The following is a 57,671-nucleotide window of genomic DNA, read 5'->3' on the forward strand; positions in this document are numbered from 1 at the left end:
CGGGCCGCGCACGGCAATGTCGATGGACCGCGGGAAGTCCTGCAGGAAGGGGACATCGGCCATGAGCGCCACAATGCCGCTGAGCCTTCCAGCTGCCAAACCGGCCGCCGCAATGGCCAGCCCGCCGCCCTGGCTGATGCCGGTGAGGATGACCCTGGTTCCATCCACCTCCATGTGGGATTGGGCGGCCTCGATGGCGCGGAAGGCGTCCACATACAGGCGACGGTAGTAGTAGTCCTCGCGGGAGCTGATGCCGCGGGTCATCAGGCCGGGGTGGGCCACATCGCCTGCGGAGGGGTGCGGATCCGGGGTGTCACCGAGCAGGCCGCCATAGCCCTGGCCGCGGGTGTCCATGATGAAGTGCGCGTACCCGGCCTGCGCCCAGGACGTGTCCTGGTGGACCAATCCGCGGCCACCGGAGTAGCCAATATAGTGGACCACCACGGGCAGCTTCTGGCCCGTGCTACGGTTCGCGGGCAGATGTAGCCAGCCCTTGATGGGGGCTCCGCCAAACCCGGCAAAGGTGGCGTCGAAGCTGTCAATGACGCTCAACATGTTCTCCACCGGAGTGAAGGTTGCCGCCACCGGAAATTCGCGGGCTTCGGCCATGGTGCTGTCCCAAAAGCTGTCGAAGTCTCCGGGTGCAGCGGGTCCTGCGGCGTAGTGGCTGAGTTGCTCAAGGGGCAGATCGAACTGCGGCATGGCTCGGGTTCCGTTCCAGTATGGGCCCGGCACTAACCCCGGGCACTAGAGACATCCTACGTCCTACACGTAGCTTTTACCTGCGCTTTACTGCCACATCTGCGCTTGGGCGGCTTGTTGGCGGTTGCTGAACCGCCGCCAAGCCGTCCAAGCGCAGTTATGCGGACAAAGCGCGTTCATCCGCGGGCTCATAGCGCCTGCCGGGGTGGCTTGCTGCGACCATTGCCCGCAGCCCGGCCAGGGATGCTGGCGCTGCACCGGCAGCGCGGGCCTGGACCAGCAGGTTGCCCAGGGCCGTTGCTTCCACGGGCCCGGCGATGACGGGCCGGCCTGTGGCGTTGGCCGTGAGCTGGCAGAGCAGCTCATTTTGGGATCCCCCGCCCACAATGTGGATCACGTCGACCGCTTGCCCGGAGAGCCGCGCAGCGTCCCGAACGGTTGTTGCGTAGGCTGCTGCGAGGCTGTCCAGAATGCAGCGCACGACGGCGGCGGGCCGGGTTTCCAGCGACCCTCCCTTGGCGCGCACCGCGGCGCGGATGCGCCCGGGCATGCCGCCGGGGGCGATGAAGTCTTGCGAATCCACGTCGATGAGCGGCCCGCCCCCGGGTTCCTAATTAACCAAATCTGACCCGCAGAAAACGGCGAAAATCACGGTAAAACCGTGTATTTTCGCCGTTTTCTGCGGGTCAGATGAAGAGGCGGAGCTTAGATCAAGCCCTGGGCCAACATGGCGTCGGCAACCTTGACGAAGCCAGCGATGTTGGCGCCAACCACGTAGTTGCCCGGGGAGCCATAGGTGTCGGCTGTTTCGGCACAGCGATCGTGAATGCCCACCATGATCTGCGTGAGGCGGGCCTCGGTGTGCTCGAACGTCCAAGCGTCGCGGCTGGCGTTCTGCTGCATTTCCAACGCTGAGGTGGCCACACCACCGGCGTTGGCTGCCTTGCCCGGGCCGAACAAGGTGCCGGACTCCTGGAAGACGGCAACGGCACCGCTGGTGGAAGGCATGTTGGCGCCTTCAGCAACGGCGATGAGGCCGTTCTTGACCAACTTGGTGGCTGCTTCGGTGTTGAGTTCGTTCTGCGTGGCGCAGGGCAGGGCAACGGTTGCGTTGACGTCCCAAACGGAACCGCCCTCAACGTAGCTGACGGATGCTCCGCGGCGAACCGCGTACTCCTTCAGGCGGCCGCGCTCTTTTTCCTTGATCTGGCGCAGGAGGGCAACGTCTATGCCGTTCTCGTCCACAATGTAGCCGGAGGAATCGGAGCAGGCCACAACGTTTGCACCGAGCTGCTGAGCCTTGGCGATGGCGAACGTGGCAACGTTTCCGGAACCGGAAACCACCACGCGCTGGCCGTCGAAGGAGGTGCCGCGGGTCTTGAGCATCTCGTTGGCGAACAGAACTGTACCGAAACCGGTAGCTTCCGGACGCACCAGCGAGCCGCCCCAACCAACGCCCTTGCCGGTCAAAACGCCCGACTCATAGCGGTTGGTGATGCGCTTGTACTGGCCGAACAGGTAACCGATTTCGCGGCCACCCACACCAATGTCACCTGCGGGGACGTCGGTGTACTCACCAATGTGGCGGTAGAGCTCCAGCATGAAGCTCTGGCAGAAGCGCATGACCTCGGCGTCGGACTTGCCGCGCGGGTCAAAGTCGGACCCGCCCTTGCCGCCACCGATGGGCATGCCGGTCAGTGCGTTTTTGAAGATCTGCTCGAAGCCGAGGAACTTCACAATGCCCAAATACACGGACGGGTGGAAACGCAGTCCGCCCTTGTACGGGCCAAGTGCCGAGTTGAACTCAACACGGAAACCGCGGTTAATCTGCACGCGTCCCGAATCGTCCATCCACGGAACACGGAAAATGATCTGGCGCTCGGGCTCACACAAACGCTGCAGAACAGCAGCGTCCACGAATTCTGGATGCTTATCCAGAACCGGGCCAAGGCTTTCAAAAACTTCAAGAACAGCCTGGTGGAATTCTTTTTCGCCGGGGTTGCGAGCTAAAACTTGCTCCCGGATGGCTTCTAGCCTGGTATCCATGAGTCTCCTGAGAAGGGTGAGGCGCTAAAAACGCGCATAAATATGCTCACTGGCAATTTTCCAGTCACCATGGCTGTAAGACTAATTTTTCCCATTCTTCGAAATGCCATGCAAGTTCATGCATAAATCACAGGAGCAGGGGCGGACCGGGCCGCCTTACTCAGTCCTTGCGGCGCCTGAATGTTGGCAGGGCAGGAAGGTTGGCGAGCAAATCTGCAGCCTTGTTGGCCGCACGGCCAACGCTTCGGCTGATTTGCCCGGGGACGCCGCCGTCATTCTCGTTCGAGTGCACAACCACAGCCGCCTGGCTGGAGGGGACAACACCCGTTGCGCGGGCCCCTGTAACACCGCTTGCCGCGGCGCTGGCACCAGGGGCAGAACTGGTGGCAGTGTGAGCGGGTGCCGCCAGCGTGGGCACCCGGGCGCCGTTCGACGCTGCGGGAAGCAGCTTTTCCGCTGGCGGCACTTCCGTCACGGGAGAAGGCACAGCAGCGGGCACGGCAGCAGCAACCTGCGGCGGCGTGGCCGCGCGCCCATCAAGCGGGGCCGCCGACGGAAGCTGGGCCGGCGCAACGCCGGAGAGCCCGGGGGCAGTGGCTCCTAGAGATTCCAGCCAACTGGCCACCAGCGCAAGGGGTTCGGTATTGATCCCGTAGAACCGCTTCTGGCCCTGCGCGCGCATCGTGACCACGCCAGCCTCACGCAGGACGCGCAAATGCTTGGAAACCGTTGGCTGCGAGACCCCCAGCTCATCCACCAGCTGACCCACAGCCTTGCTCTCCTGGGCCAGGGCTTCCAAAATGTCCCGGCGGGTACTTTCGGCAATCACCGCGAAGACTTTTTCAACAACCATCCCACTACTCTAGCGACATATGCCCGCCACAGCATTTTTGACCCTCCGGACGCGGAACTTCAATCGCGCCAGCGGCTAGCGACCGGCACGGCGTGGCACGGCGTGGCTGGGCCCACCTGCCCGAGGGACCCGGAAATCGCGCCAGCGATTTTTGGGAGGGCGTGGGGACTGATATGTGGGAACTAGTCAAACCACGGATCCAGGCCGTACATGGGGAAAACGGCCTTCCGGGTGGCCATGACAGTTCTGTCCAGCGCGTCGGAGGGGTTGTAGCCAACTTCCCAGGACCGCCACCACGTATCAGCGTCCTCACCCATGAGCAGAGGCGCCACCTTGCCGTACTTTTCCGCAACGTAGCTGCGCCACGCCTCAGGAACGGGGGTTCGCAGCGGAACCGGCTTGCCCGCCACAATGGCCATCAGGTGGCTCCACACCCGCGGCACAACACCCACAATGTTGTAGCCGCCGCCACCTGTGGCAATCCAGCGACCGCCACACACCTTGTCCGCCAGCGCCGCAATGCTCAGCGCAGCCTCCCGCTGCCCGTCGACGCTCGTATTCAAGTGGGTCAGCGAATCGTCCCGGTGCGAGTCGCAGCCGTGCTGGCTGACAATAACTTCCGGCGCAAAAGCTTCAACCAGTTGGGGCACGACGGCGTGGAAGGCCCTGAGCCAGCCGGCATCTGAGGTGCCGGCCGGGAGGGCAACGTTCACCGCGGTGCCCTCCGCAAGCGGCCCACCCACGTCGTTGGCGAACCCGGTGCCGGGAAAGAGCGTCACACCGGACTCGTGCAGAGAGATGGTCAGCACCCGGGGGTCGTTCCAGAAGATGCTCTGGGTGCCGTCACCATGGTGAGCGTCTATGTCTATGTAGGCAACCTTGGACACTCCCGATTCCAGCAGCTTCACAATGGACAGCGCGGTGTCGTTGTAGATGCAGAATCCACTGGCCTTGCCGGCAAAAGCGTGGTGCATGCCGCCGCCAAAGTTCACGGCGCGCGGCACCGCACCACTGATCAGGGCACTTGCGGCCAGCAGTGATCCCCCAGCCAACCGGGCACTGGCTTCGTGGATCCCTGCGAAGACGGGGTCGTCCTCCGTGCCCAGGCCGCGGCTGGGATCGCTCAGGGTGGGGTTCTCTCCCACGCGGCGGACCGCGGCAATGTAGTCGCGGTCGTGAACTGTGGCGAGCTGGTCGTCACTTGCCACATAGGACTCCACCACATCCACCTGCGGCAGCTCAAAGATCCCCAGCTCGCGTGCCAGCGCCGCTGTGAGGTCCAGACGGGCCGGGGACATGGGATGGTGGGGGCCAAAATTGTACGCGGACATGGCCGCATCGCAGACTATGCTTGTCGGGACGGCCGCTGGCCCTGCGCTGGCGAAGGATGACATCCATCACAGGCTATCGAAGTATGGCCGCAATTGCCGTATCGACGACTCGGCACCATCTACGGCAGGAAGGGCAGCAACGCGTTGGCAGCAAATTCAACTCTTCAACAAGGGCTTCCCAAATGGCCGCTGAGAGTCGTGGTGAGTGTCCGCGATTTCGTGGACCACGTCGCGAATAGTTCCCCTGCCCGTTTGGCTTTGATTGTTTTTGCCTTGGTCATCATGGCCTTCACCCTGACGTTGTGCCTGCCCGTAGCATCCCGTACGGGTCAAGCCACGGCATTCCACGACGCACTGTTCACAGCGGTTTCGGCTGTCTGCGTGACAGGGCTGACCACTGTCTCCACTGCATTGCACTGGTCATTCTTTGGCCAGCTCGTGATCTTGATTGGCATCTTTGTGGGCGGCTTGGGCATTCTGACATTGGCATCACTGATGTCCTTGATGGTCAGCAAGCGCCTGGGCGTCCGCGGCAAGCTCATCGCCCAGGAAGCCATGAACGCCGGGCGGCTGGGCGAGGTGGGCACCCTGCTCCGGATTGTTATCAGCACCTCTGTTGCTGTGGAAGTGGTGCTGGCATTAGCGTTGGCCCCCCGCTTCCTCATCCTGGGCGAGCCGCTCCCGCAGGCCATCTGGCACGCCACCTTCTATTCCATCTCAGCATTCAACAACGCAGGCTTCACACCCCATTCCGACGGCGTTGTCCCCTACGAGGCTGATCTGTGGATCCTGACCCCGCTCATGGTCGGCGGCTTTATTGGCAGCCTGGGCTTCCCCGTCATGATGGTTCTTCTAGTGACAGGATTCCGCTTCAAGAAGTGGACGCTGCACGCCAAGCTCACCGTTCAGGTGTCCCTCATGCTCCTGGTGGCGGGCAGCCTGATGTGGGGAGCCATGGAGTGGAGCAACCCGGCCACCATTGGGGGGATGAGTGTGGGGGACAAGATCACGCACTCCGTGTTTGCCTCCGTCATGACCCGTTCCCTGGGCTTCAACCTGGTGGACATGAACGCCATGAACACCTCCACCATGCTGCTCACAGACGCCCTGATGTTTGTGGGCGGCGGCTCCGCCTCCACGGCGGGCGGCATCAAGGTCACCACCTTGGCCGTAATGTTCCTGGCCATCGTGGCCGAGGCCCGCGGTGACAACGACGTCAAGATTTACGGCCGCACCATCCCCCAGGGAACCATGCGCGTGGCCATCTCCGTCATCGTGATGGGCGCAACGTTCGTCATGATCGCCTGCGGGCTGCTGCTGGCCATCTCGGGCGAAAGCCTTGACCGGGTGCTTTTTGAAACCATCTCCGCCTTCGCCACCGTGGGACTGAGCACAGGGCTCAGTGCCGAGCTCCCGCCGTCGGGGGTCTATGTTTTGTGCGCCATGATGTTCTTTGGCCGCGTCGGCTCCATCACCCTCGCCGCAGCCCTGGCCTTGCGCCAGCGCCGCCAGCTGTACCACTACCCGGAAGAGAGGCCCATCATTGGCTGAGAAAACAGACTCCAACAACCGCCCGCCGCACAATGCACCCGTTTTGGTGGTTGGTTTGGGCCGTTTTGGTGCCGCCACGGCCCACCAACTGGTCAAGCAGGGCCGCGAAGTGCTGGCCATCGAGCGCGACCCAGCGCTGGTCCAAAAGTGGGCCGGCGTCCTCACCCACGTGGTCGAGGCCGACGCCACCAACATTGACGCGCTGCGCCAGCTCGGGGCACAGGACTTCAGCTCCGCCGTCGTAGGTGTGGGAACATCCATCGAATCCAGTGTGCTCATCACCGTGAACCTGGTGGATTTGGGGATCGATCATTTGTGGGTCAAGGCGATCACGCAGTCGCACGGCAAGATCCTGACCCGCATTGGCGCCAACCACGTCATCTACCCGGAGGCCGACGCCGGCGTCCGTGCCGCGCACCTGGTGGGCGGGCGCATGCTTGACTTCATCGAGTTCGACGACGACTTCGCCATTGTGAAAATGTACCCGCCCAAGGAGACTCAGGGTTTCACGCTGGAGGAATCCAAGGTGCGTTCCAAGTACGGCGTCACGGTGGTGGGCGTGAAGTCCCCGGGCGAGGACTTCACGTACGCCCAGCCGCACACGCGCGTCTCCAGCCGCGACATGCTCATTGTGTCCGGCTACGTTGACCTGCTGGAACGCTTCGCCGCCCGGCCCTGACCTCACGTTTTCGCCCTGCCGAGCGTCTACAGGATAGGGAGGTACCACTGATGCTGGAACATTCGATTTTCGACTCACCCTTGGGCCTGTTGACGGCTGTTGCGAACGACGACGGACTGCAGGCTGTGTACATGGCCGAGCACAAACGCCGGCCTACTCAGGAGACGATGGGCGAGCGGGTTGTCGCTGCCGATTCGCTGGTTTTGGGGGCCGCGGCGGAACAGCTGGGCGAGTACTTTGCCGGGCAGCGGCGTGAGTTTTCCGTGCCGCTGGCACCGCTTGGCAGCCCGTTCCAGCACCGCGTCTGGGCGGCATTGCGCCAAATTCCTTTTGGCGAGGTGCGCAGCTACGGGGAACTGGCGGGCATGCTGGGCGACAAATCCATGGCCCAGGCCGTGGGCTCGGCCAACGGCCGCAACCCCATCAGCATCATTGTCCCCTGCCACCGGGTGGTCGGGGCGGATGGTTCGCTGGTGGGCTATGCCGGCGGTGTGGAGCGCAAGCAGTTCCTTTTGGAGTTTGAAAACCCGGCCTGGACGGGCACCGAGGCGTTGTTTTGACCGAACCGGAACCGGACCCTGCTGCACGGCCGTCGCCTCGATCCGCGGCGCTACCGCCCTTTGACGTCCTGGTCTCCACCCACGGCGCCACCGTATTGCGGGTCTGCCGGGCACTGGTGGGTGTCAGCGATGCTGACGACGTCTGGCAGGAAACGTTCCTGGCAGCCCTGCGGGTTTATCCCACGGCAACAAAGGTCAGTAACTGGCAGGCCTGGCTGGTAACGATAGCCCGCAACAAGGCCGTGGACCATCACAGGAAATCCCTCCGGCTCCCCATCCCGGCGAGTGGTTCAGGGGTGTCCGATTCCTCCGAGGGGATCTTTGCGGCGGCCGGCCGTGTAGGCGGCGCAGGGCAGGGTGGAGGGGACGCCGTGGTGCAGGCCGTTGAAGCCAATCTGGAGGCAGCCACCGTGTGGGCGGCGCTGGGGCTATTGCCGCCGATGCAGCGTGAGGCAGTGGTTTTTCATCATTTGGCCGGGCTGCCGTATGTGGAGGTGGCCGAGCTGCTGGGGAATTCGCCGGAGGCTGCGCGCCGGGCCGCATCCGACGGCATGAAGGCGTTGCGCGCATTTTTGGCGCAAAGGCGCACTGTGATCGAAAGGATTTCTGGTGAACACTGACGTCGAATTTCCCGCAGAACTTGCCGCGGTGACGGCTGCTGAGGATGTCACCTTGGAGCGCCTGCGCGGCGCGTTCAGCATTGCCGCCGCGGAGGGCGGGCTGGTGGATGTTGCCTACAGGGTGGTTGATTCGCCCGTGGGCCCGCTGTTGCTGGCCGGCACTGTGCAGGGGCTGGTACGGGTGGCGTTTGCCCGCGAAGACCATGATTCCGTGCTGGAATCCCTGGCCACCACCATCAGCCCGAGGGTCATTGCGGCACCTGCCCGCCTGGATCTGGCCGCGCGGGAAATGGATGAGTACTTTGCCGGCCGCCGCCACAGCTTTGAGCTGCCCCTGGATTTCAGGCTGGCCAGCGGCTTCCGCCGTGAGGTGCTGGCGCACCTGCCGGAGATTGGGTACGGTCACACGGCCAGCTATGCACAGGTGGCGGCGCTGACCTCCAGCCCGCGGGCCGTGCGGGCTGTGGGAACCGCATGTGCGCGCAATCCCCTGCCGCTGGTGGTGCCCTGCCACCGGGTGATCCGCTCCGACGGCAGCCAGGGGGCGTACTTGGGCGGTGTGGAGGCCAAGGCGCTGTTGCTGGCCTTGGAGGCAGGGCACTAGGCCCTCCACACCCTCCCCCACACGCTATCGCAGCAATGGTGCCTTTTTCCTGAACCCTCTCGCAGCAATGGCTAGCTTTCGCAAAACCCTTTCGCACTGGTGGCGCCCACTGCGGGCATGAGTACGACAACGTCCCGAAAAATCCAGCCATTGCTGCGAGAGCGTCGGGGGGAAAACCGACCATTGCTGCGATAGCGTCTACTGGGCGCCGAGCTCTTCGGTGATGGCTGCTGCACGGGCGGCTGCTGCACGGGCGCCCGCCCGAATAGTTCCAGGCAAGTCGTCCCGGTCAAAGCTGGCAATGGCCTGCTCAGTGGTCCCGTTGGGGCTGGTGACGGCCCGGCGCAGCTCGGTGGGATTAGCGCCGGGTTCGGCCAACATGATGCCGGCACCGGCCACAGTTTCCCTGGCCAGGATCTGAGCAATCTCCGGTGAGATACCAAAGTCCTCGGCTGCTGCCGCCATGGCTTCTGCAAGGTAGAAAGCGTAGGCGGGGCCGGAGCCGCTGATGGCCGAAACGGCGTTCTGCTGCTCCTCCGGAATGTCGAGCACCACGCCTGAGCCGTCAAATACTTCGTGGGCTGCGGCCAGATGATGTTCATCGGCCGACGTTCCCGCGGAGAGGGCAACCACGCCGCGGCCCACCTTCAAGGGCGTGTTGGGCATGGATCGAACCACCGGCTGACCTGGGCGTAAAGCGCCTTCAAGCTGTGCCACGGACACGGCCGCGGCAACACTGATGACCACGGCATTGGATTCCAGTGCGCCGGCAATTTCACGGCACAGGTCAATGATTCCCACGGGCTTGACCCCCAAGATGACCACGCTTGCCCCAGCCACGGCCTCCACATTGGCTTCGACTTCCTCGTTGGAGGCCAAAGCGGTGACGCCGTGGCGGGTGGCTAGCTCGTGCGCCCGCTCCGGGCGCCGCACTGTCACCACAACGGAGAGCGGGGACACCCCGGCGGCCAGCATGCCAGCCAGAATAGCTTCACCCATGGAACCGCAGCCAAGAAACACAATCTTTTTCATCATGTTCCCATCTTGGTTGGCCACGGCACAGCATGCAACCGGGCAGCCTCACGCAACCCACGGGGAGCGCTTAATGGCAAACGCACAGCTGGCGCCCCGGCTATTCTCAACCAGGCCCCGTAATCTTTTAATTACCTCATAAGGGTGCGAGTGATGATCGGATTGGTCTTGTCCTGAAGACCAATCAAATCGCCGGAGATCTCGCCAGTGAATCCCCCATCCACTGGCTGAGCTTCCTCCGGCGATTTCACTTTAAGGCCTCGGCAGGCCCGGCCACCGCGGTCACCCGCTACGGCGCCGTCTGCCCCAGGTGCACGCGGGCAAACTCCAATGTTTCGGCCAGCCATTCCTCACGCTGCCCGGCACCCTTGGCCTTGCGCGTGGAGATTTCGGCGACCACTGCGCCGTCGAACCCGTTATGGGCAATATGTTGGAGCACCTCAACACACTCCTGCGTGCCATGGCCGGGGATCAGATGCTGGTCCTTGGTGGACGGCGAAATTCCATCCGTCAGGTGGATGTGCCGCAGCCGCTCCCCCAACGACTTGACGGCATCCAGGCTGGACGCCCCGGCCGTGGCAGCGTGGGAAAAGTCCCAGGTGACGTCGCGGTAGTCCAAGGGAACGGGGTCCCAGTGCGGCAGGTAGGCCAACGCCTCACGTCCCCGCACACGCCACGGGTACATGTTCTCCACAGCAATGCGAATCCCAAAGGCATCCGCAATGTCCCGCACACCGTGGGCAAAGGTTTCTGCGTAGTCGTTCTGCCAGCGGAACGGCGGGTGCACCACCACCACATCCGCTCCAACATCAACAGCCATTTGGGCTGATTTCTGGATCTTGTTCCAGGCACTGCCCCACACCTGCTGGGTGAGCAAAAGCGTGGGCGCGTGGATGGCCAGGATGGGCTGATCGTAGCGTTCGGCCAGCCGGGTCAGGGCCGCGGCGTCTTGACTGTCACCGTTGTGCGTGACAAGGACTTCCACGCCGTCGTAGCCCAGGTCTGCAGCCACGGCAAAGCCGTCATGCACGGAAAGCGGGTAAACCGAGGCGGTGGAAAGTGCCACGGGAATGGGGGCCCGAGGGGTGCTGCCGGATTCCTGCTGGTGCTGCTCCAAAGGCGGGTCCGCCGGTGTTTGAGTCATGTCCGCCTACTTAGTTTTTCGAATTCATCAGCTTGGCAACGTGGGCCGGAGGGTCCAGCGGGCCGTCAAAAACCAGCTGGTCCAGGCGCCGCAGGATGAGCCCCTCTCGCAGGGCCCATGGGCTGATTTGCATGGTTGTCACACCAAACATCTCCATGGCTGTCTGCGCCACGAGCGCCCCGGCCAGCACTTGCTGGGCCCGCGGAGCGGAAACTCCCGGCAGGTGCAGCCTGTCCGCCGAGGACATGGCCGACAACCGCTGGGACCACAGCCCCAGATCGCTCAGGTGCAGTTCGCGGCGCACATAGGGCCCCATGGACGACGGCGCGGCCCCGGTAATGCGCGCCAGCGCTCGGAATGTTTTGGAAGAGCCCGTGACGATGTTGGGCGGGCCGAGCAGTTTGGTGGCTGCGACCGGCTCCTTGAGGGTGGCCTTGATGTGTTTGCGCAGCTGTTTGACGCTCTTGGCCGTGGGCGGGTCCTCGGCGAGCCAATCCCGGGTCAGCCGACCGGCGCCGAGGGGCACGGAGTGGGCCTGCTCGGGAAGCTCGTTGGCGCCCTGTGAGATTTCAAAGGAGCCTCCACCAATGTCCAGGTTCAGAATGGTGCCGGCATCCCAGCCGTGCCACCGGCGCACGGCGAAGAATGTCATGGCCGATTCTTCCTCACCCGTGAGCTCCGTCAGGCGGACAGTTGTTTCATGCTGCACCCGGTCCAGCACCGCAGCACCATTGGTGGACTCGCGGATGGCTGAGGTGCAGAACGCCAAAAGATCCTTGGCTTTGTGCTGGGCGGCGAACTCCCACGCCTCCAGAATGAACTCGATGAGCTCACTTTGGCCCTCATCGGTGATGTTGCCTTGATCATCGAGGTGCTGCACAAGGCTCAGCGGCCGTTTATGCGAGGCATACGGGACGGGCTTGGCCCCGGGCCGCGCGTCAACAAGAAGCAAGTGAACGGTGTTGGAGCCGATGTCGAGCACGCCTAATCTCATATGCCCATTATGGCCCTTTTGGCATCATTACAGGCCAAAGGCCACCCGATTGCGAAGCAACAAAATGAATCGCTTCGCAATCGGGCGGCCTGGGGACTCAGCGTCGGCGCGGTTTACTGGTGCATTCCCGCACGACGACGGCTGCTCATCACTACCACTGCACCAAGGAGAGCCATCAGCACGGCCCCGCCCCACAAGGCTGTGGTGTTGGCGCCCGTGTTGGCCAGACCACCCTTGGCCGGCGCCGATGACGTGGGGGCGGAGGAACTGCTTGCCCCGCCTGCCGTGGTTGCCGTGGTGTTGGCCAGAACGGTGAACATCGCCTCCACCACGCGCTGGGAGGTTTCACCGCTAAGCGTCACCTTGTGCTCGCCCACGGCGAAGTTGGCTGGCACATTCCAGGTGAAGGATACGTTGCCGTTGGCATCAGCAACGCTCACACCGAGGTCCACGGGATCGCTGTGCACGGTTCCGCTCACCTTTTCACCGGGCAGGAAGCCTGAACCGGTGAAGGTCACCGCCTGGCCCTGCTGAACATCGTCCGCCTCAACAGAGGCAGGCGGTGTGGTGGTGGCAGGAGCCGTCGTAGCCGGTGCCGTGGTGGTTGCCGGCGCCGTAGTCGCCGGAGCGGTTGTTACGGGCGCCGTCGTCGCAGGGCTGGTGGTTGCCGGCGCCGTCGTGGCCGGGGCCGTGGTGGTGGCAGGAGCCGTTGTCGCCGGAGCCGTCGTAGCCGGTGCCGTGGTGGTTGCCGGCGCCGTCGTGGCCGGGGCCGTGGTGGTGGCAGGAGCCGTCGTTGCCGGGTTGGTGGTGGCGGGTGCCGTGGTTGCCGGAACTGTGGGTTCCACAGCCACGTCCGCCGCGTCAATGCTGAACTCGGCCAGAGTGGTCCAGGGCTGGCCCGACTGCTCGCTGAGAGCCTTAAGGGTCACGAACTGTCCCACGGCAGGAGTGGCAAAAAGCACCGTCTGGAGGGTAGAAACGTTCGCGAAGGTACCTTCGGCAACCTTGGTCCCCACATCACCGGCAGTCTTGCTGACGTACACCTCGTAGTTCTTGATGCGTCCGTTGATGGCGCCGGAGGACGTGCCCTGGCGTGGCAGTGCGTTGATGGCGCAAATGCTCATCTCCTTGCCAAGGTCAGCCTTGATGGTGTGCGGCAGGGGCGCGTTGGAAGGCGTCCAGGCCGTTCCCCAGAAGGTGTTGGGGTTGCCGTCAATGGCGTTGGAGCCGGGGGTGATTTCGCCTCCGCCATTGTTGAAGTTGTCAACCGTTGCACCTACGGGGCGCAGCGGGGCGGTCGAGCATGTCAGCAAGCCTGAGGCGCTTGAGTTGCTGACGCGGGATTCAGCACCAACCTTGTAGGCTGTGGCGGCGGAGACAGTAAAGTTTCCAAGGGCCACTCCGGTCGACGGCGTTGCCGTGAACGTTGCCGTTTTGGCAGTTCCGGCGGCAACATCACCAAGGGCGATCGACGCCGGGGAAATGGTCCAGCCGGCAGGAGGCGTCGGGGTGACAACGGCAGCTGTGATGTTGGTGGCTGTTCGGTTGTCCACAGCAACAGTGATGGTGCTCGGAGCCCCGGCCACTGCGCGGGCGGGAGCCGTGACGGTGGTGGAGACTTCGCCCGTCAGGGTGAAGACGCTTGCGGCTATCACGTCGGCGGCCTGCTGCGTCAAGGCGCCGGCTGCATTGAGGCTCAGCGGCATCTGGGTGATGGCGTTGCGGATCTTGTAGCCGTTGCCGACCTTGAGGACTTCCCACTTTTGCAAGTTATTCACATTGCGGTCAGCCGTGGTGCAGTCGGACAACGACGGCGCCAGGTCCTGCTGCATGGGGGCTCCGAGCCAGAGCACTCCGCCGGCCATGGCTAGGCACTTGCCGTTGGCAGCTGTCAGCTTGTAGTAGTGGTCAGTGGTTGCTTCAAGCATCCAGGTCTCACCGGCTGCGGCGGCTACATTCACGCCTGCTCCGCTGACGTTGACTGCCTTGCCGGCTGTGGAAATCGTGTATCCGCCGTTGCCTACCGGAGTCCTGTCATAGCTGTCGTAGCCGGGTACGCGGCCCAGGTTATTTGTCAGCGTGCTGAACTTGGCGAAGTCGGCTGTGGGCTTGGGGCCGCCCCACGTGGCCTGGGCCAGGAAGCGGGTGGTGGCAAAGAGCTGCTCCTCAACCATGGATTCGGTGGCAGCGGCTGTGTCATCGGGCCAGGCCGACAGCTTGGCGCCGATGACCTTGCCCTTGCCGGGCACGTCGGTGACTGTTGTGCCGCCGTCGAAGGTCTTGGGGGTCCAGCCTGAGTTCCACAGGTTGGTCAGATTCACGTTGTAGGCACCGGGGCGGTTGAAGTAGAGCGCCTGGGCGGAGTTTTGCACATCATGGCCGGCGTCAAGCAGGGCTTGGGGCTTGGGGGTGCCACCGGCGTTGTACCAGTGCTCCACCACAATGTCCTTGTCCAGCGGGATGGTGCTGGACGCCGGGACGCCGTCATTCCAAATGCGCAGCTTCTTGCCCTGGGCCTTGACGTGGGCGTTGACCTTGTTCATGAACCAGATGAACACGTCGCCGGGGCCCGAACCTGCGGGGAAGATTGCGGGGTTGGCTGCCACGAAAGCTGCAAACTGCGGATAGTTGGCGTAGCTGTCGCCCATCATGTATTCGTCCCCGCCCATGTGCCAGTAGGGCTGGTCCGGGAAGGCTGCGGCATACTCGTCCGCCAGCTTGGTGACCATGGTGAAGGCCTCGGGCTTGCTGATGTCCAGCTGCTCAACCTTCTTGTTCCCGGCATTGTTGATCAGCTGAAGCTCGGGGTAGTTGTAGAGCCAGGGGCGCATGTGCCCGGGAGAGTTCACCTCAAGGACCAACTCAATGTGGTACTTTTTGGCCCACGCGGTGATCTGCGCGGCCTCTTCCTTGGTGTAGTAGGCCCAGAAGTTCGCCTTGGGGTAGGCCACCGACTTGAGCTTGGTTTCCAGCCACAGCTGGTTCAGCTTGTTGTACGCCATGTCCTTCATGGTGCGTTCCAGCGACTCCATGGAGATGGTGACCTGGCAGGCACACAGCCCCACACCACGTTCGGCATAGGCAGGCACATCGATGGAGCTGCCCTTGTTGATGGTGTTGCCCTGCGTCAGCAGCTGCAGGATGGTTTGGGTGCCATAGAAGGCGCCGGCAGGGGTGGCGCCAACAACCTTAATGGTGTTGCCTACAGTGAGTTCGTAGCCTTCATCGCCCAGCGCGGTGCTGCGGCTGGCGTCCACGGCCACTTCAACGTCGCCAGCAATGGCGCCAGTGGCGCCCGTGGCCACGGTCCGTCCCAGCACCGCTGAGAGTGCTGTGGCGAGATCACCCGTCAGGGTGGCGTTGGCGCCAATCACCTTGGCGCCCGCACCCAGAGTGAACTGGCCGGTGGCGGATGTCCAGGTGGACAAGCCGGGGATGGTTTGCGGCGCTCCGGACGGTGTCAGCGGGACGGCACCGGACGGTGCGGCAACTGCCAGCACGGCCGGGGCAAGTGCGGGCGCAACAACTGCGTTGGCGCCTGGCAGAGCGACGGCGGCCGAAGCCAGGGTCAGTGCGGCCGCGGTCAGTGCGGCGACAACGGCTCTACGGCCGGTACGATGGCGAATTTTCATATCTCCCCGTGAAAGCTGGAATGGTCTTGTGGGCTGGAAGTCCCACTCTTGCCTCTCACCACCGCGTCGTGTGACAGGGAGCACAAGTATGGGCTACCTGCATTATGTTACGGGTACCATCGCTAAAAATCTATATGTTACCGATCTCATTTGCGCCTATTCGCACATTTCCAAACATTTACGAAACAGGCCGGAGCCGCGTTTGCCCGACGCCCGGCGGCACAGACACCAACAGCCCCGAACACCTGGTGGTGTTCGGGGCTGTTGAATGCTGCCGCAAGGCTACTTTTTGGCGGGCGCCTTTTTCTTGGCCGGGGCTTTCGCCGCAGCCTTCTTGGCAGGCGCCTTGGCGGTCCGCTTGACAGGCCCGCGCTCACGCTTGTCAGCCAGCAGCTCGATGGCGGTTTCCCGAGTCAGTTGCTCCACCTCGGTGCCACGCGGAACAGTGATGTTGGTGACGCCGTCGGTGATGTACGGTCCAAAGCGGCCTTCCTTGACCACAATGTTCTTCCCCGAGACGGGGTCTTCACCAAACTCAGCGAGCGGCGGCACGGCCGTACGGGCGCCACGCTGCTTGGGCTGGGAGTAAATTTCCAGCGCCTGCTCCAGCGTGATGGTGAAGATTTCTTCCTCAGTACCGATGGAACGGGAGTCCGTGCCCTTCTTCAGGTACGGGCCAAAGCGGCCGTTCTGAACCGTGATCTCAACACCCTCGGCGTCGGTGCCCAGCACGCGAGGCAGGCTCATGATAGCCAGTGCCTCATCCAGCGTGACTGTGTCCACTGTCATGGTCTTGAACAAGGAGCCGGTGCGCGGCTTGGCCTTGACGGGCTTCTTCGGCGGCTTCGGCTTGCCGTTCTTGTAGTACTCAACAGGCTGGTTGGCGATTTCCTCTTCGGTCATCTCCGGGATGACCTCGGTGACGTACGCGCCGTAGCGGCCGTTCTTGGAAACCACCGTGTGGCCGCTGACCGGGTCAACGCCCAGGACGCGTTCCTCGGGTGCCGCCGTGTCCATGAGTTCCTGCGCCTTGGCGGGCGTGAGCTCATCGGGGGCCAGGTCCTCGGGGACGTTGGCGCGGGCGGCCTCAATGATTTCCCCGGTCTTGGGGTCCACGGTGGGAACTGTGCTCTCCAAGTACGGGCCAAATTTGCCAACGCGCAGCACCAGGGTGTCGGTGATGGGCATCGAGTTGATCTCGCGGGCATCAATTTCGCCCAAGTTGTTCACAATGCTCTGCAGCCCGGCGTCGTCCCCGTCGCCGAAGTAGAAGCGCTTGAGCCAGTCGGAGCCCTTGTCCTGGCCGTTGGCGATCTTATCCAGCCCAGTTTCCATGCCGGCAGTGAACTCGTAGTCAACGTAGTCGGTGAAGTGCAGTTCCAGCAGGCGCACCACTGAGAAAGCAATCCAGCTGGGCACCAGGGCGGAGCCCTGCTTGCGGACGTAACCGCGGTCCATGATGGTGGACAAGGTGGAGGCGTAGGTGGACGGGCGGCCAATGTCGCGCTCTTCCATTTCCTTCGTCAGGGACGCTTCGGTGAAGCGCGGCGGCGGGGAGGTGTCGTGGCCGTTGGCCGTGACGTCCGCGGCGCTCAGCGCATCGTGCTCCTTGACGTTGGGCAGGCGGCGGTCCGAGTCGTCGGAGTCGTTGCGGGACTCATCCCGGCCCTCCTCGTAGGCGGCCAGGAAGCCCCTGAAGGTGATGACGGTACCGGAGGCGGAGAATTCGGCGTCCTGGCCGTCAGCGGGGCCGCCAACAGCCGTGGCACCCAACTTGATGGTGGCCGTGGAACCCTTCGCGTCAGCCATCTGTGAGGCTACGGTGCGCTTCCAGATCAGCTCGTACAGCTTGAACTCGTCGCCGCGCAGGGCACTGGCCACCTGGGCCGGGGTGCGGAAGGAGTCACCGGCGGGGCGGATGGCCTCGTGGGCTTCCTGCGCGTTGGAGCTCTTGTTGGCGTAGACACGCTTGGCCGCGGGCACAAACTCGGGGCCGTACAGCTCCGAAGCCTGGCGGCGAGCAGCATTGACGGCCTCATCGCTCAGTGACGACGAGTCGGTACGCATATAGGTGATGTAACCGTTTTCGTACAGGCGCTGGGCTGTCGACATGGTCGATTTGGAGGAGAAGCGCAGCTTCCGCCCGGCCTCCTGCTGGAGGGTCGACGTCGTAAACGGCGGGGCAGGGCGGCGCGTGTACGGCTTGTGCTCCACCGAGCGGACGGCAAAGGCCACGTCCTGCAAGGCTGTGGCGAGGGCCTTCGCGGCAACCTCATCCAGGTGGGTGACGTTCTTGCCGGTCAGCTCACCCTTGTCGTTGAAGTCGCGGCCCGAGGCCACGCGCTTGCCGTCGACGGCGGCCAGCTTGGCTCCGAAGGATTCGCCGGTCTCGGGTGTGAAGGTGCCGGCCAGGTCCCAGTAGTTGGCCGAACGGAACGCCATGCGCTCACGCTCACGCTCCACCACCATGCGCGTCACCACTGACTGCACACGGCCGGCGGAAAGCTTCGGGGCAACCTTGCGCCACAGCACCGGGGAGAGCTCGTAACCGAACAGGCGGTCCACCACGCGGCGGGTTTCCTGCGCGTCCACCAAGTCTGTGTCCAGTTCACGCAGGTTCCCCATGGCGCGCTGCAGGGATTCCTTGGTGATTTCAGCAAACGTCATGCGGTGCACGGGCACCTTGGGCTTGAGCACCTCAAGCAGGTGCCACGCGATGGCCTCACCCTCGCGATCCCCATCAGTTGCGAGGTAAAGTTCGTCGGCGTCCTTGAGCTGCGCCTTGAGCTCGGCCACCTTCTTCTTCTTATCCGGTGAAACCACGTAATAAGGCTTGAAGTTGTTCTCAAGGTCGACGGCGAACTTGCCGATCGAGGACTTCTTCAGCTCCGCGGGGAGTTCCGAAGGCTGCGGCAAGTCACGGATGTGCCCAATGGAGGCTTCGACGACGAAACCCTCGCCCAAGTACTTGGCGATGGTCTTGCTCTTGGCAGGGGACTCTACAATAACGAGCTTTTTGCCGGTCTTGGGCTTGCTGGCTGCTGCCTTGCTGGGCACGGTACTCCTACAGGGAAGGAAAGGGGGACGAACGGCGTCCTCAAGAGCCTAGTTCACCATATTTTTACCGTGAACGCGTATTGCTTGGGAAACTGGGTCCAAAATTTGTTGCCCGGTTAGCGCAGCCTTTCTCCTCGGGCAGGGGCAACCGGCCCGGGCTTGTAGGACCTCCTTCCCGCTTGATTCTGCCGCAGCGCGGGGCGGTGCGGCCGCGGGAAGGCAGCCGGTCAGCGCGGCCCGCCACGGTTCACGGGTGCCCAGAATCACGGAACCGGGCGCACTAGGCGGGCAGGAGGAATCCGTCCCTGACCAGGTTGCGGACATCATGGCTGAGGGAGTCGGCAAAGTCCGCATCGTCACGTTCCAGCAGCACTGCGAGGGCACCGACAATCTGCCCAACGCTCAGATCGCCGTCGCACGCAGAAACGAACCCTGCCAACTCGGTGCTCATGAGATTGGTGCGCCGCAGCCCGGCACCCTGGCGCAACAGGATGACGCCGGGGTGTTCGGCGCCCGGCTTTTGGTGGCGTTCCTCCGTGACGTCCTCGGCCACCAAAAGGTACTCATTCGCAAGGTCTGGGTGCTGCACCAACCACTGCTGGCGGTCCACCGCGGCGGCAAGATGCGGGCCCACGGGCTGTTCAATGGGGTACAGAATCTCTTCAAAGCGGGTTTCCTCGGCAGCCAGTTCCCCGGCGCCCGGCTGGCGCAGCAAGATGTAGCCGAAGCCGATCCCCGTGACGTTGCGGGAGGCGAAATCGAGCAGGTAGTCCTCATATGCGTCGGTGTAGGCCTGTGAATCGCGGCCCTGCGAGGCGTCCTGCAACCAGGTTTCGGCATAGCCGCCGGGGCTGATTTGTTCGCGCTGGATGAACCAGGCCTGCACCCCGCCACCAACCCACTGCTTCGGGCGGGCTGCCCACTCCGCTTCCGTGCCGCCGTGGTCCTGCGTCACGATCTCCCAATTACCCAGCATCTGCGCCATGCCGCCGGGGCTCAGGACTGTGGGCAGCTCGCGGACAAGCGTCTCAACGATGGCGTCGCCAGCCATGCCGCCGTCGCGGTAGGTGAACTGCTCGCTGCTACTCTCACCGCGATGCCGCGGGGTGATGACGAACGGCGGGTTGGAAACCACCAGGTCAAAATGCTCACCGGCCACAGGTTCCAACAAGCTGCCCAGGCGCAGGGAGACGCGCGCCTGCTTGTTGTCCGGGTTAAAATCGGCGTTTGTCAGTCCAAGAGCCGGCGCGTTCAGGACCAGGTTGAAGAGGGTGAAGGCCAGCGCCCGTTCCGAAATGTCTGTGGCCACCACTGTCTTGGCGTGGTGCAGCAGGTGGAAAAGCTGGATGCCGCAGCCCGTCCCCAGGTCCAGTGCCCGCTCCACGTCGCCGCGGATGGTGCCCTGCGCCAGCGTGAGGGACGCCTGGCCGATGCCCAACACATGGTCCTTGCGCAAAACGCCGGGACGCTGGTGGGCACCAAGATCGCTGGCCACCCACAGGTTCGTGTCCGAGTCGTCGGCAGTTGCGCCGGGCCAGCCGTAGGGGCGCAGGTCAATCGCTGCCCGAACCATGGCCGGCTCGTGTGCCGATTCCACCAGCCCCAAGGCGGCCAAGGAGCCGGCATCCATGCTGGGAAGAGCCTGCTTCAACGCCTCGGGCGAAACGCTCTGGGCCAGCAGCCACAGCCGGACCACAACAGCCAGCGGCTCGGTGCTGGTACGCAACACCAGGGCGGCGGGCACCGTCTGGTCGCGACCGAGTGCCTGGTGGGCGTCCGCGCCCAGGAGCGCCGCCACACCATCCACCGTGTAGTCAACGGCCAGGAGGTCGCGGGCCAACGCCTCAAGGAGGGCATGGTTGTCGCTGCGGGGTGCGTCGGGGACGGTGGCGAAATCAGTCATGTACCCAGCCTAACGATTTCCGCGGGTCTGGGCCCACGCGCCCGAGGGCCCCGCTGCGAGCTTGCGAGCAGTGGGAGGGCGTGGGGATCAGTCGGTGCAGCCCTGCGGGCATTGCAGGGTTTCCGGGGCGCTGGCGCAGTCGGCACAGTAGAGGTTCAGGTTGCGGCAGCTGAGGTTTGAGCAGTTTTCAAACTTGTTGCTGGGGTTGTTGCAGCGGATGCAGTGACCAATTTCCTTGGCCTCGTCGCTGAATTCCATGTGCATGCGCTTGTCAAAAACGTAGAGCGAGCCCTCCCACAGGCCCTTGTCCTTGAACGTTTCGCCGTACCGGACAATGCCGCCGTCCATCTGGTAAACCTCTTTGAAGCCGCGGTTGACCATGAGGGAGCTGAGGACTTCGCAGCGGATGCCGCCGGTGCAGTAGGTGACCACGGGCTTGTCCTTGAGGTCGTCATACTTGCCGGAGTCGAGTTCCTTGATGAAGTCGTGGGTGGTGTCGACGTCGGGAACAATCGCGTTCTTGAATTTGCCGATCTGGGCCTCGAAGGCGTTACGGCCGTCAAAGAACACCACTTCTTCGCCCTTGGACTCCTTGTCCGCAACCAGTTCATGGAGTTCCTCCGGCTTGAGATGGGTGCCACCGCCCACCACGCCGTTCTCGTCGACCTTGAGTTCACCGGGGGCACCAAAACTGACAATTTCGTCGCGCGCTTTTACGCTCAGCCGGGGGAAGTCGTCTCCCGCGCCGTCGGACCATTTGATGTCCATGTTCCTGAATCCGGGGTACTCACGGGTGGTCTTCAGGTACTGTTTGAGGTCCTTGATGTCTCCTCCAACAGTGGCGTTGATGCCATCCTTGGAGATGATGATGCGGCCCTTGAGGCTGAGCTTTTCGCACAGGGCACGCTGCCAGAGCTTGATGGCTTCCGGATCGCTAAGAGGGGTAAAGCCGTAAAAGAGCACAATTTTGTTCAATGACACATGTTAAATCCTACTTTGTGCCACCAAATGGCTCCGATTTGGCGTCACACCCGGGGCGCGGGCATAGGCTGTTCATATGACGGATGGTGCCACGGAACTGCAGCGACATTTGCTTGCATGGTTTACCGCTTGGACGTCCCTGCGCAGCTACCCGGCGAGTGACGGACCTGGCTACTTGGCAGCGTTGCGGCTGGACCGCAAGGGCGACTGGGAGTACTTTGTGGCCGCCCCGGATCCTGCCGCGTTCGCCACCGTGGCCGCAGAAGTTGTCAGCTCGCCACAGCGGGCAATGTGCGTCATTGGCAGCGATGTGCACGGCTATGTGAAACAAGCCCATCAGGCCGGTTTGGGGATGATTTCCAACTCGGAACGGTTGATGATCCTGGCCATGGAAACCCAGGACAATCAAGATCCCTTCCTGGGTGACCCCGAGCTGTCCCTTGTGGTCAAGAAGATTGGCGGCAAACACAGCGACACGGCGTGCCAGGCCCGTTTTTCGGCAACGATTCGTCGCGGGCAGACAATCCTTGCCACCGGCAAGGTTGGCATCTATGGCGACTATGCCGTTTTTGACCAGCTGGAGACCCACGCGCAGCACCGTCGCCGCGGCTACGGCATGCTGCTCATACGGACGCTGGCCGCGAGGGCACAGGAGTATCCAGTCACCACGGGGCTCATCCTGGCCAGTACCGACGGGCAGCGGTTGTACTACAAATTGGGTTGGCGCAGCCTGGGCTCCGTAACGGTCTTGGTGCCCCGGGCGCGCTTGATGGAGATGGCAGCCAGTTCCTAATACGGGCCCCGGGCTGACCGGAAACCTGGTGGTGCCGGCCCCGTTTTTGGGTTCGTGCCCTAAATGAGCGCGGCCCCTACGGCCGGACTATGGGAGTTGTGGACCGTGCGGCACGCCCGGCCAGACGCTTTTTCAAGAAGATCATGGGCAGGAAGATCGCACCCAACGTGGTGGTTACCCAGATAAGAAGCGCCGCCGTGATCCACGTGGTAAACCCGCTGATGTGCAGTCCACCGGGGAAAATCTGCGCCAAAAACAGGGCCACCAACGTTGAAATCAGGCCAATCCCGCCCAGTGCGGCAGGAACATAGCGGTTGGTCATGCGGGCAATGAAGGGTGTCAGGATGGACTGAGCCAGGGCAAAAACCACCACCGCCACAAGGAACCCCCGCCATTCAAGGCCAAAGTCGGGCAACAGCCATGCGGCCACCAGAAGGCCGAGTGCTGAGGTGCCCAGATAAATCGCTGCTCGAATCAGGAAGATGATCATGAGCGTAAGTATAGGAACGAAAATTCGCGGCGGACATGACAATGTCCATTCAATGCATCGATTGTTACCAGATTACGGACACATGACCCGGGCGTGACGCTGCGGGCGCCCCATCTCACCCTGTGTGAATCGATTTCCGCGCCCGCCCTGCAGCATTGCCGGTGCGCCAATGAGGCCGGCGTGCCAGCGGTGGCACAATGATGAAGTGTCAACCAACAATTCGCTGATCCCGCTTCTGGGCCGGGGCACCAACCCTCCCCAGCTGCAGCATGTGCGCAGGATCCCGGCCCGGCAGGCCGTCACCGAGCCCTGGCCGCAATGGGTCCATCCCGATCTGGTCAGCGCCTATTCGTTCTTGGGTGTTGTGGAGCCGTGGCGTCACCAAGTCCAGGGCGCCAACGCGGCCCACAACGGGCAGCACACAATTATCGCCACAGGAACCGCTTCAGGAAAGTCCTTGGCGTACCAGCTGCCCGCCCTTGACGCAGTCCACAGGGCGCAGTTGAAGGTGAATGAGAACCCCGGCCTACTGGAGACAGCCGGCGCCGTGACCTTGTATCTGTCACCGACCAAGGCTCTCGCTGCCGACCAACTGGCGGCCCTGAACTCCCTGCACCTGCCCACCCTCCGGGCCGCAACGTACGACGGCGACACAGCCCCGGCAGACCGGCGCTGGATACGAGATCACAGCAATTTCATCCTGTGCAACCCCGACATGCTCCATTTTGGCGTGTTGCCCAACCACACCTGGTGGGCCCGCTTCTTCAAGCGCCTGCAGTTCGTCATCATCGATGAAGCTCATAGCTATCGAGGCGTCTTTGGCTCCCATGTTGCAGTACTGCTGCGGCGGTTGCGGCGCATCTGCGCCCACTATGGTTCCTCCCCCACCTTCATTGGCGCCTCCGCCACCTCTGCTGATCCCGGCACCTCCTTTGCCCGCCTCATTGGCGCCCCCGTCACCACTGTTACCGAGGACTGCTCCCCGCACGGTGCCACCACCGTGGCCTTGTGGGAGCCGGAGCTGACGGATTTTGCCGGCGAAAACGGGGCCAAATCCCGGCGCACCGCCATTGCCGAGACATCGGATTTGCTGGCCAATCTTGTCTCCTCACATGTGCGCACCATCGCCTTCATCAAATCGCGGCGGGGTGCCGAAACGATCTCCACTGTGACCAAACGGCTCCTGGAAGACGTGGATGTGAGCCTCCCCTCAAGAGTTGCCGCCTACCGGTCCGGCTACCTGCCAGAGGAGCGCAGGGAGTTAGAAAAGGCCTTGCGGGCGGGAGACCTGCTGGGCATTTCGAGCACCTCGGCGCTGGAACTGGGCATTGACATCTCCGGCCTGGACGCTGTTTTGGTGGCTGGCTGGCCGGGCACCAGGGCGTCGTTCTTTCAACAGATCGGCCGAGCCGGGAGGGCAGGTCAGGACGCCCTGGCGGCCTTTGTGGCCAGCGACGACCCCCTGGATACCTTCCTGGTACACCACCCCGAGGCCATTTTTGACAGGGCCGTGGAGGCCACGGTCTTTGATCCAGCCAACCCCTACGTGCTGGGCCCGCATCTGTGTGCGGCCGCGGCCGAACTGCCCATCACACACCAGGACTTGGCCATTTTCGACGCCAGCACCCCAGCGTTGCTTGACCAGCTGGTGGCCCAAGGCTATCTGCGCAGGCGCCCTGCAGGGTGGTTCTGGACCCACCCCCAAAGCGCCGCCTCCATGGTGAATCTCCGCGACGACGGCGGCGGCCCCATCAACATCATTGAGGCCGATACCGGCACCCTGTTGGGCACCATGGGCTCTCCGCAGTCCCACTACCAGGCGCACACCGGCGCAGTTTACGTGCACCAGGGCACAAATTATGTGGTTCTGGAACTCAACGAGGCCGAGCACTGTGCGCTTGTCCGCCGGGGCACACCCGACTTTTACACCACGGCCCGGGATGTCACCCAGATTGAGGTGATCGAATCCGTCAAGCATGAATTGTGGGGACCGGTCGAGATGCACTTTGGTGCCGTGCAGGTGCGCACCCAGGTGGTTTCCTTTCAACGAAAAGCACTCATCTCTAACGAGGTCTTGGGCGAGGAACCGCTCGAGCTGGAGGCCCGGGACCTTTTCACCAAGGCGGTTTGGTTCACCCTGGACAATGCAACCATGCTTGCCGGTGGACTGGTGGAACCGCAATTTCCCGGTGCCCTGCATGCTGCCGAGCACGCGGCCATTGGCCTGCTGCCGCTGGTTGCCTCCAGTGACAGATGGGATGTGGGCGGGGTGTCCACGGCCATTCACGCCGACACCGGCCAGCCAACAATCTTTGTCTATGACGGCCATCCCGGCGGAGCCGGATTCGCCGAGCGAGGCTTCGACATGGCCCGGATCTGGCTGCGGGCCACGAAGGATGCAATCGAGGCGTGCGAATGCCCATCGGGTTGCCCATCCTGCGTGCAGTCCCCGAAATGCGGCAACAAGAACAACCCCTTGGACAAAGCCGGCGCGGTTGCGCTCCTCAAAGTCCTCCTCGACAACGCTCCCTAGCTGTCGTTGTCCCAACCGTCACGGGCTTGGGGCATCAGGGGGTGGCCCGGCCCTGGCCTGCCCCTGCGCCGGCCACAGCAAGGATGTTTGGATCACCACCTGTACTTGGACCGATCCGCTGCCCAGGAGCTTACAGTCCAACAATGTGGCGTTGTGGCGTGTCGCCACCTCGACGGCGACCTGGCAGGGAACGCCCGTGCTGAGTCCCCGGTAGGCGTCGGCTGCAGCGAGAGCCGTCAAATCCGCTGCCGTTGCCGCCTTCCCTGCCGAGACGGCGGCCTGGCCCAGCCACAGCACCACTACTGTCAGCAAAAGCAGGGCCAGAGCCAGCGCCGCTGCCAAAACAGTCCCGGCGCCTTCCTCGCCCGCCTCACCCGCTGTCATGGTGGGAACCCGCCTGCCCAGCTGTGATTCGCGTGCACAACTGTGCCTGGAATCGGTGACGGGCCGCCCCGGACCCATCTCCACAACGACGTTCTCGAAGCTGCTGTTCCACTCCACCGCGGTGGAGCATGATCCACGGCGAGTGGCGCCACCGCCATAGGATCTGCCTGTTCAACCCTGGCGGTGGCGTGCGCCGACTGAGTCCACGGAACCAGGCCGGACAGCACTCCTTCCACCTTTCCTCGAACGGTGACTGTGGCATAGCCGCCGGCACTGGCCATGGAAACGTCGACGCTCTCCCCTGCCACCCTCGAAACGAGGTCAAGAACCAGGGCTGGGGGATCACCGCGGGCAAGAGCCCGGGCCCCGGCCCTGGCGCCTTCTTCCAGCCTCAGCTGCAGCATGCCAGCGGACACGCCCAGCAGCAGCAAAGCCAAAAGCGCTGTTATGGCTGGCAGCACCACGGCGACCTCGGCAGTCACGGATCCGCGCTCAGCCACCATGGTGCCGCGGCGTCCGCGGCGGGGCTTGTGGGGCTTGTGGGGCCGCCCAGCGTGCGCCGCAGGGTGGTTCTGTGACGTTGGCTTCATGTCAGTCATCCCAGCTGCCTATTCTTCGTTCGCTAGTCTCGATGGCAGCTAAAAGCTCAGGGCTGTTCGGATGATGTTGAGCAGGAACCCGCGCACTTCATCACTTTTGAGGATCACCACCAGCAGGCCGGCAAACCCCACCGCCGCCAACGTGGCTATGGCGTATTCAGCTGTTGCCATTCCCGCTTCCAGGCTCCTGCGTGCTACATGCCGACCTGCCGCCATGGGACGAATCCTGGTATTCACCACCGGGCGGTTCCTAATGGCCCCGGGAAAGATCTCACGAACGTTCTCCGCGAGGAAGGTGCCATCTGCGCCAAGGATCTGACCCTGCGCGGATTCATTGCTGTTCATCTCAACTCCTTGATGTTCCACAACTGCTGTCTGCAGTTCTGCTGCGAAAACGTACTGGGGCTCCGCCGCCGCCGTTGGAACCGTTCGGCAATGGTTGAGCTGGTGGATGCAATCTTGCCCCGGTTCCAACCCCCATAGAAGGGCACTTGTGCAATCCGTGGAACAACTCCGCACGGGCTGCGGCTGTGGATGAATGAAGGGGGCCCTCCCGCCGATTCCGGTCGCCCGGGCGGGTCAGAGGGCGGGAATCATGGCCATGACTACGGGCACAACCCCCAAGGCGATGAATGCTGGCAAAGAGCAAAGCCCAAGCGGAACAACCAGCTTGACGCCCAAGGCCGCTGCCCTTTTCTCAGCCTGGCGGCTGGCGGTTCGCCGGTACTGCTGGGCCTGGGCGGACAGCAGGGGTGCTGCCGCCGCTCCGGTCAACGCACCGAAGCTGAGAGCGGCATGTATTTGGGCTACCTCGGGGCGCCCCAGGTTTCCCTCCCAAGCGTTGTGCCAGGATGCTCCGATGTCCAAACCGGCCACCACACGCAGCAAACTCCCGCGAATGTGCTCCGCCGAAACACCGGCTACTAGGCGCAGTGATCCTGGCACCGTTAGCCCGGCATCCAGGGCTGTGCCCAATAGCTCCAGCAAGAGCGGCACGTCCGCTATACCAACGAACGGTTCGTGTGACCCGCCATGGTGTTGTGGTCGATTCTGCTGGTCCGCTGATCCCGGCATCAACCCATTCAGCCGTGGACTGTGCCCGCCTGCCCGCCACGCTTCCCGTTGACAATGCGCACGCATCGCGGCCCCGCGACTTGAACCCCACAGGCACCACGACGCCATCACCGACAAGATCAAAACCACAATTGGTCTCATCATGACTGCCTGCATTCGGGGAACTGCGTTCCAGCAGTTTTACCGCCGCTAGGAATCCTAGGAAACGATGGCGGAGCCGCCGCGTCGGAAATCATCTTCCTAGACCACGCCCACCCTGCGAGCGCACATGCCACACCAGCGGCCATCACCGCCCAACCAAGCGGGCCTCCCAGGAGTGCACCAATTGGATCAACACCCATCGTCGTTCCGAGACCGAGCCCAATAAATGGCAGCCAGCTCAAGAGGCGTACGGTGGCCCGCGGGCCGGCCAATGCCGTTTCCCGCAAGGCTGCGGCGTCTTGTTCTGCCTCGATGGCTGCGGCAAGCCGGTTCAAGACTGCTGCCATTGCCGCTCCGCTGACCTCACAGACCTCAAAGCAGGCAGCCAGCTCCAACCATGTTCCGTGTTGCCTGACGGTCAGTGCGGCGCCCCGGACCGTGGTGTTCCCTGGCCCATGGACCAGGGCCGCCGCGCAAGCCTCGCGTATTGAGGCAGATGCCGGTAGGCCCAAGGCGCTGGCCCGTTGTACGGCCAGGACCAGCAGGATGGTGGCGTCAGCAGCACGCGGCGGGCCGTTGATCCGCAGTTGTGGAAGTTCCGATGGTGCCTGCGAGCGCCCCGCGGGCCAGAGGTTCTCTCTCCTGTCCCCCTGCACCCCCGTTGCACTGTCGGCTTCCACGGCCAGTACGTGGCCCAACGCTCCCCAGAGCGCTGGGCCCGTTCTTCCGGCAGCCAGCAGCGACGCTAATTGACGGACCATTCGCGGTAGATCATCCTGCGGAACTTGCTTCTTCAGGATGAGGGGTACCCCACGTGTTCGCCGGCCGGGTGGCGGTGTCCGCCAAACAGGGGTGTGAAGAGTCAGCAGGCAGCAAGCCGCACACAGCAGGACCAAAATCGCCATTGCTCTCACGGCGCCACCACCCGTTGTGGTCCTGCAGGGGTGTAGGCCTCCGGGGCATCAAAGTTCTCCGCCATCCCCAGGCGCCCGGCAAGTGCTGCCCATGCACTGCCTTGAACAAGTTGATCCTTCTCCGGCACGCTGGCATCAGCTGCATGCGGGGGTGTTGCCGGCATGCGCAGGGTTAGTGCGGGCACCACGTCCAGGTGGCCGTCACGGAGTTGCACCACAGCGATTTCTGCGGCAACCCTGCGTCCTTGGATTCGGTCAAGGTGAATGATGACGTCAAGTGCGCTGGCTCCCTGCAAATACACGGCCTCGGGGCTCATCCCTGCCAGGGCTCCCAGTGCGGTGAGCCGTGCAGGCACGTCATGAGCACTGTTTGCATGAATGGTTCCGCCGCCACCGCTGTGCCCGGTGTTCAGAGCCATGAGCAGTTCCCGAACTTCCCTGCCCCTGCATTCGCCCACAATCAAACGGCCGGGGTTCATCCGCAGGGCTTGGCGCACCAACTCCGCCAGATCCACGGCTCCGGCACCCTCGGCGTTCTCGTGGCGGGCTTCCAACGTCACCACGTGGGGGTGCTCCGGTTCCAACTCGGCAGCATCTTCGATCAGGACAAGCCGTTCCTGGGCGCGGCACAGGCCAAGGAGCGTTGAGAGCAACGTGGTTTTACCTGCTCCCGTGGCCCCGCTGATGAGGAAATTCAGCCGGCCCTCAATGACCTTCTGAAGGACCCTCGCCAGCCTCGGCTCCACGCTTCCCGTTGCAACCAACTCAGCCAGGGTTAGAACAGTTTTGTGTTTGATGCGGATGGACAGCAGCGTTCCGGTGGTGGAGACGGGCGGAAGCACCGCATGAACACGGTACCCGGAGGCAATCTTCACATCCACGCAGGGGCTGCTTTCATCCAGACTTCGGCCCGCGCTTGCCACGAGTCTCACGGCCAACGAGCGCAGCTCCCCCTCATCGGCAAACCTCACCGCGACACGTTCGGGACCCATGCCCCGATCAATCCATACGGAATCCGGTGCATTGACAAAGATGTCGCTCACGGCAGGGTCCTTCACCAGGGCCTGCAGGGGTCCCAAGCCGTTGAGTTCGGCAGTGATCCTTTCCATGGCCACCAGGGATCCTGCGGCGCCCAGCAAGCGCCCGCTGTCCCGGACGGCAGCCGCCACTTGAAGGTCTGTCACTGGACCTGCGTGGGCCAGAACTGTCCTGCGAACCACGTCCAGCAGCTGCGCATCCACCGGCTCCGGCCCGGCGGAACCGTCCCAGGGGCTGCGCGGGAAGATCTCGCGGTGTGCCGAGGCATTCATGGCCGCACCTTGCCACGGGGCCGGCCGGCAAATGGTATGTCCCCTGCCATCCACTCAAGTGCGCTTGCCGCCAGCATGCGCACACGCCGTCGCCGTAACAGCTCAGGAAGCCGCTGCGGGTCCACCGCCGCAGCCGCTCCCCGCAGGTGCGGAAACTCCCCCACCAGTGGCAGGCCCATGGCATCGGCCACCATGGCAGCGTCGAGGCCTTCCGCCACCGGGCCACGGACCACCACGGCAACGGGCATGGGCGGAAGCGATTCCATCATCGCCAATGCGGCGGCAGCTGCCCGTGGTCTTGCTGGAACCACCACCAGCAGTCCACTGCAGTGAACCCCAAAAGTCCTGAAGGCTTCAGGCGTCCGGCCAACGTCAACTAAAACCAAGCCGAATGCTCCCCTGGCCGCGCGCATGACTTCGGCCACGGCGGATTGTCCTTGGGGTGCTTCTTGGTGCCCGGCCGTTGGGGGCATCCGGGACTGGTGTGCTGCCGTGACGCTGCTTCCCGCTGTGGCAGCCTTCGCGGCGGTAGCGGCCCCCATGTCCGGCCGCCCCCTCGAGTCCCACGAGAGGAATGACAACGTGCCAACTTGGGGAAGCGCGGCTGCCAGCTGTGCGGGATTGATGGACCCGGAAACACCCAGCAGTTCCGGCCAGCGCAACCCGGGATGATCCTGCACAGACATGCCGGCGCTCAAACCCCCGCCCCACCTGTCACCGTCGACCAACAGGGTTCGGGTACCACGTGCAGCAGCTTCGGCAGCCACCAGCACTGACAGCGTTGAAGCACCTGCCCCACCACAACCGCCCACGATCCCCACCACACCAGCCCCCGGAGTGGGACTGCCTAAGCACGCCAAGTAATCTGCCAACCACTGCGCGGAATCAGGCAAAATGGCCACCCTGTCCGCCCCGAGCCGCACTGCCTGGCGCCACATCTGCGCTGCATCCTGGGCAAAACCAACAACCGCAGTGGGGCCACGCCAACCGGCAAGCCCCACGTCAACAGCCGCATCAACCAGCACCGCCGCGACATCATCCCATTGCACAGGCAGTTGCTCCAGGCTCTGCCCAATCAACAGCTCGACGGCGGCAGCCGCACTGACCCGCCCCACTTCGCCCTGCAGCTCCGGTGCGGCCGTCAAAAGCAGCACAGTTGTGTCGCGGCGTGGGAGCCAGGGGTCCCCCGCCTTCCCGCGGGGCAGAATTTGGCTACTTCTCATGGGACAACTGTGGCCTTGAACAGTCCTGGCATCCAGCGCCCGGTGGGAGAATGTGGACAACCTGACACCGGGAGGTGGCTGTGGAGGCATTAAGCAACCCACCGGTGGAGAATAGAAGCTATGTACGCATTGCTGGCCATGGCCCCCGACAGCCCCACTGTGGTGGTCCAGCTAAGGCACGACGACGGCACCCCCGCCGCCCCCACCCGTGCCGTGGCCCGCACGGGCCTCGCCGCACTGGTCCGAAGCATTGAGCAGGAGCACCAGCCACGCTGGGTGTGGGACCGGGCCGCACATTGGTATCCGGAGTTACTGGCAGCCAACGTTCGGGTTGAAAAGTGCCACGATTTGGCCCTCTGCCAGAACATCCTGCTGTTCTCAAAGTTTGCTGCAGCAAGCGCCTACCACCGGCAGTTCACGCCCGTCCCACCGGAAACCGAGTCACTGCAGCGAGGCGTCTCCCGCGGTGGGGTCAGCGCCGGCCAGGACAGCCTGTTTGACGCACCCCCCGCGGTGGCTGCCCACAAGGCGTGGGGCCTAGACATCGTGGCGAAGGAACTTGGCGCCCAGAAAGCCGCCATTCATTCATCCACACACCCCTCCCGGCTCACACTTTTGCTCAGTGCCGAATCTGCCGGCGCTTTGGTGGCTGCTGAGATGCAATATGAAGGTATCCCCTGGCGGGAAGACCTACATAGGAGGCTGCTGCATGAACTGCTCGGACCCGAACCCAGCATCCACACGCACCCGGAAAAAATGGAGGCCCTGGCAGGGGAACTGCGCACCGCCCTCAACGCGCCATCCCTGAACCCGGACTCTCCCCAGGATCTGATGCGGGCCTTGCACCGGGCCGGGATCGACGCCAAATCCACCCGAAGCTGGGAGCTGATGGAGTTCAAGCACCCTGCCATCGAGCCCCTGCTGGCGTACCGGAAACTCAGCAGACTTTTCACCACGAATGGCTGGAACTGGCTCCAACAGTGGGTGCATGAGGGCCGTTTCCACTCTGAATACGTGGTGGGCGGTGTGGTGTCTGGCCGTTGGGCCTCCCGCGGCGGCGGGGCCATGCAAATCCCGGCACAGATCAGGGGCGCTGCCGTGGCCGATCCCGGCCACTCGCTCATTGTGGCGGACGCTGCCCAACTGGAACCCCGCGTCCTGGCAGCCCTGGCGCAGGACTCGGCCATGGCTGCGGCGGGCCAGGACGGCTCCGGGAGCAACTTGGATTTGTATGCCGGAATCGCGGCGCAAGGATTTGGCGGCGACCGCAGCATGGCCAAAATTGCGTTGTTGGGCGCCATCTACGGCGCCACCTCCGGTGAATCGGGGCGCCTGGTGCCACAATTGGCGCGCATGTATCCCCGCGCACTGGATTTTGTGGAACAGGCAGCCCGGGCCGGGGAACGTGGTGAACGCGTGAGCACATACTTGGGACGCAGCACTCCGCCCACCACCGCCGAGTGGCACGAAGGCCAACGAAGCGACTCGGCCCAGGAGCAACGCAGGGCTGAGTCCGCGGCCCGTTCCCGCGGCCGCTTCACCCGCAATTTTGTGGTCCAGGGGACGGCTGCGGAATGGGCATGCTGCTGGTTGGCAGAATTGCGACGCCGGTTGCGGGCCCTGCCGGCAACCCCAGCAACCGCCGGCGGAGGCTCGCAGGGCGGCGGCGCCCCGGCACTGGTATTTTTCCTCCATGATGAGGTCATGGTGCATTGCCCCGATGCCTTGGTGGCGGAAGTAACCCAGATTGTGCACGAGTCCTCCAGGGCCGCCACCGAACTGATTTTTGGCAAGATTCCGTTGGAATTTCCCGTCAACGTCAGTGTGGTCCAGTGCTACGCTGACGCCAAATAGGGCGGCGCGGACACGAGCCCGCAACACCCACCATGGCGGTGCAAAGCAGCCAGCGCAGAGGAGAGGAGAGGCCAGCATGAGCGATTCGCAGTCAACGTCCACCCCGGCACCAGTTCCGGCCCGGGCGGTCCGTGGCACGCATCCAGAGCAAATTTTCTGCAATGGGCGTATCCTCACGATGCGCGGCCCTTCCCCCGAGTATGTGGAATCGATTGTCATCGGCGGCGGCAAGATCGTCTTTGTTGGCGATGAAGCATTGGCGCGGAAGCAGTTCCCCAACGCCGCAACGAGGGATCTGGACGGGGCAGCGCTGCTCCCCGGATTCGTTGACGCACACAGTCATTTTTCGGCAGCATTTGACCTTGCCGACAGGGTGAATGTGGGCCCGCCACCCATGGGCCCATGCGATGATATTGCAACACTTCTGCAGACGCTGGATGCATTCAGGACCGGCCGTCGCCTGGGGCCCGGCGAGTGGCTCGTCGGCTATGGCTACGACCAGGAGGCCCTCGCCGACAACCGGCATATCACCGTCAAGGACTTGGATGCTCTCTTCCCCGACATCCTGGTCATGTTGGTGCACGTTTCCAGCCACGGGGCTGTGCTGAACTCGGCAGCGCTGCGGTGGGCCGGCATCGACGCCACCACGCAAACGCCCAGCGGCGGCGTCATCGCCCGGCTGCCCGGATCACAGGAACCGGCGGGGCTGCTCATGGAAACTGCCTACATGAATCTGGTGCTGGGAAAGCTTCCGGTTCTCAGCCCGGCAGACAAACTCCGCCTGCTCGACGGCGCACAACAGGACTATGCCTCGCAGGGCTACACCCACGCCCAGGACGGATTCGTCACCGTGGCCGATCTGGATCTCTACCAAGCGGCGGCGGCTGACGGGTTGCTGTATTTGGATATTGCAGCCCTGGGCTCCTTTTGGGAAGCACCCCAGTGGCTGGGCAACCCCGCATACCCCACGGGAATTTACCGCAACGGATTCAAGATCGCCGGCCTGAAAGTCATGCAGGACGGTTCGCCTCAGGGCCGCACAGCGTACATGCGCAGCCCGTATCTGACGGGTGGTTTGGACGGGCAGGCGGACTGGTGTGGAGAGCCCCTGATGGCCTTCGAGTCATTCGCTGCGATCGTGCACAACACCCTCGAGCACGGCGTCCAGCTGTACGCCCACGTCAACGGCGACGCCGCGATCGACCAGCTCATCCGGGCCGTGGAACAGACGGGAACCGCAGCAGAGAATGACCTGCGGACGGTGGCCATCCATTCACAATTCCAGCATCCGGAACAATTGCAGGACTACCTGCGCCTGGGCATCACGCCAAGCTATTTCACCAACCACACGTTCTTCTGGGGCGATGTGCACCGCGCCAATACCGGCGAGGACAGAGCATCGTTCATCAGTCCCCTGAAATCTGCTCTCGAAACAGGATTGCTCGTCTCCAACCACAGCGATTTCCCGGTGACGTCCCTGGACCCGTTTTTCATGATGTTCACGGCCATGAACCGGACCACCCGCTCGGGGCACATCCTGGGCCCTGATCAGCGCATCAGCGCCTACGCGGCGCTGCAGGCACTCACCACGGGACCCGCAAACCAGCTATTCGAGGAGGACCGAAAAGGCATGCTCAAGGTTGGCATGTTGGCTGACTTTGTGATGCTCGACGCCGATCCCCTCGCGGCAACGCCCGAGAGGGTCAGGAACATTCAGGTGCTGGAAACCATCAAGGAAGGCGTGACCGTTTACCGTTGCTAGATGGGGGCAGGAATTTCGCGGCTCTCATCCCACGGCACGGCCCAGCCCAATTCCTGGAAAACGTAAGTCAGGATGCCGGCCGTGAAACCCCACACCACCACGCCGTTCACCACGAAGGCAGGTCCCTTGTACGGAAAGCGGCCACGTTTCAAGACGGCTGTGAACCTATTGTCCGGGTCCAGCAGATCGCGCACGGGAACCCGAAACACTTGCGCCGACTCGCCATAGTCAACAACAGCCACCGGCGTTTGCCGTGCCCACCACCCCACCACGGGTGTCACCAAGAAATTGCTGACCGGCAAGGGAACCTCAGGCAGCAAGCCCAGGATTTCAACCCCACTGGGATCAAGACCGGTTTCTTCTTCAGCCTCCCGCAACGCAGCAGCCATGATGGATGTATCGCCTTGATCCACACCGCCGCCGGGGAACGCCACCTGGCCGGGGTGGTCACTGAGAGTGTGTGCGCGTTCAATCAGCAGCAAGTCCAAATCGGCCTCAACCAGCGGCTTTGCAGAGGTGGCCGGGATATGGTCCAGCGCGCCAAAGAGCATCAGCACAGCCGCCGGCCGGGCGGACGCCCTATCCATGGCTGGTTGCCACAACGCCGGCCGTCCGGCGCTCAGGGCTGCCGGCAACGCAGCCGTTGCTGCTGCTTTTTCAGCCAACACCGCCAGGTCCGCATAGGCGCTCATGCTAAGACCCCGAATCCCGGGCAGCCTGCTGGGACTCTTGCCTGTACTGCGCGGCGTTGTCCACATCGGCGAGCATGCGTACCAGGAGTTCCTCGGCTCCGGGGGCCAGCTCATATTTGAGCAGTTTGGCGGCCTTGACGGGATCCACTTCGCCATCGCCATAGGCGGGGCACAAGTGGGCAATCGGGCAGGCCCCGCAGGCGGGCTTGCGGGAGTGACAAATCCGCCTGCCGTGGAAAACCACCCGGTGGGACAGCATTGTCCAGTCCTTGGGCTCAAACAAGGCAGCCACATCGGCTTCGATCCGCACGGGGTCGGTGGAATCGGTCCAGCCAAACCTCCGGGCCAACCGCATGAAATGTGTATCCACCGTGATCCCGGGAACGCCAAAAGCATTGCCCAGCACCACATTGGCGGTTTTCCGCCCCACCCCCGGCAGCGTGACTAGGGCCTCCAAGGAACCCGGCACCACGCCGTCGTACTCATCGACCAGGCGCGTGGCCAGGGCGAGCAGGTTCGCAGCCTTGGCCCGGAAGAATCCGGTGGGTCGGATCAGTTCCTCCAGCTCCACGCTTTGGGCCTGAGCCAGCGCCACCGGGTCCGGGTACCGGGCGAAAAGTGCCGGGGTGACGGCGTTGACGCGGACATCGGTGGTTTGTGCGGAGAGCACGGTGGCCACCAGCAGCTCAAACGGGTTCCGGAAATCCAGCTCCGCATGCGCATAAGGGTAGAGCTGCGCCAATTCGCGGTTGATTTTCCGGGCCCGGCGCTTGAGCGCCAGCGCCGATTCCTGTGCCACCATCGCGTCTGGGGTTACTGGCTGTCCGAGGCCCGCTCGATGCCCACAAGGTCAAGCAGGATACCCGTCTTGCCATGGCTGTCCTGGACCAGGAAGCTGCTTCCGCGGTCCTCCAGCGCCAAGATCCACGAGCCGGGTGTCAGCTTGAAAACAAACTGGCGAGTCTTCTCATCAATCACGTTCTGGGGACGGTCAACGGCAAACCAGAAGGGGTCGGCCACCACGGGTGCGGCGCCGGCCTTGGGGTTGACGGTGGCGGCGATGCTCTCCTTGACCGGAGTTGCGGTGGTTGCGGGCGCCGCTGAAACCTCGGCCACCTGCGGGTTCAGCGTGGTTGCGGGGGCGTCAGCGGACTGATCCGCCCTGGTACTCGCAACGGCACCCGAGGTGTTAACTGCGGCGGGGGCGGCTGCGGCGGTCTGCACGGCCGGCTGCGCTGTCGTTGTGGGCTGCGCTGTTGTGTGGGCTGCCGGGACGGTGGCGGCCGCGCCGGCGCCGGCAGCAGCGCCCGCGGCCGGAGTTGTTGCGGACTGTGCAGCAGCGGTGGCTGCCGGTGCGGCGTCTGCCACGGTTTGGGCAGCGGCCCCGGCAGTTGCACCCGCAGCGGTGCCTGCTGCACCAGTTTCCTTAGCGGGGGTGAAAATCTGGCCAGCCGCCGTGTGACCTGCGGCTGCCTGCGGAGCGTTCCACGCGAAGGGCTGCTGGGTGGTGTGTGTGCTGGCAGCAGCGCCAACGCCAGCACCGCCTGCGGCGCCTGCAACAGCGCCACTGTTCGTCTGCGGGGCCGCGCCGTTCTGGGACGCCACAACAGGCTTGGGCGCCGAGGGCCGCGCAACCGCGGGAACGGCGTCGCGCGCAACAACGTGGGCCGGAACCTCAGCCCGGCCAGCAAAATCAGCGGCCAGCATGGGGATCCACTGGGCGCAAACGGTTGCGGTGAGCAGTACCAGCGAGCCCACCAGGCCCAGCAAATACGCCACGCCGAAGGTGGTTACGGTTCCGGTGAAGAAGAAGAATGTGGCTAAGCAGGCCACCACGGAAGCAAACTGGTCAATGGACAGCGACCCAATGCGGATTTTGACCTCGGGGCTCAGCCGGCGGACCAGGAACAGGCCCCCAACAGCCAGCGGCAGGATGACGCCAACGCCAATGTAGAACAGACCGGCAGCGTTCCAGAGGTTGAAACTTCCGGCGATGGTGACAATGATCGGCACCAGCGAGGCGACGAAAATTAGTGCAACCGATCCCAGCACTGCCAGGTCGCGAATGGTCAGGGGGCCGGCAACGGCAGTGCTGACCGTTGCCTTGGCGGGGCCTGTGGTGGCCGGCGCCGAGGGCGTTTGTTGCTCTGTCATGGTCTTACTCCTAAATGTCACGATTACTCCCAAGCCTAGTTACCGCAGGGGGCCAACACTAGCGAGCCACAGCAATACCGGGTAGTAATACGCCACACGGGGAGAACTGCCCCTGGCTTGGCCGTTTACCGGGCAGTGTGCAGTTGAGCGCAGAAACCACCCCGTTGACCCCATTGGACTGTGACCGCGGACACGTTTTAAGCTGGAAAGCGCTACAGTGAAAGCAGGATGACAACTTGTGTCCCTGACACCCAATCTGCGCACCGCCCGCGGCCCCGTCATGGAACCGCGGCGCCCTGGCGCTTGATGGGGGCTGTCCGGGGCACCAGCTACGAAGGAATGAAGGGATGTTAGATGTCTGAGGTCACCACAACAGCGGGAAACCAGTCCGGGGACGCACTGGAAAACCTCCTCACGGAGAGCCGGGCGTTTCCGCCCAGCGCGGAATTCGCCGCCAACTCGATCGTCAACGCCGACGAATACGATGCGGCCAACGCTGACCGCCCCGCCTTCTGGGGCAAGCAGGCCCGCGATCTGCTGAGCTGGAGCAAGCCTTTCACCAAGACCCTTGACTGGAGCAACCCGCCGTTCGCCACGTGGTTTGAGGACGGCGAAATCAATGCCGCCTACAACGCGTTGGACCGTCATGTGGAGGCCGGCAACGGCGACCGCGTGGCCATTCACTTCGAGGGTGAACCCGGCGACACCCGCACTTACACATACGCGCAGCTCACGGACGAGGTCAAGAAGGCCGCCAACGCGTTCGAGGCGCTCGGCCTGGCCAAGGGCGACCGCGTGGCCGTCTACCTGCCCATGATCCCCGAAGCCGTCATCACACTGCTGGCCTGTGCCCGCATTGGCGCCATCCATTCCGTGGTGTTCGGCGGGTTCTCCGCCGACGCCCTGCGCTCCCGCATTGACGACGCCGAGGCCAAGTTGGTTGTCACGGCCGACGGCACCTTCCGCCGTGGCAAGCCCAGCGCCTTGAAGCCCGCCGTGGATGCGGCGTTGGCAGCACCCGGGCACTCCGTGGAGAACGTCGTCGTCGTCAGGCGCAACGGCGAACCCGTCAACTGGGTTGAGGGTCGCGATTCCTGGTGGGATGACACCGTGGGCGCCGCCTCCAACCAGCACACAGCCGTGGGTCACGCCGCCGAGCACCCCTTGTTTATCCTCTACACCTCCGGCACCACCGGCAAGCCCAAGGGCATCCTGCACACCACCGGCGGCTACCTTACCCAGACCGCATACACGCACCGCGCCGTGTTTGACCTGCACCCGGAGACGGACGTTTTCTGGTGCACGGCCGACGTCGGATGGGTCACCGGCCACTCCTACGTCACCTATGCCCCGCTCATCAATGGCGCAACGCAGGTCATGTATGAGGGCACACCGGACTCCCCGCACCAGGGCCGCTTCTGGGAAATCGTGGAAAAGTACAAGGTCTCCATCTTGTACACAGCACCCACGGCCATCCGCACGTTCATGAAGTGGGGCGAGGACATCCCCGCCAAATACGATCTCTCCTCGATCCGCCTGCTCGGATCCGTGGGCGAGCCCATCAACCCGGAGGCGTGGATGTGGTATCGCCGCGTCATTGGCGCCAACTTGGCACCCATTGTGGACACCTGGTGGCAGACCGAAACCGGCGCCATCATGATTGCCCCGCTGCCCGGCGTGACAGCCACCAAGCCCGGCTCGGCCCAGGTACCCATGCCCGGCATTGCCGTGGATGTGGTGGATGAGCTCGGCGCCTCCGTCCCGCACGGACATGGCGGCTATCTGGTGATCCGCGAGCCGTGGCCCTCCATGCTGCGCGGTATCTGGGGTGACAACGAGCGCTACAAGGACACCTACTGGTCCCGCTTTGACGGCATGTACTTTGCCGGCGACGGCGCCAAATGGGATGACGACGGAGACGTTTGGCTCCTGGGCCGCGTTGACGACGTCATGAACGTCTCCGGGCACCGCCTCTCCACCACGGAGATTGAATCCGCTTTGGTCAGCCACCCCTCAGTGGCCGAGGCGGCCGTTGTGGGCGCAGCGGATGAAACCACCGGCCAGGCCGTGGTGGCGTTTGTGATCCTGCGCGGCTCAGCGGTGGAAGACGCAGACATTGTCACCACCTTGCGCAACCATGTGGGCAAGGAAATTGGTCCCATCGCCAAGCCCAAGACCATCCTGGTGGTGCCGGAGCTGCCCAAGACCCGTTCGGGCAAGATCATGCGCCGCCTGCTCAAGGATGTGGCCGAAGGCCGCGAGGCGGGCGACTCCTCAACCCTGGCCGACAACACCGTCATGAACCAGATCGCCGAGTCCCTCAGAGCCTAGCCCGTTACATCTGACCCGCAGAAAACGGCGAAAAATCGCGATTTGGACGCGATTTTCGGCGTTTTCTGCGGGTCAGTTGCTTAAGTCGGGAGGGTGGCCGCGCCAGTGGGGCATTATTAACCCATGACTTCAACCACTGCAGCGGACCGCGGCGCACTGCTGATTCTCAACGGCCCCAATTTGAACCTCTTGGGCACCCGCGAGCCGGAGATTTACGGCTCAGCCACGCTGGCCGACGTCGAACGTCTCGCCACGGCAGCCGCAACTGCAGCAGGATTCAGCGTCTCGTGCGTGCAGTCCAACCATGAAGGCGCCCTACTGGATGCCATCCATGCAGCCCGCGGCACGGCTGTGGGGATCATCATCAATGCTGGCGCGTACACGCACACCTCCGTGGCGCTCCGGGACGCGATAGCCGCCGTGGAGCTGCCCACCGTGGAGGTGCACATCTCCAATGTGCACCAGCGCGAGGAATTTCGGCACCACTCCTACCTGTCCGCTGTGTGCGGCACAGTCATTGTGGGAGCAGGCATCCACGGCTACGAGCTTGCCGTGAGCTACCTGGACAAGACGCTGGACTAGCCGCTAGCCAACCTTGCAGGAGCCTGCCGACACGGCACTGTTAAGCTGGGGCGCGGCCGCGATCACGGGGCCAGCCTCTTCCATGGTCAGCGCAAAGCCGATGTTGTTCTGCGTGGTGGCTTTCGCGAAGATGACTCCCACAACCCGGCCGTCACTGTCCAGCAACGGACCGCCGGAGTTGCCTGACTGGACGTTTCCAGCCAACTGATAAACGTCCAGAAGTGACTTTTGCCCACCGGTGATGTCCGGAACCATCATGGGGCCGGAGGACAGCACAGTGGCCGGCCGCACCTGCAAGGGCCCGCCCAGCGGATAGCCAGCAAACGCCGCGGCAGTGTTGTTCCGGGCCGTTTCCGCCGCGGGCAGCGGTGCAGCGTCCAATGAGTCCACGGCCAGGATTGCCAAGTCCTTCACGGGATCAAAGAACACTACACGGGCAGGCAGAACACCTTGGGTCTGGGTTTGCACAACCGGCCGCACCACACCGGCAACAACGTGCGCATTGGTCAGGACCCTCCCGGGCGACACCACAAATCCGGTACCAGTCTGGTTTTGCCCACACTGGAATGCCGTGCCGGAGATCTTCAGGACTGAACGGGCCGCATTGTTCCAGGCAGCGGTGTTGGTGTCGGCATTCGGGGCGGCAACCTGCACATTGGGGCCGGCCGGGTTCAGCAGCGCGGGAATGCCCTCATCCAAAACCAGGGAGCGAATCTGGGCGGCGGCCGCCTTGACGGGATCCGGTGTCCACGCTTCAATGCGGGAGATGACCTTCGAGTCGCTCAACTGCTTGGAGACGGCCGGGATACCCAGGTTGGAAACGCTGAATGCGAGCATGGAGATGACCAATGCGGCAACAAAAACGTTGAGCACACCACCCAAAATCCTGTTCACGGACCTAATGGAGTCCGATTTCACACGCCGCCCAATGGCGCGACCAAATCGCATCCCCAAAGCGTGGCCACTGGCTATCAATACCACCGTGGCGCCCAGCACCATTGCGGTGCGCCACCCGGGGCTGGGTGCAAATTGGTTGACAAAGGGCGCAGCAAAAAACGCTGCCGCAGCGCCGGCCACAAAACCGGCAAGGCCGCCCAATCCCACTACCAGCCCGGTTTTTAGGCCATAAATCAACTGCCACAGCAGCCACAGGATCAACACCGCATCTAGCCAGGAAAAACCAAACACCTATGAGCAGAGCTCCTCGCGGGCAGCGCCCGCCATTTTTTCGAAGGTTCGGGCACAGAATGTGTCCCGAATGCACATATTACCGGGGCAAGCCGGGCGATCCCTGAGCTTTCACGCGTCTCAATCTGCCAATATGCTGTCAACGAACGCGTTGAATGCCAAATTGGTCACAAAAACAGAAAAGTTCTGAAACAATCAGTATTAGGTCAGAACTGATTAGCTACATACTGTAAGGAGATTTCATGGACATCGAGGTACTACGCCGGGCACCCCTTTTTGCTACGCTCGACGACGAGGCATTCCGCCTTTTGACGGACGAACTGGCTGAGGTGGATCTGTCCCGCGGCGCATCTGTCTTCCGTGAAGGCGACCAGGGCGATCAGCTGTACTTCATCGTTTCGGGCAAGGTGAAGCTGGGACGCACGTCCTCCGATGGTCGCGAGTCCTTGGTTGCAATCTTGGGCCCGGGCGAGCTCTTTGGCGAAATGGCACTCTTCGATCCCGCCCCCCGCAGCACCACTGCGACGGCCGTTTCCGAGACCCGCCTGGCCGGTCTGAAGAACGAATCCCTGAACAACTTGCTGCGCAACCGCCCCGAGGTCTCCATGCAGTTGCTGCAGGCCTTGGCCCGCCGCCTGCGCCGCACCAATGACAACCTGTCCGACTTGGTCTTCTCCGACGTCCCCGGCCGTGTTGCCAAGGCCATTCTGGATCTGGCAGACCGCTTTGGCCGTCCGGCCACCGACGGCATTTTGGTGGCTCACGAACTCACCCAGGAAGAGTTGGCCCAGTTGGTTGGCGCTTCCCGTGAAACAGTCAACAAGGCCCTGGCCGAGTTTGTCCAGCGTGGCTGGCTCCGCCTGGAAGCCCGCGCGGTTGTCATCCTGGACGTCAACCGCCTGCGCCAGCGCAGCCGCTAGTCCCCAGCTCCGCCCCACTTCCAGCCGCTGGCGCGTCTGACACTGGGGCCACTCGGAGCTGTGGGTCCAAGCTCGCAGAGCAAAAAGACCGGCCCGGACACCTTATTGGGTGTCCGGGCCGGTCTTTTTTGCGCACCAGATCCGTTGCCTGGACGCGAGTGCTGACCTTGGCCGCATAAATGCCTGAGTAACCATGCATCTCGCGGCTGAGGTCAGCCCAATCGAATGAATCAGTGAACGCGATCCCCTACCGCTCGCGGCAGGCGCCACCCTCGGACGCCGTAGAGACTTCCAGGCAGAAGGTTTCAGGGTCCTCGCCAATGAGTCGGGGCTGGTATTCATTGATGGGGCGCTTGTGGTTCAAGTAGGCAATGCACCCGCGCGCAGCAGCAATCTTCTCCAGAATGATTTCGACTCCCGGGACCACCAGCTCACCCAGCGTCAGCCCCACGGTCAACGGCTGGGCCACTTCATCCCCGAGGGCAGTGCTGGTCCGGCTGGCCAGAATATCCCCGGCACTGGCCCACCGCCCCCAAACACCCTTGCTAGTAAGCAGTGACGGTTGCTGGTTGATGGGTGTTGCAGCGGCAAAGTAGCGGGTATCAAAGCGCCTGTGGGCAAAATCCGGGCTCAACCAATGGCTCAGCGGCTTGAGCAAGTCCGTGCGAAGCGCCAATCCGTACCGCTCCAACAGGGCAGCAAAGGTGGTTTCCTGCCCGGCGATGGATTCGCGGGCGCGCATCCATTCGGGTCCGGAAATGTTCTCCACGAGCGATGACGCATCGGGACCTGCCAACAAGATGCCGGTTTCCTCGAAGGTTTCACGAATCGCAGCCACCACGTGGCGCTTGGCCAAGCCAATGTCTGCCGAGCCCAGGCTCTTGGCCCACTGGGTGGGAGAGGGGCCCACCCAGTCGGTGACGTCGTCGTCGGCGGCCTCAATGGTGCCACCGGGGAACGCAACCGCGCCCAAAGGAGAACCCCCGGGCCGGTACGTCAAGAAAGTCTGCAAACCGCTAGGGCTGTCCTTCAACAGCACCACCGACGACGCCGGGCGCGGCTTGCTGGGTGTGCGGGCACCAAATTCCACCCAAGTCTGCGCAGCCTCCCGCTGGTCTGCACTCAGCGGGAACCTGCGCTTGCCCATGGGACGTGCGCCCACGGGACTGCTACTGGAATTCAGCAATCAGCTCAACCTCAACGGGAGAATCCAAGGGCAGAACGGATACTCCGACGGCGGAACGTGCGTGAACTCCGGCGTCGCCAAATACCTCGCCCAGCAGTTCGGAGGCGCCGTTGATGACGCCCGGCTGGCCCGTGAAGGAGGGGTCGGAGGCAACAAAGCCAACAACTTTGACAATGCGAGTCACCCGGTCCAGGTCACCAATGACGCTTTTGAGTGCGGCAATGGCGTTGATGGCACATGTTGCGGCGAGAGACTTTGCGTCCTCAGCTGAAACTTCGGCGCCGACCTTGCCCGTAGCTGTGAGTTTGCCGCCAATAAATGGCAGCTGCCCGGAGGTGTAAACGTGGTTGCCGGAGATGACGGCTGGCACATAAACCGCCACGGGCGGGGCCACGGGGGGAAGGGTCAGGCCAAGCTCGGCCAGGCGTGCCTCAATGCGCGCGGATCCCTGGTTTGATGCGGTTTCCACGGTTACGCCTTCTCTCGTTTAAGGTAGGCCACCAAGCCCCTGCCATCGGGTCCGGGGACAACCTGGACGAGCTCCCAGCCGTCGTCTCCCCAGCTGTCCAGGATCGCCTTGGTGTTGTGGATAATCAGTGGAATCGTAGAGTACTCCCATTTGGTCATACGTCAAAGAGTATCCCCTGCCGGTAAACTGAGAAAATGGCAGCAAAAAAACACCCCATTTTCGATACCGCCACCACTCTGGGCAAATTGGTCGCCTTCCTGGGCGTCAGCACAATTTGTGGTGTCCTGGTGGCCGGGCTCATGGTGCCCGCGGTAGCGCTGGCGGGCACAACCACCACCTCATCCATCTCATTTTTTGATGACCTCCCGGATGAGATGACTGTTGGCACCCCGGCCCTGTCGTCGAAAATTCTTGCTGCCGACGGTTCTGTTATTGCAACTTTCTACGATCAAAACCGTACCGAAGTTGCCCTCGAGAACATCTCCCCGTTCATGAAGAACGCGGTGATTGCCGTTGAAGACGCCCGTTACTACGAGCACGGCGGCATTGACACGCGCGGCTTGATCAGGGCAGTGACCTCCATGGCGCAGGGTGGTGGCCGCCAGGGCGCCTCCACCATCACCCAGCAGTACGTGAACAACGTCATCATTCAGACGTATGCTGCCAATGGCGAAACCGACAAGATCAAGCTCGGCGCCGATAAGGGTGTTGGCGAAAAGGTGCGCGAAATCAAGCTCGCCATTTCTATGGAGAAGAAGTATTCCAAGGACGAAATTCTCCAGGGCTACCTAAACTGGGTCTTCTTTGCCAACGGCAACTTCGGCATCGAATCAGCTGCATCCTTCTACTTTGGTGTCCATGCCAAGGACCTGACCTTGACCCAGGCGGCACTGCTGGCCGGGGTGGTCAACAGCCCCACCGTCTATGACCCCATTGCCAATCCTGAAGCTGCCATTGGCCGGCGCAACTTGGTGTTGGATCACATGGTGGATCAGGGCATGATCGATGCGAAGCAGCACGCCGACGCCGTCAAGGCGGAGATCGGCTTGAAGGTTCAGCCCAGCCGCAACGGCTGCACAACTGCGGTCCGCGCGGAGTACTTCTGTGAATATGTGACCAACGTATTCCTCAACGATCCTGCCTATGGCAAAACCAAGGAAGACCGTCTCAAGCTGCTCAAGCAGGGCGGCTTGACGGTGAAGACAACTCTGGATCCGAAGTTGCAGGATGCAGCCCAGGCCCAGATCAACAACTTCCTGCCCATGAACAACAACCCTGACAAGGTTGGCCAGTCAATGGTCTCGGTCCAGCCGGGTACCGGCAAGATCCTGTCCATGGCACAGAACACCAAGCTCACTGCGCCTGAAGGCCAGTGGAGCAATGTTTACAACTTCAACGTTGACATGTTTGACGCCCAGGGCAATGAACTCGGCGGTGCCGGAGGTTTTGCCACAGGTTCAACTATGAAGCCCTTCACGTTTGCAGAATGGCTCAATTCCGGGCACAAGATCAACGAGACCGTTGATGGCTCCGTCCGGAGATATCCGTTCGGCTTCCCGTGGCAGAACTCCTGCGGGACGGTTGCGGGAGCCTACGACAGCTCTGACCCGAATGCCGACAAGGACCTGCAAAACGCTGAGGGTAACTTCTACCAGCGGCTCACGGCCCGTGAAGGCCTGTACAACTCGCTCAACACCGCCACGTTTGCAACGGCCGCGAAGCTGGACTTCTGCAACATCCAGAAGATGATGACGGCTGCCGGCGTCCACGACGGCAAGGACCCCAAAAAGCCGTATGACATGTCCTCACTGAGCAATCTGCTCGGCGCCAGGCCTGTTTCCCCCATGATCATGGCGAATTCCTTTGCCACCTTCAGCGCCGGCGGCATCCATTGCGATCCCATCGCCCTGGTCTCCGTCACCAACGCCAAGGGTGACAAGTTCCCGGTTCCCTCCGCCAGCTGCAAGCAGACCATCAAGCCCGAAGTTGCAGCGGGCGTCAGTTCCGTGCTGGGTGAAGTGCTGGTCCGCGGTTCCGGCTACCAGATTCCGCTGCAGTTCAAGCCCGCAGATCCGCAGCAATACAACGCCGCTGCCAAGACCGGTACCACCAATGATTCTGAGCAGACGTGGACCGTGGGCTACACCAAGGGCCTCGCCACCGCATCGTGGATTGGCAACCCGGATCTGGGTGCCCGCTCCTCCAACGGCCTGTTGATCGCCAATCAACGCATCGGCTACGTGGACGGTGCCACTTATGCCGGCAAGGCATGGCAGGGCTTCATGAACCAGGTTGCGGGCGGCTTTGATCTATCTGTCTTCCCTGCCCCGCCAGCAAGCATGGTCAACCCGCCCATCACCATCGCACCCAAGCCCGCAACGCCAAACTCCGGCGATTCGGGCAAGCAGTCAAACGATGCCCCGGCCAAAAACGACCAGAGCAACAAAGACAAGAAAGACTAGAGCACGGCTCTCATGACAGGCACAGGCAAGGCCGGCTCCGGCCTCCGAACCTTGGGTGCTGCGGCGGGTCTTGCCGTGGCCACGGGTGTGGGTGCGGTTGCGTACGGCGCCCTGATTGAACGCAACTGGTTTGCCATCCGCCAGGAGCGGCTCGCGATTCTGCCGCCCGGGTCAGCGCCGTTCACAGTGCTGCACCTCTCGGACATCCATCTCTCCCCGGGCCAGCACAAGAAGGTGCAGTGGCTGCGGGATCTCGCCGCAATTGAGCCGGACCTTGTGGTCAACACAGGCGACAACCTCAGCCACCCCGGAGCCATTGCGCCGCTGTTGGATGCCTTGGGGCCGCTCATGGATTTTCCCGGTGTCTTTGTGCCCGGTTCCAACGACTACTTCGCGTCCACCTTCAGGAACCCGTTTGCGTACTTTGCCGGGCCCTCCAAGCTACCGTCGGGCAAAAGGCGTGAGCCCATCGCTTTGGAGACCGATGCCCTCCACGCAGGCTTTGGTTTGGGTGGTTGGGTGAATCTCACCAACCGGGCGCAGTCCATCCCGTTCAACGGAATTCGCTTTGACTTCAGTGGCGTGGATGATCCGCACCTCAATCGCGAACGCTACGCAGGGTGGCCGCGCGGTTCGTCCACCCAGGACAACGCCCCGCACGTGAAGATCGCCGTGGTCCACGCCCCGTACCAGCGCGTTTTGGACCATTTCACCAAAGAAGGGGCCGACTTAATTCTGGCCGGCCACACCCATGGCGGACAGGTCTGCCTGCCCGGGTACGGCGCCTTGGTCACCAACTGCGATCTACCCACGTGGCGCGCCAAGGGCCTCAACGCCTGGGACGCCCACGGGCTGAGCAGTCCCGTCAACGTCTCCGCCGGCATTGGCACGTCTCGCACTGCTCCGTTCCGCTTTGCCTGCCGGCCCGAAGCCGTTGTCCTGACGCTGACAGCCAAGGATTGACCGCCAGTCAGCTGCCGCACCCATCGGTTTAACTAGCTAGAGGATCCCTGATGAGAAGTCGTTTAGTCCTGTTGGCAGCGTCACTGCTGCTCTTGAGCGCATGCGGCGCTACACCCGGGCCTGGCAGCACAGCATCAGAGGCAACCGCCGCGTCCGCTGGGGCACCCGAGCAGTGCACGCCCGCAACGGGTGGAATTCCCGGCGTCGCAAAAGATTTTGAGTGTCTGGACCTCATATCTGTGAGCGGAAGCGATTCCACTGGTGAGTTGGCGTGGTTGGGCAAGGATCCATTTACACTGGTGACCCTGCCGCGAGACGGCGGCGTGTTCTTCTCCTCCAAGACACCCTGCAACACGCTCATGAGCCAGGTGGAAGTTACCGACACACAATTTGTGGTGGATTCCAATCTGGCCATGACCATGATGGCTTGCCAGAGTCCCCAAAGCGACTACGAGAACTGGGTTATCAAGTTCTTCTCCACGCCCCTGGACTATGCGTTTAATGCGGGCTCACTGACCCTGAGCAACAGCGTTGGGACGGTTACTTTCAAGCCGGTAGGCGCTTAGCAAAAGAGCCGCTTCCCTCGGCCCGGCAACACGATTTCGCGATCACGGCCACTGTCCGCTATTCTTGAGAGGTTGCTTTTTCAGACCTTCACAGGTCTTGGCGAAGTGGCGGATCGGGGTGTGGCGCAGCTTGGTAGCGCGCGTCGTTCGGGACGACGAGGCCGCAGGTTCAAATCCTGTCACCCCGACCAAATCACAGCAGCGGTATCCACTTCGGATGCCGCTGCTGTTGTTTTGTCCAGGGGATCTCCCACCCGGGCGCACGGGCGTTGACGGGCAGGCACCAGCAACCGGCGGCTCCCAGCTGGCAAGGAGCCGCAACGGCTAAGATGGAACCTATGAGTGACATTCTTCCCCCGTGCCCCGTCTGCGCTAGCGAATACAGCTATGAGATGGGTGATTTGCTGGTCTGCCCAGAGTGCGCCCACGAATGGTCGTCGGTTGAGGACAGCGGCTCGGAAGAGGCTGAGCAGGCAACTGTTGTGAAGGACGCCGTGGGAAACGTTCTGACCGACGGCGACACCGTCAGCATCGTGAAGACCATGAAGATCAAAGGCAGCCCCCAGGATCTGAAGATCGGCACCAAAGTACGCAACATTCGTTTGATTTCCCCTGTCAACGGGCATGACATCGACGCCAAGGTTGACGGCTTTGGCCCCATGAAGCTCAAGTCAAGCGTGGTCAAAAAGGTCTAGTCCAGCCCAACTTTTTTAGACAGGATGTTTGGGTGAGTTCATGGTTTGAAGCGCTGCCGGCCTTTGTCGTGGCGTTGTTGATGCTCGCCCTGCCCGGCGGCGCAGTTCTGCTGGCTCTGCGGGTTCGGGGTCTCATGGCGCTCTGCTTGGCCCCTGCCGTGTCGGTGTCAGTCATCGCTGTCAGCGCGGTGGTGGCTCCCCTGATCCAGCTGCCCTGGAATGTGGCGGTGGTGCTCTTGGGCACCGCCGTGGCCGCAGGGGCTGCGTGGACGGCCAGGCGCTTTATCCCCGCCCTCGCCGGCAGCTCCCTCCAGGAGGGACGGAAGCACGGCATGGGTGTGGGTGCAGCTGCCGCGGGAGTTCTCATTGCATTGGCGATGACCACGGCGCTACTGACCTCTGTTGCCAGCAACCCCGAACAGTTCACGCAGGGCTACGACTCCGTCTTCCACCTCAACGCCACCGCATATGCCGTGGAAACATCCAATGCGTCCTCCTTTGCCATTTCCGGGTTCATCCTGCCAACGGTGAAGTCAGCATTTTATCCCGGCGCCTGGCACGGACTGGCGAGCCTGCTGGCCATAGTCACCGGTGCCAGCGTCCCCGCCGCAACAAACATCATGTGGCTGGCAATGGCGGGTGTGGTGTGGCCGCTGAGCTGCGTTTTCTTGACACGCGTCCTCTTTGGGACCGGCCGCACCCTGCTCGTCTCGGCAGCAATTCTGGCAGCCGCCTTCCCCGCGTTTCCATGGCTCCTGCTGCAGTACGGGTCCGCATACCCCAACTCCCTCTCCAACGCTCTGGTTCCCTTGGGCATCGGGCTGGTGTTGTTGGTCATCAGGCCGTCCGTGCACACCGACCTCCAACCCGCCCAATCCCTGGCCGTGGTGGTGCTGTTCATGCCGGGGGCCATCATGGCCCAACCCAACGGGATTTTCAGCATCCTGCTGGTCTTGACGCCGCTGCTGGGATACTTGATTTTCGCGTGGCTGCGCACCGGTTTCAGGCGGTCCCGGCGTCACGGCTGGAACCGGTTGGGCCTGCTCCTCCTGACAACCGCCGTGGCAGCCGCCGCCATGCTGGCCGTGCCGCAAATCCGCAGCCTTTTTGGGTACACGAGCCCGGCATTCCTGTTCTTTCCGCTTGCCCTGCTGCGCAACTTCACCCACGCGCCAGCACCCATCTGGTTCCCGGCGCTGGCCCTGACGGCCCTGGTTCTGCTGGGCTTGCGCACCGAATTCCGCCGCCCCGGGCTGAAATGGTTGCTGCCGGCCCTGGTGTTGGTGGCGTTCACCTACCCCTTGGCCACAGGCACGGATGCCAGCCTGGCCAACATTGTCATGGCTCCTTGGTGGGACAACCCGGAACGCATTGCCGCCCTCATGCCATTGCTCGCCGTGCCGCTGGCGGCTCTGGGCATGGCCAGGCTGGTGGCATGGCTGGCCACCAGCCTCCCAGCGCTCTTCGCCGGCACAGGCTTGTGGAAGTACAGGGGCAGGACGACGACGGCGGCCACCCTCGCCGTCGTACTAGCCTTCTCCAACCCGGGCCTGTGGCAGATGAAGGACCAGGTGGGCATGATGTACAACGTCCCTGCCGAACCTGATGGGCTGGCGCAGGTGGATGCGCAGGAGCTGGCGTTGATTCACAGGCTGGGAGAATACACCGGCAGGGACGATGTCCTCGCCAACAATCCCTACAACGGCTCCGCCCTGGCGATGGCGCTGGCGGGGAGCCGAATGCTGTTTCCTTACAGCTCGCAGGGGGATTTGAACGCCGATCTGTACACGCTGCGTTTTTGGCTCAACCGGGTGGGCAGTGATCAGGAGGTGTGCGCGGCGGCAAAACGCCAGGGCGTGACACATCTGCTGGATTTTGGCACCGACTACATCCCCGCGTTCAACGATCCGCGCTCGCTCTATCCCGGAATCACGCTGGCACCCGATTCCGATGCGTTCACGCTGGTGGCCAGCGAAGGGCACGCCAAACTCTACAAACTGACCCTTTGTGGAGGCGCACCTGTCTAGAAGGACAGCAACCACCGGTTTGTGACACATTTGTCACGCATTCGTCCCCGTTCCATTCCTCACGCCGTAGAGTGGAGCCAACGGTGGCATGCGTCAAGCAAGGAGCAAGCGAGTGGGCAATAGTTTTGGTGATCGACTGAAACAGGAACGTTTGTCGCGTCAACTAACCCAGGGTGAGCTGGGCGGCGAACTCTACTCCGCCAGCTACATTTCCCTGCTGGAGAACGCCCACCGTGAGCCCACGACCGAGATCATCAAGCAGTTGGCCACGCAACTCCAAATGTCGCCCTCCACGATTGCCGAGTGGGTGCAGGCATCCTCGCCGGCGGAAAGCGAATATCTCCGGCTGTCCCTGTGCGCCCGGCAATGCTGGGACACCCGCGACTATTTGGGTGCCGCCAACAATGCCAAAGCTGCCGCCGATTTGGCCTGCGCCAACCAGAACCCTGTCATCTGGTGGAACATGACCTTCCTGAGCGCCAACTCGTTGTTGCGCAACGGCAACCACACGGACGCCGTCGAGGTCCTGGATGCGCTGTTGAAGCATCCACTGACCACTGCCAGCGACCCTCTATCGCTCCGGGCCAATCAGGTCATGGCCGCTGCCATGCTGGCCCAGGGCTCCCTCGCGGAGGCGATCGAGCACGCCACCTCCGCTGTTGAGATTGGCTCCGGTGACAGCGCCGAAGAATTCAGCGCCTATTTGATGGCGCTTCAAACACTTGTTGGTGCACTCACGGAAGCCGGCCGTCTTGACGAGGCTTGGACACACACACTAATCCTTGCCGATTCCGTCACGGACTCCACCCCCGACCAGATGGCTGGGGAAATCCACTGGGTCATTGGCAACGTCGCCTTCATTCGCCAAGATATCCGGGTTGGCCTGGAACACCATGCCAAGGCAAGCCGGCTCCTATCCCCCGCAGCCGACCTTGCCCGCTGGGCCCAATTCAACAAGGCAACTGCTTGGGTGCGGCTCATGGCCGGCGTGGTGGAGCCTGCCACCCTGCAGGCCATTGAGCGCAGCGAATTGGCTCACTCAGTGGTGGGCGCAACGGCGTCGGAGACCCTTGAAGTCTCACTATTGCGGGCGCGGTGGCATTACCTCAATGGTGAGTTGCCCCTGGCTTTGGAACTGCTGGAGACCATCGAAGGCAACAAGGAGCAGCTGGCACCCCATATTGCCGGTGATTCGGCCTTGCTCCTGGGCAGTGCGCTGCAAGCCGCCGACAGCTGCACCGAGGCACTCGAGGCCTTCACGAAGGCCAGAGACAGGTACATCACGGCCGGGGCCGCGGACAGGGCTGCGGTGGCCCAAGAGCACATCAGGGAGCTCGAAGGCTCCCGCAGCTAATCCCCACGCCCCCCCCCAAAAACAACTGGCCCGCAGAAAACGGCGAAAAGACGTGATTTCCACGTATTTTCGCCGTTTTCTGCGGGCCAGTTGGACAAGCTAGCTGAAGGTTTCACCCGTCAGGCGCTCGAAGGCTTCGACGTAGCGGGCCCTGGTGCGCTGAACGACGTCGGCCGGAAGGGCCGGCGGCGGCGTGTCCGAGGCCTTGTCCCAGCCCGATTCGGCGCTGGTGAGCCAGTCACGCACGTACTGCTTGTCAAAGCTGGGCTGGGCCTTGCCCGGAGCCCACAGGGCCGCATCCCAGAAGCGTGACGAATCCGGAGTCAGGGCTTCATCGCCCAAGGTGATGACGCCGTTGGCGGGGTCCGTGCCGAATTCCACCTTGGTGTCGGCCAGGATGATGCCGCGTTCGCGGGCAATTTCCTCGGCCCGCGTGTAGATCTCCAGGGTCAGGCTGCTCAACGCCGCAGCGTCGGCCTCCCCCACGGTTGCCACCATGGTCTCGAAGCTGATGTTCTCGTCATGCTCACCCACCTCAGCCTTGGCCGACGGGGTGAAGATGGCCGGTTCCAGCCGTGAGCCATCCACGAGCCCGGCCGGCAGCGGCAGGGTGCACACGGTTTGCGACTGGCGGTACTCAATGAGGCCGGTGCCCGTCAGGTAACCCCGGGCAATGCACTCGATGGGGAACATTTCCAGGCGCTTGCACACCATGGCGCGGCCGGCGACCTGCTCCGGAACGCCGGCCTCAACAGTTGTTGCCACCACGTGGTTGGGCACATCAAGCTGCGCAAACCACCACAGGCTCAAGCCTGTGAGGATCCGGCCCTTGTCGGGGATCTCCGTGGCCAGGATGTGGTCAAAAGCGCTGATGCGGTCACTGGCAACCACCAGGACCACGTCGCTGCGTCCGGCGAAGGGGCCCGTGCCCTCAGAGGCTGGCTCGTAGAGGTCACGAACCTTGCCGGAGTAGATGTGTGTCCAGCCGGGCAGGACGGGGGCGGCGGGAATTGCTGAAGCCATGATTTTCTTGTCCTTATGCCTGTGCCGAGGTGTGGGTCACTGTAATTTCTCCGCGGGCTGCCTTGGCCGCAATGTCATTGCGGTACTGGCCACCTTCCAGGGAGATCTCTTCAATGCCCGCGTAGGCACGCTCGCGCGCATCCACCAGGTCAACGCCCAAACCAACCACGGCGAGTACGCGACCTCCGGCGCTCACCGTGTTTCCGGCGTCGTCCGCGGCCGTGCCGGCATGCAGCACATGGACGCCGTCGAGCCTGTTGGCCTTCTTGAGTCCACGAATCCTGTCCCCCGTGCGGGGGGTGTCGGGGTATTTTTCGCTGGCCAAGACCACTGCCACGGCCGTTTCCGGCAGCCAGCGCAGCTCGTCGATGTCTGCCAGATGTCCCTTGGCTGCGGCCATGAGGACACCGCCCAGTGGGGTCTTCAGGCGGGCAAGGACGGCCTGTGTTTCCGGGTCGCCAAAGCGTGCGTTGAATTCAATGACGCGGGTGCCACGGCTGGTCAGAGCCAGTCCGCAATACAAAACACCCACAAAGGGTGTGCCCCGGCGGGCCATCTCGTCGATGGTGGGCTGGGCTACGCGGTCAATGACTTCCTGCACCAAACCTGCGGGGGCCCATTCCAGCGGGGAGTATGCACCCATGCCGCCGGTGTTGGGGCCCTCATCGCCGTCGAAAATCCGCTTGAAATCCTGGGCCGGAGCCAACGGGACAACGTTGTGGCCATCGGCCAAGACAAACAGGGAAACTTCGGGGCCGTCGAGGAACTCCTCGATGACAACCGTGCCACCCACATCAAAGCAGGACTGGGCATGAGCCAGGGCTTCGGCGCGGTCATTGGTGACCACTACACCCTTGCCGGCGGCCAGGCCGTCATCCTTGACAACGTAGGGGGCGCCAAAGGTGTCCAGCGCGTCGGCGGCCTCTTCGGCGTTGACGGCGACCTTGGCCATGGCCGTGGGAACCTGCGCCTCCGCCATGACAGCCTTGGCAAACGCCTTGGACGCTTCCAGCTGTGCGGCTTCCTTGCTGGGGCCAAAGACGGGAATGCCGGCCTCCCGCACGGCGTCGGCGACGCCTGCCGCCAGGGGAGCCTCGGGTCCCACAACAACAAGGTCGCTTTCAAGCTTCAACGCCAGAGCCGCAACGGCAGCCGGATCGCTGGCGTTGAGTGCATGCGTGGGCACAATCGCTGCGATGCCGGCATTGCCGGGGGCAGCATGGACCTCACTGACGTTGGGGTCGCTAAGCAACGAGCGGACAATGGCGTGTTCGCGGCCTCCGGGGCCAATCACTAGAACCTTCACCCCTCAAGGGTACTTGGCTAAGCGGCCAGCACCGTAAAGTGACTTCCGGGCGCATCGGCCCGCCACCGTGGCGGGAGCCGATTGTGGCCCGCCGGACGTAATGTGACTTGATTTGGGCGCCATCCATTGCCCGCGTTTCCCCGACTTGATAGCTTGGCGATTGGAATTGCCTGAAATATGTCTCGTAGCGGGCAGCGGCGCCCCGCGCGCATCCACAAGAACACGTTAGGTCTCAGCAGGTCTCTTCAGGTCAACTCTTCAAGGGGAAATACTTCATGCAAGCATTCACGCGCGCCCACTTAAAGCGCGGGGGCGCGGCTTGCGCCGCAGCCGCGGTGCTGATCGGCGGAACATTCACCGCCGGAGCCGCCTCAGCGGCGCCTACTCCGGCACCTGCGCCAACACAGAGCACTGTGGCCACCGCGGCCGCAACGGAAGCGCCCGCCACTGCACCCGAAGTTGCCACCACTTCAGGGGCATCGCTTCCCGGCGGCTTGGCCGAGGCAATCCAGCGCGATCTTGGCATGAGCCTTGACGAGTTCAACGCCAAGGGTGCCCTGGCGGCGAAGGCCTCTGCCATCGCCACCGACGTTGCCAAGGCCGACCCCAGCGCCGTGGTGTCCATCGCCGGTGACACCGTCAGGGTTCAGACCTCGGCCACAGCCCGTGCCAAGGCGGCCGCCGGAAGCACCAAGGTGACCGTGACCACCGTCAACACCTCGACGCTCTCGGGCAAGGCAAGCGGTGTGGACGCCCTGTTTGCCGACTACGTCTCCACGTTTGGGGCGGAGAATCTGTTGTCAGTAACACTCAATGCCAGCGGCGAGTACACCATCCGCACCGCCGAGGCACAGAAGGGGTTGCCGGTGGCGGCAGCGCGTTCATTTGCCGCGTCTCTGCAGCCGTCCATTGCCGACTTTGAAGCGAAATACGCCAATGTAACGGTTGAAGGTGCCAGCGGCCCTGCCAAGCCCAGCTTCACCGAGGGCGATCCCTTTGACGTGGTCAACGGGCAGGGTTATGCGGCGATCAATGCGCCGGCGCAGAAAGCCCAGCTTTGCAGCACAGGCTGGAACGGTTTCAACAAGGCCGGTCAGTCGGCGATTGTCTCCGCGGGTCACTGCACCATGGATGGCCTGCTCAACGACGTGTACCTGACCAACCCCTTGTTCGACAAGGGGGCTACAGGGGATGCCGCCTCGCAGCCCCGCCCTCTTACCAAATTGGGGCTCATGGGCTTCTCCCAGTTTGGCGGCCCGGGAAACAGTTCCGCCATCTTGAACCCAGCGAACGGGAACCCAACAGGGAATATTGGCACCGATGTCTCCGTCGTTGACAGCATCACCGCCAACTTCACCCAGGCCGCCAAGGTGGCCAAGTGGACCGGGGGAGCCTCATGGACTGCCCCCGAGCAGGTTTCCACCGACCCCACCAACATCGTGGTCACGGGAGTCGCTTCACCAGTGCTTAACGCGCCCGTCTGCAAGTCGGGCCGCACCACCGGCTGGACGTGTGGACAGGTTGACGAGATCGGCGCCTACGCCGTTGCCGGCACCAATTACCCATCCGAGCAGAATCCCAACGGCGATTTGACGGACATCCGCGCGGTGCGCGGCTTCGCCTCCATCACGGACGCCATGATGAACGATCACGGCGACTCCGGTGGTCCCATCATCTCCGGCAACACTGCCGTGGGGATCACCAGCGCTGGCGGCAAGCTGGGCAACGGAAAGTTCCTTGCCATTGGCGCCGACCTGAAAACAGCCCTGGCTGCCACCGACGGCTACACCGTCAAGATTTTCCTTCAGGCGCCCCAGGTGACAACCTCGGCTCCCGTCCTCCGCAAGGGCAAAGTCACCGGCACCGTCGCAGGGGCTCCGGCGGGCACCTTGGTAGTTGTCACAATCGACGGCGTTCCCGAGGACGCCATTGTTGGCGCCGACGGCACCTGGAGCGTCACCGCCCCGAACAAGTTCGGCACCTTCCCCGTCACGGCGCATGCCAAGAACGGCTTCAGCACCTCAGCAACCAGTGAGTCATCCATTCAGGTCATCAAGGAGACCCTGGCAGCCCCGGCCATCACCTCACCCGCCGATGGAAGCAGCGTTGGCGCGCCTGTCACCACCATCACCGGAACCGGCACGCCCGGCGCAACCATTGAACTGTCGGGCGATGTCACAGGTTCCGCGGTTGTTGGCGCCAATGGCAAATGGTCGTTCACGCTGACACAGGGTCTAGATGACGTTGGTTTCTACGATGTAGCAGCGCAGCAGACCCTGACCGACTGGAATGACTCCCCCAGCACAACAAGTTCCTTCACAATTTCCCCGGCGGCTCCCAGCGTCACGTCGCCACGCAACGGCCAGACATTTGCCTTCAACCAGGGTCCGCGGGTCATCTCCGGCACCAACCTGGCGCAGGCTCAGGTTCAAGTGAGCGTGAACGGCCACAGCTACACCGCCGTTGTGGATGGCACCACGTGGACCGTCACACTGCCCAACAAGTTGACCAGCGGCAACTACTCCATCACGGCCCTGCAGCAGTGGGGTGACTTCCGGTCTGTGACAACCACCTCCGCCCTCACCGTGCTCGCTGAACCCACACCGCCAGCAACACAGAAACCCACGGCGGCCCCCACCACGGCGGCAGCCACCACGGCGCCGGCAACACAGAAAGCCACCACAGCGCCGAGCATGGCGCCCGTCAACACTGACGATCTAGCCAACACAGGAGCCTCGAGCTCCCTGATGATTCTCGGCGGAGCCGGCGTGCTGCTGCTTTTGGGCGGAGCAGCATTCCTGCTGATTCGCCGCCGCAACGCGCGCTAAAAGCAGTAGGCTGTAAGGCAACAGCTGACACAACTTCAGCAGTGGGTCCCGTTCGATAAGAATGGGACCCACTGTTCTTTAGAGCCCAGCGGCGTCAATCAAGACCAGCAGCAGGACAGGGGGCACCATGAACGGCAAGGCAATGGCCGCGGTTGTCCT

Annotated in this window: 48 protein-coding genes, 1 tRNA gene and 1 pseudogene (2 of these 50 running past the window's edge); 21 read left to right on the forward strand and 29 right to left on the reverse strand. The window is 63.1% G+C overall.

Annotation, left to right across the window (positions count from 1 at the left end; genetic code table 11):
* The 5 genes and pseudogenes from ACX80Q_RS01850 to ACX80Q_RS01870 all read right to left on the reverse strand — a co-directional run.
* On the reverse strand, nucleotides 1-702 hold the 5' portion of the coding sequence (locus tag ACX80Q_RS01850) for an acetylxylan esterase (protein WP_459328813.1). Its footprint begins 333 nt before the window's first position; only the first 702 of its 1,035 coding nucleotides appear in the window; it begins with the start codon at nucleotides 700-702; the stop codon falls past the left edge of the window.
* Nucleotides 703-859: 157 nt separating this feature from the next.
* Nucleotides 860-1,297 (reverse strand): annotated as a pseudogene (locus tag ACX80Q_RS01855) (FGGY-family carbohydrate kinase); the annotation flags it as partial.
* A gap of 110 nt (nucleotides 1,298-1,407) precedes the next feature.
* The gene (gene gdhA, locus ACX80Q_RS01860; protein ID WP_459328814.1) at nucleotides 1,408-2,748 is read right to left on the reverse strand and encodes an NADP-specific glutamate dehydrogenase; all 1,341 of its coding nucleotides are present in this window, start codon (nucleotides 2,746-2,748) and stop codon (nucleotides 1,408-1,410) included.
* A gap of 160 nt (nucleotides 2,749-2,908) precedes the next feature.
* Nucleotides 2,909-3,601 carry an ArsR/SmtB family transcription factor gene (locus ACX80Q_RS01865; RefSeq protein ID WP_459328815.1) on the reverse strand — a complete coding sequence of 231 codons (693 nt, stop codon included), beginning with the start codon at nucleotides 3,599-3,601 and terminating at the stop codon, nucleotides 2,909-2,911.
* Between the two features lie 182 nt (nucleotides 3,602-3,783).
* Nucleotides 3,784-4,932 (reverse strand): acetoin utilization protein AcuC, encoded by a 1,149-nt coding sequence (locus tag ACX80Q_RS01870; protein ID WP_459328816.1) that lies wholly within the window; start codon nucleotides 4,930-4,932, stop codon nucleotides 3,784-3,786.
* A 189-nt stretch (nucleotides 4,933-5,121) separates the two neighbouring features.
* Here ACX80Q_RS01870 and ACX80Q_RS01875 point away from each other — a divergent pair, with 189 nt between their 5' ends.
* The 5 genes from ACX80Q_RS01875 to ACX80Q_RS01895 are packed head-to-tail and all read left to right on the forward strand — an operon-like array spanning nucleotide 5,122 to nucleotide 8,946.
* Entirely contained in the window at nucleotides 5,122-6,483 is a 1,362-nt protein-coding gene (locus ACX80Q_RS01875; protein WP_459328937.1) for a TrkH family potassium uptake protein, read from the forward strand.
* On the forward strand, nucleotides 6,476-7,162 hold the full coding sequence (locus tag ACX80Q_RS01880) for a potassium channel family protein (protein WP_459328817.1): 687 nt from the start codon (nucleotides 6,476-6,478) through the stop codon (nucleotides 7,160-7,162). The genes ACX80Q_RS01875 and ACX80Q_RS01880 overlap by 8 nt, the downstream gene beginning before the upstream one ends.
* A 50-nt stretch (nucleotides 7,163-7,212) precedes the next feature.
* Nucleotides 7,213-7,722: a methylated-DNA--[protein]-cysteine S-methyltransferase gene (locus ACX80Q_RS01885; protein ID WP_459328818.1), complete on the forward strand. Its 510-nt coding sequence runs from the start codon at nucleotides 7,213-7,215 to the stop codon at nucleotides 7,720-7,722.
* Nucleotides 7,719-8,342, forward strand: a complete 624-nt coding sequence (locus ACX80Q_RS01890) for an RNA polymerase sigma factor (protein ID WP_459328819.1) — start codon at nucleotides 7,719-7,721, stop codon at nucleotides 8,340-8,342. The genes ACX80Q_RS01885 and ACX80Q_RS01890 overlap by 4 nt, the downstream gene beginning before the upstream one ends.
* A 52-nt stretch (nucleotides 8,343-8,394) precedes the next feature.
* Entirely contained in the window at nucleotides 8,395-8,946 is a 552-nt protein-coding gene (locus ACX80Q_RS01895) for a methylated-DNA--[protein]-cysteine S-methyltransferase (RefSeq protein ID WP_459328938.1), read from the forward strand.
* A gap of 198 nt (nucleotides 8,947-9,144) precedes the next feature.
* Here ACX80Q_RS01895 and proC read toward each other — a convergent pair whose 3' ends face one another.
* From proC to trhO, 7 genes are all read right to left on the reverse strand, one after another.
* Nucleotides 9,145-9,981: a pyrroline-5-carboxylate reductase gene (gene proC, locus ACX80Q_RS01900; RefSeq protein ID WP_459328820.1), complete on the reverse strand. Its 837-nt coding sequence runs from the start codon at nucleotides 9,979-9,981 to the stop codon at nucleotides 9,145-9,147.
* Between the two features lie 286 nt (nucleotides 9,982-10,267).
* Nucleotides 10,268-11,122 (reverse strand): sugar phosphate isomerase/epimerase family protein, encoded by an 855-nt coding sequence (locus ACX80Q_RS01905; RefSeq protein ID WP_459328821.1) that lies wholly within the window; start codon nucleotides 11,120-11,122, stop codon nucleotides 10,268-10,270.
* A gap of 10 nt (nucleotides 11,123-11,132) precedes the next feature.
* Complete coding sequence (locus ACX80Q_RS01910) at nucleotides 11,133-12,116, reverse strand: Ppx/GppA family phosphatase (protein WP_459328822.1); 984 nt, start codon at nucleotides 12,114-12,116, stop codon at nucleotides 11,133-11,135.
* Nucleotides 12,117-12,229: 113 nt separating this feature from the next.
* Nucleotides 12,230-15,748, reverse strand: a complete 3,519-nt coding sequence (locus tag ACX80Q_RS01915) for a family 20 glycosylhydrolase (protein WP_459328823.1) — start codon at nucleotides 15,746-15,748, stop codon at nucleotides 12,230-12,232.
* A 282-nt stretch (nucleotides 15,749-16,030) separates the two neighbouring features.
* On the reverse strand, nucleotides 16,031-18,805 hold the full coding sequence (topA, locus tag ACX80Q_RS01920; protein WP_459328824.1) for a type I DNA topoisomerase: 2,775 nt from the start codon (nucleotides 18,803-18,805) through the stop codon (nucleotides 16,031-16,033).
* Between the two features lie 280 nt (nucleotides 18,806-19,085).
* A complete protein-coding gene (locus ACX80Q_RS01925) occupies nucleotides 19,086-20,708 on the reverse strand; it encodes a DUF7059 domain-containing protein (protein WP_459328825.1) in 1,623 nt (540 codons plus the stop codon).
* Between the two features lie 87 nt (nucleotides 20,709-20,795).
* Nucleotides 20,796-21,689, reverse strand: a complete 894-nt coding sequence (trhO, locus tag ACX80Q_RS01930; protein WP_459328826.1) for an oxygen-dependent tRNA uridine(34) hydroxylase TrhO — start codon at nucleotides 21,687-21,689, stop codon at nucleotides 20,796-20,798.
* 76 nt (nucleotides 21,690-21,765) lie between these two features.
* On the opposite strand from trhO, the gene ACX80Q_RS01935 reads away from it, so the two are divergent.
* Nucleotides 21,766-22,482: a GNAT family N-acetyltransferase gene (locus ACX80Q_RS01935; protein ID WP_459328827.1), complete on the forward strand. Its 717-nt coding sequence runs from the start codon at nucleotides 21,766-21,768 to the stop codon at nucleotides 22,480-22,482.
* Nucleotides 22,483-22,558: 76 nt separating this feature from the next.
* Here ACX80Q_RS01935 and ACX80Q_RS01940 read toward each other — a convergent pair whose 3' ends face one another.
* Nucleotides 22,559-22,972 (reverse strand): phage holin family protein, encoded by a 414-nt coding sequence (locus ACX80Q_RS01940; RefSeq protein ID WP_459328828.1) that lies wholly within the window; start codon nucleotides 22,970-22,972, stop codon nucleotides 22,559-22,561.
* Nucleotides 22,973-23,141: 169 nt separating this feature from the next.
* Here ACX80Q_RS01940 and ACX80Q_RS01945 point away from each other — a divergent pair, with 169 nt between their 5' ends.
* Complete coding sequence (locus ACX80Q_RS01945; protein ID WP_459328829.1) at nucleotides 23,142-25,505, forward strand: DEAD/DEAH box helicase; 2,364 nt, start codon at nucleotides 23,142-23,144, stop codon at nucleotides 25,503-25,505.
* A gap of 18 nt (nucleotides 25,506-25,523) precedes the next feature.
* On the opposite strand, the gene ACX80Q_RS01950 is transcribed toward ACX80Q_RS01945, so the two are convergent.
* The 7 genes from ACX80Q_RS01950 to ssd form a co-directional block, all read right to left on the reverse strand.
* Nucleotides 25,524-25,889, reverse strand: coding sequence for an Rv3654c family TadE-like protein (locus ACX80Q_RS01950; RefSeq protein WP_459328830.1), 366 nt, complete (start codon nucleotides 25,887-25,889; stop codon nucleotides 25,524-25,526).
* Entirely contained in the window at nucleotides 25,886-26,488 is a 603-nt protein-coding gene (locus tag ACX80Q_RS01955; RefSeq protein WP_459328831.1) for a TadE family type IV pilus minor pilin, read from the reverse strand. The genes ACX80Q_RS01950 and ACX80Q_RS01955 overlap by 4 nt, the downstream gene beginning before the upstream one ends.
* Before the next feature lie 39 nt (nucleotides 26,489-26,527).
* On the reverse strand, nucleotides 26,528-26,833 hold the full coding sequence (locus ACX80Q_RS01960; RefSeq protein ID WP_459328832.1) for a DUF4244 domain-containing protein: 306 nt from the start codon (nucleotides 26,831-26,833) through the stop codon (nucleotides 26,528-26,530).
* A gap of 234 nt (nucleotides 26,834-27,067) precedes the next feature.
* On the reverse strand, nucleotides 27,068-27,484 hold the full coding sequence (locus ACX80Q_RS01965) for a type II secretion system F family protein (protein ID WP_459328833.1): 417 nt from the start codon (nucleotides 27,482-27,484) through the stop codon (nucleotides 27,068-27,070).
* 218 nt (nucleotides 27,485-27,702) lie between these two features.
* Nucleotides 27,703-28,464, reverse strand: a complete 762-nt coding sequence (locus tag ACX80Q_RS01970; RefSeq protein WP_459328834.1) for a type II secretion system F family protein — start codon at nucleotides 28,462-28,464, stop codon at nucleotides 27,703-27,705.
* A 149-nt stretch (nucleotides 28,465-28,613) separates the two neighbouring features.
* Nucleotides 28,614-29,927, reverse strand: a complete 1,314-nt coding sequence (locus ACX80Q_RS01975; protein WP_459328835.1) for a TadA family conjugal transfer-associated ATPase — start codon at nucleotides 29,925-29,927, stop codon at nucleotides 28,614-28,616.
* Nucleotides 29,924-31,150 (reverse strand): septum site-determining protein Ssd, encoded by a 1,227-nt coding sequence (ssd, locus tag ACX80Q_RS01980; protein ID WP_459328836.1) that lies wholly within the window; start codon nucleotides 31,148-31,150, stop codon nucleotides 29,924-29,926. Before ssd ends, ACX80Q_RS01975 begins: the two co-directional genes overlap by 4 nt.
* Before the next feature lie 120 nt (nucleotides 31,151-31,270).
* On the opposite strand from ssd, the gene ACX80Q_RS01985 reads away from it, so the two are divergent.
* Both ACX80Q_RS01985 and ACX80Q_RS01990 read left to right on the forward strand, forming a co-directional pair.
* Nucleotides 31,271-33,004, forward strand: a complete 1,734-nt coding sequence (locus ACX80Q_RS01985; protein WP_459328837.1) for a bifunctional 3'-5' exonuclease/DNA polymerase — start codon at nucleotides 31,271-31,273, stop codon at nucleotides 33,002-33,004.
* 76 nt (nucleotides 33,005-33,080) lie between these two features.
* Nucleotides 33,081-34,766 (forward strand): amidohydrolase, encoded by a 1,686-nt coding sequence (locus ACX80Q_RS01990; protein ID WP_459328838.1) that lies wholly within the window; start codon nucleotides 33,081-33,083, stop codon nucleotides 34,764-34,766.
* On the opposite strand, the gene ACX80Q_RS01995 is transcribed toward ACX80Q_RS01990, so the two are convergent.
* Genes ACX80Q_RS01995 through ACX80Q_RS02005 form a run of 3 tightly spaced genes read right to left on the reverse strand, consistent with a single transcriptional unit; the run spans nucleotide 34,763 to nucleotide 37,612 of the window.
* Nucleotides 34,763-35,458 (reverse strand): NUDIX hydrolase, encoded by a 696-nt coding sequence (locus ACX80Q_RS01995; protein ID WP_459328839.1) that lies wholly within the window; start codon nucleotides 35,456-35,458, stop codon nucleotides 34,763-34,765. The genes ACX80Q_RS01990 and ACX80Q_RS01995 overlap by 4 nt on opposite strands.
* 1 nt (nucleotide 35,459) lies before the next feature.
* The gene (nth, locus tag ACX80Q_RS02000; protein WP_459328840.1) at nucleotides 35,460-36,260 is read right to left on the reverse strand and encodes an endonuclease III; all 801 of its coding nucleotides are present in this window, start codon (nucleotides 36,258-36,260) and stop codon (nucleotides 35,460-35,462) included.
* 11 nt (nucleotides 36,261-36,271) lie between these two features.
* The gene (locus tag ACX80Q_RS02005; protein ID WP_459328841.1) at nucleotides 36,272-37,612 is read right to left on the reverse strand and encodes a hypothetical protein; all 1,341 of its coding nucleotides are present in this window, start codon (nucleotides 37,610-37,612) and stop codon (nucleotides 36,272-36,274) included.
* A 354-nt stretch (nucleotides 37,613-37,966) separates the two neighbouring features.
* On the opposite strand from ACX80Q_RS02005, the gene acs reads away from it, so the two are divergent.
* On the forward strand, nucleotides 37,967-39,943 hold the full coding sequence (gene acs, locus ACX80Q_RS02010; protein WP_459328842.1) for an acetate--CoA ligase: 1,977 nt from the start codon (nucleotides 37,967-37,969) through the stop codon (nucleotides 39,941-39,943).
* 123 nt (nucleotides 39,944-40,066) lie between these two features.
* A complete protein-coding gene (gene aroQ, locus ACX80Q_RS02015) occupies nucleotides 40,067-40,525 on the forward strand; it encodes a type II 3-dehydroquinate dehydratase (protein ID WP_459328843.1) in 459 nt (152 codons plus the stop codon).
* 3 nt (nucleotides 40,526-40,528) lie between these two features.
* Here aroQ and ACX80Q_RS02020 read toward each other — a convergent pair whose 3' ends face one another.
* Complete coding sequence (locus tag ACX80Q_RS02020) at nucleotides 40,529-41,713, reverse strand: MarP family serine protease (RefSeq protein ID WP_459328844.1); 1,185 nt, start codon at nucleotides 41,711-41,713, stop codon at nucleotides 40,529-40,531.
* Between the two features lie 242 nt (nucleotides 41,714-41,955).
* On the opposite strand from ACX80Q_RS02020, the gene ACX80Q_RS02025 reads away from it, so the two are divergent.
* Entirely contained in the window at nucleotides 41,956-42,633 is a 678-nt protein-coding gene (locus tag ACX80Q_RS02025) for a Crp/Fnr family transcriptional regulator (RefSeq protein WP_103463810.1), read from the forward strand.
* A 247-nt stretch (nucleotides 42,634-42,880) separates the two neighbouring features.
* Here the strand turns inward: ACX80Q_RS02025 and ACX80Q_RS02030 are convergent, their stop codons facing one another.
* From ACX80Q_RS02030 to ACX80Q_RS02040, 3 genes are read right to left on the reverse strand one after another with little or no spacing between them, the layout of a single operon-like run.
* Complete coding sequence (locus tag ACX80Q_RS02030; protein ID WP_459328939.1) at nucleotides 42,881-43,780, reverse strand: NUDIX hydrolase; 900 nt, start codon at nucleotides 43,778-43,780, stop codon at nucleotides 42,881-42,883.
* A gap of 22 nt (nucleotides 43,781-43,802) precedes the next feature.
* The gene (locus ACX80Q_RS02035; RefSeq protein WP_459328845.1) at nucleotides 43,803-44,288 is read right to left on the reverse strand and encodes a RidA family protein; all 486 of its coding nucleotides are present in this window, start codon (nucleotides 44,286-44,288) and stop codon (nucleotides 43,803-43,805) included.
* A 2-nt stretch (nucleotides 44,289-44,290) separates the two neighbouring features.
* A complete protein-coding gene (locus ACX80Q_RS02040; RefSeq protein WP_165788018.1) occupies nucleotides 44,291-44,446 on the reverse strand; it encodes a DUF4177 domain-containing protein in 156 nt (51 codons plus the stop codon).
* Nucleotides 44,447-44,482: 36 nt separating this feature from the next.
* Here ACX80Q_RS02040 and ACX80Q_RS02045 point away from each other — a divergent pair, with 36 nt between their 5' ends.
* From ACX80Q_RS02045 to ACX80Q_RS02075, 7 genes are all read left to right on the forward strand, one after another.
* Nucleotides 44,483-46,750, forward strand: a complete 2,268-nt coding sequence (locus tag ACX80Q_RS02045; protein ID WP_459328846.1) for a transglycosylase domain-containing protein — start codon at nucleotides 44,483-44,485, stop codon at nucleotides 46,748-46,750.
* A gap of 12 nt (nucleotides 46,751-46,762) precedes the next feature.
* Entirely contained in the window at nucleotides 46,763-47,713 is a 951-nt protein-coding gene (locus tag ACX80Q_RS02050) for a metallophosphoesterase (protein WP_459328847.1), read from the forward strand.
* 50 nt (nucleotides 47,714-47,763) lie between these two features.
* On the forward strand, nucleotides 47,764-48,279 hold the full coding sequence (locus tag ACX80Q_RS02055; protein ID WP_459328848.1) for an META domain-containing protein: 516 nt from the start codon (nucleotides 47,764-47,766) through the stop codon (nucleotides 48,277-48,279).
* Between the two features lie 114 nt (nucleotides 48,280-48,393).
* Nucleotides 48,394-48,470 (forward strand) — tRNA-Pro (locus ACX80Q_RS02060).
* 147 nt (nucleotides 48,471-48,617) lie between these two features.
* Nucleotides 48,618-48,974, forward strand: a complete 357-nt coding sequence (locus ACX80Q_RS02065; protein WP_459328849.1) for a zinc ribbon domain-containing protein YjdM — start codon at nucleotides 48,618-48,620, stop codon at nucleotides 48,972-48,974.
* Nucleotides 48,975-49,006: 32 nt separating this feature from the next.
* A complete protein-coding gene (locus tag ACX80Q_RS02070; protein WP_459328850.1) occupies nucleotides 49,007-51,001 on the forward strand; it encodes a DUF6541 family protein in 1,995 nt (664 codons plus the stop codon).
* Nucleotides 51,002-51,089: 88 nt separating this feature from the next.
* Nucleotides 51,090-52,355: a helix-turn-helix domain-containing protein gene (locus ACX80Q_RS02075; RefSeq protein WP_459328851.1), complete on the forward strand. Its 1,266-nt coding sequence runs from the start codon at nucleotides 51,090-51,092 to the stop codon at nucleotides 52,353-52,355.
* Between the two features lie 99 nt (nucleotides 52,356-52,454).
* Here ACX80Q_RS02075 and ACX80Q_RS02080 read toward each other — a convergent pair whose 3' ends face one another.
* Nucleotides 52,455-53,378, reverse strand: a complete 924-nt coding sequence (locus tag ACX80Q_RS02080) for a phosphoribosylaminoimidazolesuccinocarboxamide synthase (RefSeq protein WP_459328852.1) — start codon at nucleotides 53,376-53,378, stop codon at nucleotides 52,455-52,457.
* Nucleotides 53,379-53,391: 13 nt separating this feature from the next.
* A complete protein-coding gene (gene purD, locus ACX80Q_RS02085; protein WP_459328853.1) occupies nucleotides 53,392-54,684 on the reverse strand; it encodes a phosphoribosylamine--glycine ligase in 1,293 nt (430 codons plus the stop codon).
* 275 nt (nucleotides 54,685-54,959) lie between these two features.
* Between purD and ACX80Q_RS02090 the strand changes: the two genes are divergently transcribed.
* Entirely contained in the window at nucleotides 54,960-57,512 is a 2,553-nt protein-coding gene (locus ACX80Q_RS02090; RefSeq protein ID WP_459328854.1) for an LPXTG cell wall anchor domain-containing protein, read from the forward strand.
* Nucleotides 57,513-57,639: 127 nt separating this feature from the next.
* A protein-coding gene (locus tag ACX80Q_RS02095) for a hypothetical protein (RefSeq protein ID WP_459328855.1) crosses the window boundary here: on the forward strand, nucleotides 57,640-57,671 show its 5' end (the start). 496 nt of this gene lie beyond the right edge of the window; 32 of the gene's 528 nt are visible here — the first part of the coding sequence; it begins with the start codon at nucleotides 57,640-57,642; the stop codon falls past the right edge of the window.

It is taken from the genome of Arthrobacter sp. HLT1-20 (assembly GCF_054510895.1).

What these genes read in the sequence shown, in the direction of transcription:
- gdhA (WP_459328814.1), bottom strand. Translation starts at nt 2,748, where the DNA reads ATGGATACCAGGCTAGAAGCCATCCGGGAGCAAGTTTTAGCTCGCAAC.
- ACX80Q_RS01865 (WP_459328815.1), bottom strand. Translation starts at nt 3,601, where the DNA reads ATGGTTGTTGAAAAAGTCTTCGCGGTGATTGCCGAAAGTACCCGCCGG.
- ACX80Q_RS01870 (WP_459328816.1), bottom strand. Translation starts at nt 4,932, where the DNA reads ATGTCCGCGTACAATTTTGGCCCCCACCATCCCATGTCCCCGGCCCGT.
- ACX80Q_RS01885 (WP_459328818.1), top strand. Translation starts at nt 7,213, where the DNA reads ATGCTGGAACATTCGATTTTCGACTCACCCTTGGGCCTGTTGACGGCT.
- proC (WP_459328820.1), bottom strand. Translation starts at nt 9,981, where the DNA reads ATGATGAAAAAGATTGTGTTTCTTGGCTGCGGTTCCATGGGTGAAGCT.
- ACX80Q_RS01905 (WP_459328821.1), bottom strand. Translation starts at nt 11,122, where the DNA reads ATGACTCAAACACCGGCGGACCCGCCTTTGGAGCAGCACCAGCAGGAA.
- ACX80Q_RS01910 (WP_459328822.1), bottom strand. Translation starts at nt 12,116, where the DNA reads ATGAGATTAGGCGTGCTCGACATCGGCTCCAACACCGTTCACTTGCTT.
- ACX80Q_RS01915 (WP_459328823.1), bottom strand. Translation starts at nt 15,748, where the DNA reads ATGAAAATTCGCCATCGTACCGGCCGTAGAGCCGTTGTCGCCGCACTG.
- ACX80Q_RS01925 (WP_459328825.1), bottom strand. Translation starts at nt 20,708, where the DNA reads ATGACTGATTTCGCCACCGTCCCCGACGCACCCCGCAGCGACAACCAT.
- ACX80Q_RS01935 (WP_459328827.1), top strand. Translation starts at nt 21,766, where the DNA reads ATGACGGATGGTGCCACGGAACTGCAGCGACATTTGCTTGCATGGTTT.
- ACX80Q_RS01940 (WP_459328828.1), bottom strand. Translation starts at nt 22,972, where the DNA reads ATGATCATCTTCCTGATTCGAGCAGCGATTTATCTGGGCACCTCAGCA.
- ACX80Q_RS01945 (WP_459328829.1), top strand. Translation starts at nt 23,142, where the DNA reads ATGAGGCCGGCGTGCCAGCGGTGGCACAATGATGAAGTGTCAACCAAC.
- ACX80Q_RS01950 (WP_459328830.1), bottom strand. Translation starts at nt 25,889, where the DNA reads ATGACAGCGGGTGAGGCGGGCGAGGAAGGCGCCGGGACTGTTTTGGCA.
- ACX80Q_RS01955 (WP_459328831.1), bottom strand. Translation starts at nt 26,488, where the DNA reads ATGACTGACATGAAGCCAACGTCACAGAACCACCCTGCGGCGCACGCT.
- ACX80Q_RS01960 (WP_459328832.1), bottom strand. Translation starts at nt 26,833, where the DNA reads ATGAACAGCAATGAATCCGCGCAGGGTCAGATCCTTGGCGCAGATGGC.
- ACX80Q_RS01970 (WP_459328834.1), bottom strand. Translation starts at nt 28,464, where the DNA reads ATGGTCCGTCAATTAGCGTCGCTGCTGGCTGCCGGAAGAACGGGCCCA.
- ACX80Q_RS01975 (WP_459328835.1), bottom strand. Translation starts at nt 29,927, where the DNA reads ATGAATGCCTCGGCACACCGCGAGATCTTCCCGCGCAGCCCCTGGGAC.
- ssd (WP_459328836.1), bottom strand. Translation starts at nt 31,150, where the DNA reads ATGAGAAGTAGCCAAATTCTGCCCCGCGGGAAGGCGGGGGACCCCTGG.
- ACX80Q_RS01985 (WP_459328837.1), top strand. Translation starts at nt 31,271, where the DNA reads ATGTACGCATTGCTGGCCATGGCCCCCGACAGCCCCACTGTGGTGGTC.
- ACX80Q_RS01990 (WP_459328838.1), top strand. Translation starts at nt 33,081, where the DNA reads ATGAGCGATTCGCAGTCAACGTCCACCCCGGCACCAGTTCCGGCCCGG.
- ACX80Q_RS01995 (WP_459328839.1), bottom strand. Translation starts at nt 35,458, where the DNA reads ATGAGCGCCTATGCGGACCTGGCGGTGTTGGCTGAAAAAGCAGCAGCA.
- nth (WP_459328840.1), bottom strand. Translation starts at nt 36,260, where the DNA reads ATGGTGGCACAGGAATCGGCGCTGGCGCTCAAGCGCCGGGCCCGGAAA.
- ACX80Q_RS02005 (WP_459328841.1), bottom strand. Translation starts at nt 37,612, where the DNA reads ATGACAGAGCAACAAACGCCCTCGGCGCCGGCCACCACAGGCCCCGCC.
- acs (WP_459328842.1), top strand. Translation starts at nt 37,967, where the DNA reads ATGTCTGAGGTCACCACAACAGCGGGAAACCAGTCCGGGGACGCACTG.
- aroQ (WP_459328843.1), top strand. Translation starts at nt 40,067, where the DNA reads ATGACTTCAACCACTGCAGCGGACCGCGGCGCACTGCTGATTCTCAAC.
- ACX80Q_RS02025 (WP_103463810.1), top strand. Translation starts at nt 41,956, where the DNA reads ATGGACATCGAGGTACTACGCCGGGCACCCCTTTTTGCTACGCTCGAC.
- ACX80Q_RS02030 (WP_459328939.1), bottom strand. Translation starts at nt 43,780, where the DNA reads ATGGGCAAGCGCAGGTTCCCGCTGAGTGCAGACCAGCGGGAGGCTGCG.
- ACX80Q_RS02040 (WP_165788018.1), bottom strand. Translation starts at nt 44,446, where the DNA reads ATGACCAAATGGGAGTACTCTACGATTCCACTGATTATCCACAACACC.
- ACX80Q_RS02045 (WP_459328846.1), top strand. Translation starts at nt 44,483, where the DNA reads ATGGCAGCAAAAAAACACCCCATTTTCGATACCGCCACCACTCTGGGC.
- ACX80Q_RS02050 (WP_459328847.1), top strand. Translation starts at nt 46,763, where the DNA reads ATGACAGGCACAGGCAAGGCCGGCTCCGGCCTCCGAACCTTGGGTGCT.
- ACX80Q_RS02055 (WP_459328848.1), top strand. Translation starts at nt 47,764, where the DNA reads ATGAGAAGTCGTTTAGTCCTGTTGGCAGCGTCACTGCTGCTCTTGAGC.
- ACX80Q_RS02065 (WP_459328849.1), top strand. Translation starts at nt 48,618, where the DNA reads ATGAGTGACATTCTTCCCCCGTGCCCCGTCTGCGCTAGCGAATACAGC.
- ACX80Q_RS02075 (WP_459328851.1), top strand. Translation starts at nt 51,090, where the DNA reads ATGCGTCAAGCAAGGAGCAAGCGAGTGGGCAATAGTTTTGGTGATCGA.
- ACX80Q_RS02080 (WP_459328852.1), bottom strand. Translation starts at nt 53,378, where the DNA reads ATGGCTTCAGCAATTCCCGCCGCCCCCGTCCTGCCCGGCTGGACACAC.
- ACX80Q_RS02090 (WP_459328854.1), top strand. Translation starts at nt 54,960, where the DNA reads ATGCAAGCATTCACGCGCGCCCACTTAAAGCGCGGGGGCGCGGCTTGC.